Raw genomic sequence first — 55,090 nt, forward strand, 5'->3', positions numbered from 1 at the left:
AGCTTCGAGGCGCAGGAGGCGCTCGGCGGCTCGCTGTCGATCGTCGCGGTCGGCCTGGTCACCTGGATGGTCTTCTGGATGCGCCGCACCGCCCGGCACCTGAAGGCCGAACTGCACGGCAAGCTGGACGCCGCGCTGGCGATGGGCACCTTCGCCCTGGTGGTGACGGCCTTCCTCGCCGTCGGCCGGGAGGGCCTGGAGACGGCGCTGTTCATCTGGACGGCCGTCCAGGCGACCAGCGACGGCGTGCGGCCGCTGGTCGGCGCGGTCCTCGGCCTGCTCACCTCGGTGGTGCTGGGCTGGATGTTCTACCGCGGCGCGCTGAAGATCAACCTCGCCAAGTTCTTCACCTGGACGGGCGCGATGCTGGTCGTCGTCGCGGCCGGCGTGCTCGCCTACGGCGTGCACGACCTGCAGGAGGCCGGCTGGATCCCGGGCCTGACCAGCCAGGCCTTCGACATCTCCAGCACCGTTCCGAAGGACAGCTGGTACGGCACCCTGCTGAAGGGCGTGTTCAACTTCCAGCCGGACCCGACGGTGCTGCAGGTCTCGGTCTGGGCCGCCTACCTGGTGCCCACCCTCTTCCTCTTCCTCCGGAAGTCCGGCACCCCGGTCCCCAAGCCGGCCCCGGCCCCCGCGACGGCCGGGAAGCCCGCCGCCTGAGGCTCCCGGGCGCCGTGAAGGTCCCGTACCCCGTCGGGGTGCGGGACCTTCCGCGTCGTACCGGGCGGTGTCAGTGGTCGAAGAGCACCAGGGAGCGGCCGCCGCGGCCTGCCGCCATCCGTTCGAAGGCGGCCGGGATGTCCTCCAGGGAGATCCGGTCGGTGATCAGTGCGTCCAGGTCGAGCCGGCCGCTGCGCACGTGCTCGGCGAGCACCGGCACCGTCTCGTCCGGGTCGCAGTTGCCGTACACGCAGGCGGTCAGGGTGCGGGCGTAGTGGAAGAGCTCCAGGGCGGAGAACGAGACCGTGTCCTCCTTGCCGCCGATGCCGACCACGGTCGTCCGCCCGCCGCGGCGGGTCGCGGACCAGGCCGAGCGGATCGCCGTGCCACGGCCGACGCACTCGAAGGCGTGGTCGGCGCCGCGGCCGCCGGTGAGCTCCCGGACGGCCCTCGCGGTGGAGTCGCCGGCGAGCAGGAACCCGGTGGCGCCGTGCCGGCGGGCCAGTTCCTCCTTCTCCGGGGAGACGTCGACGGCGACCACCGGCGAGGCCCCGGCGAGGCGGGCAGCCTGCAGCACCGCCAGGCCGATCCCGCCCAGCCCGTACACCACCACCGACTCCCCCACCCGCACCCGGGCCGCGCTGTGCACGGCCCCGTAGCCGGTGAGGACGGCGCAGCCGAGCAGGGCGGCGGAGGCCAGCGGCACGTTGGCGGGCAGCGGCAGGACGGCGCGCCGGTCGACGACCGTCTCCTCGGCGAAGGCGCCGACGCCGAGGCCGGGGTGGAGCGGGGTGCCGTCCGGGAGGGTGGCGTAGTGGCCGGTGGACGCGGCGCCGGAGTTGTCGCACAGCCAGGGCTCGCCGATCGCGCAGGCCGGGCAGGCGCGGCAGGCGGGGGCCCAGTTGAGGACGACCGGGTCGCCGGGCGCCACCCCGGTGACCTCCTCGCCGACCGAGACGACGGTGCCCGCCCCCTCGTGGCCGAGGACCAGCGGGAGGGTGGCGCGGAGCATGCCGCGGCCGATCGACAGGTCGGAGTGGCAGACGCCGGCGGCGGCGAGGCGGACGCGGACCCGGCCCGGTCCCGGGTCCGGCAGGTCGATGTCGGTGATCTCGAGCGGGGCCCCGGCGGAGCGCAGGACGGCGGCGCGGACCATGGCGGTCACCTCGGTGGTCTTCTCGGCGTGTTCGGACGGGGACGGGTGGGCGGGCGGGGCGGGCGGCGGTCAGAACTGCAGGGACTTGGTCTGCAGGAACTCCTCCAGGCCGTGCCGGCCGAGTTCGCGGCCGACGCCGGAGTTCTTCCAGCCGCCGAAGGGGGCGAGCGGGTTGAAGCGGCCGCCGTTGATGTCGACCTGGCCGGTCTCCATGCGGCGGGCGAACGCGGCGGCGCTCTCCTCGTCGCCCGCCCACACGGCGCCGGCGAGGCCGTACTCGGTGCCGTTGGCGAGCGCGAGGGCGTGCTCCTCGTCGTCGTACGGCAGCACCACCAGCACCGGGCCGAAGATCTCCTCCTGCACCGCGCGGGCGTCCGGGGGGAGGTCGGCGAGGACGGTCGGGCGGACGTAGTAGCCGCGCTCCAGGCCCTCGGGGGCCCCGGGGCCGCCGGCGACCAGCCGGGCGCCGTCGGCGAGCGCGCCGTCGATGCACTCCCGGACGCGCTCGCGCTGCCGGGCGCTGACCAGCGGTCCGACCCGGGTGGCCGGGTCGGCCGGGTCGCCGGGCGCGTACTTCGCGGCGGAGGCGGCGGCGATCGCCAGGGCCTCCTCGTACTGGTCGCGGTGGACGAGCAGCCGCGTCCAGGCGGTGCAGGTCTGGCCGGAGTTGGCGAAGACGTTGGCCAGGTTGACGTTGACGGCGCGGGCCAGGTCCGCGCCGGGCAGGACGACGCTCGCGGACTTGCCGCCGAGTTCCAGGGAGACCTTCTTGATGCCGCGTCCGGCGCTCTCGCCGATGGCGCGGCCGACCGCGGTGGAGCCGGTGAAGGAGACGACGTCCACGCCGGGGTGGGCGGCGAGCGCGGCGCCGACCACCGGGCCGAGGCCGGTCACCAGGTTGAAGACGCCCGGCGGCAGGCCCGCGCCGTCGACGATCCGGGCGAACAGCCGGGCGATCAGCGGGGTCTCCTCGGACGGCTTGAGCACCACCGTGCAGCCCGCCGCGAGGGCCGGGACGACCTTGGCGACGATCAGGTGCAGCGGGTAGTTCCACGGCGTGATCGCGGCGACCACCCCGGCGGGCTCCGCGTACACCGTGGAGTTGCCGACCTTCTCGTGGAAGGCGTAGTCGGCGAGGACGTCGAGGTAGGCCGAGGCCACCGCGATCGGGGTGCCGGCCTGGACGGCGTCGGCGAAGCCCGCGGGGGTGCCGAGTTCGGCGGTGACGGTGGCGGCGATCTCCGCGCGGTGGGCGGCCAGGCCGTCGCGCAGCCGGGTCAGGGCGGCGAGCCGCTCCTCGCGGCTGCTCGCCGCCCAGCCGGGTGCGGCCGCGCGGGCCGCGGCCACCGCGGCGTCGACCTCGGCGGCGGTGCCGGCCGGGACGGTGGCGATGGGCTGCTCGGTCGCCGGGTTGAGCACCACGATGGTGTCCGGCCCGGCGGCGGGCCGCCAGCCGCCGCCGATGTACTGGTCCGCGTAGTGCTCCACCCGATGCTCCTCGGAGTCCGCTCCGGATTTAACTAGCAGTGGTAGTTAACTTGCGGGTAGCCCTCCGGCGCAAGAGCACGGCCCGGTACGGCACGGCGCGGCACCGCGGGTGACGCCCCCTCACGCCCGGGCACCGGGCGAACGGCCACCACCCCGTGGCGCCCCCGCACGCCTGTAGGGTTGGGCCGCATGAACGCCCGAACAGCCCCCGCCACAGCGGCCTCCCGCAGGTCCGAGGCCCGGGAGAGGCTGCTCGACACGGCCGCCGGACTGTTCTACGCGGAGGGCGTCCAGGCCGTGGGCGTCGACCGGCTGATCGCCGAGGCCGGCGTCACCAAGGCCACCTTCTACCGGCACTTCCCCGGCAAGGACGAACTCGTCCTCGCCTACCTCGGCCGACGCGACCGGGCCGTCCGGGAACGGCTCGCGGCGGCCGCGGCGGCATCGCCCGATCCGCGCGCCACCCTCGCCGTCCTGGTGGCGGCCCTCGCCGACGAGGTCTGCGGGCCCGGCTTCCGCGGCTGCCCGTTCATCAACGCCGCCGCCGAGTACCCCGATGCCGACCACCCCGTCCGGCAGCTGGTCACCGCCCATCGCCGCTGGTTCCGCGGCGCGCTCGCGGACCTGCTCGCCGCCTGCGGCCACCCCGACCCGGTCGGCGGGGCCGCGGCGCTGCTCCTCCTGCGCGACGGCGCCATGGTCGCCGGCTACCTCGACGGCACCGAGACCCGCGACCGCATCACCGCCACCGCCACCGCCCTCCTCGGCCCACTCCCCTGACCGAGCCCGACGGGCGCTCACCGGGTGCCCCGGACACCCCGGGGGCGCCGGGGGGGTGCCGCCTGCGGGTTCCCGTGGGTGCGGCCAGCGCCTAGGGTGCTCGGCACACCGTCCGTTCCCCCGCCGGAGGATGACTGCCGTGACGTCCACCCCGCCCACCCCGCCGTCCGGGCGGCTGCGGATCGCCGTGCTCGGCGCCGGCAGCATCGGCTGCCACCTGGGCGGCCTGCTCGCCGAGGTCGCCGACGTCACCCTGATCGGCCGTCCGGCCGGGATGGCGGTGGTGCGCGAGCACGGCCTCACCCTGACCGGCGGCGGCCGCCCCACCGTCCGGGTGCCCGCCGGGCACCTCCGCACGGCCACCGACCCCTCCGGCGCCGAGGGCGCCGACCTCGTGCTGGTGACGGTGAAGTCGGCCGCGACCGCGGAGGCCGCCGCCTCCGTCGCGGGGGTTCTCGCTCCGGGCGCCGCCCTGGTCAGCTTCCAGAACGGCCTGCACAATCCGGCGCTGATCAGGTCGGCCGTCGGTGCGGACCACCCGGTGGTGGCCGGCATGGTCCCGTACAACGTGCTGCAGACCGCGCCGGGCACCTTCCACCAGGGCTCGGGCGGGGCACTGATGATCGACGACCGGCCGGCCGGCGCCCCGCTCGCCGGGGCGGCCGCGGCGGCCGGTCTGACGGTGGAGCGCCGCGCCGACATGCGCGAGGTGCAGCACGGCAAGCTGCTGATGAACCTGAACAACGCCGTGAACGCCCTCGCCGGCGTGCCGCTGCGCGAGGAGCTCGGGCAGCGGGCGTTCCGCCGCTGCCTGGCGCTGTGTCAGCGGGAGGCGCTGGCGGCGATGCGGGCGGAGGGCGTGCACCCGGCCCGGCTGGGCGTCCTGCCGACCGCGCTGATGCCCCGACTGCTCGCCCTGCCCGACGGCGTGTTCCGGCGGCTGGCGGCGGCGACGCTGAAGGTGGACGCCGAGGCCCGGTCGTCCACCTGGGAGGACCTGCAGCGGGGCCGCCGGACGGAGATCGACAGCCTGCAGGGCGAGGTGGTGGCGATGGCCGGGCGGCACGGTCTGGCGGCGCCGGCCAACGCCCGGCTGATCGAGCTCGTCCGGGAGGCGGAGCAGGCCGGGCCGGGCAGGGCGCGGGTGTGGGCGGGCGTCGAGCTGCTGGCGGAGCTACAGGCCTCCCGACCTGCGGGAACGCGATAGCGGGGACCCCAAAGACGAATCCGAGATTCGCATTAGATAGTCTTCCGGATGTGAGGCTGACGAAGGGCACCGACATCGCGCTCCGCATCGCCATGCGGCTGGCCGTGCTGGACGAGGCGTCCAACCCGACCACCCGTGAGGTCGCGGCGGCGATGGAGGTTCCCTACACCCACGCGGCCAAGGTGGTGAGCAGGCTTCAGCACCTCGGCGTGGTGGAGGCGCGCCGGGGCCGCAGCGGCGGCCTGGCGCTCACCCCGGCCGGCCGCACCGGCTCGCTCGGCGCCCTGCTGCGCGAACTGGAGGGGATCGGCGACGTGGTGGGGTGCGAGGACGACCCGCCGTGTCCGCTCCGGTCGTCGTGCCGGCTCCGCGGGGTGCTCCGCCAGGCCCAGGAGGCGTTCTTCGCGGTGCTCGACCCGCTCTCGGTCGAGGACCTGGTCGCGTCCCCGACCGGCCCGGTCCTGCTGAGCCTCTCCGTCCGTCCGCCGGACTGATCCGTTCCACCGGCACGGCCCGCCCGTTCCCGTCCCGCAAAATACGAAGATCAAATACCGATTAAGGAGCCGTCCATGCTGTCCCCGCAGAACGCCCCGGTCGTCGAAGCCACCCTGCCGGTCGTCGGCGCCGCCGTCGGCGACATCACCGCACGTTTCTACGAGCGACTGTTCGAGGCCCACCCGGAGCTGCTGCGCGACCTGTTCAACCGTGGCAACCAGGCCAACGGCACCCAGCGGCAGGCGCTGGCCGGCTCGATCGCGGCGTTCGCCACCGCCCTGGTCGCCCACCCCGAGCAGCGGCCGGACGCGATGCTCGCCCGGATCGCCCACAAGCACGCCTCGCTGGGCGTCGCGCCGGAGCAGTACCCGGTCGTCCACGAGCACCTGTTCGCGGCGATCGTCGAGGTGCTCGGCGAGGCGGTGACCCCGGAGGTCGCGGCGGCCTGGGACGAGGTGTACTGGCTGATGGCCAACGCGCTGATCGCGCTGGAGAAGGGCCTGTACACCGGGGCCGGCACCGGACCGGAGGCGCTGTGGCGCCCGTACACCGTGGTCGCGCGGCTGCTGGAGACCGACGACGTGGCGACCTTCCTGGTGCGGCCCGCCGACGGCGGCCCGCTGCCGGCCACCACCCCGGGCCAGTACGTCTCGGTGCAGGTCGAACTGCCGGACGGCGCCCACCAGATCCGCCAGTACAGCCTCTCGGGACAGCCGGACGGCGCCCTGCAGTTCTCGGTCAAGCGGGTGGCGGGCACCCCGGACGGCGAGGTCTCCAACCACCTGCACGCGCACGTCGGAGCCGGCGCGACCCTGCTGCTGAGCCCGCCGTTCGGCGACGTGACGCTGGCCGAGGGCGACGGCCCGGTGCTGCTGGCCTCCGCGGGCATCGGCTGCACCCCGATGATCGGGATGCTCTCGCACCTCGCGGCCGCCGGCAGCACCCGGCGGGTGATCTCGGTGCACGGCGACCGCGACCAGCTCGCCCACGCCTTCCGCGCGGACCTGCAGCAGCTCACCGCCAAGCTCGCGGACGCCGAGGCGCACGTCTTCTACGAGCAGCCGGCCGGCGAGTGGCCCGCCGAGCGCACCGGCCTGGTGGACCTGGCCGGCGTGGAGGTCCCGGCCGGCACCACCGCCTACCTGTGCGGGCCGCTGCCCTTCCTGCGCTCCGTCCGCGGGCAGCTGATCGCGGCGGGCGTCCGCCCGGCCGACGTCCACTACGAGGTCTTCGGCCCCGACCTGTGGCTGGGCGCGGAGGCCTGACGCCCCCTCACCCCCGCAGCTCCCCACCGCCGCGGGCCGGCACCCCTCCGGCAGGGGGTGCCGGCCCGCGGCGCACCGGCCGCGCGGCCGGTCGCCCTCAGGACTGCGCGGCGGGTGCGGCGGCCCCGTCCTGCTGCGCGTCCACGGCCGGAGCGGTCGCCCCGCCCGGCACGGTCCGCCCGGGCCGGCCGGGCACGGCGAGGGTGACCAGGGCGGCGAGGACGGCGGTGCCCAGGCCGATCGCCAGGCCTGTCCGGAAGCCGTTCTCGGAGGGCAGCCGGACCGGGCCCGTCGCGACCGTCATGTGCGAGAGCACCACACCGACCACCGCGGCGGAGGTGGAGGTGCCGATCGACCGCATCAGGCTGTTCAGGCCGTTGGCCGCGGCGGTCTCCGAGGCGGGCACGGCCGACATGATCAGCGCGGGCATCGCGGCGTAGGCGAAGGCCACGCCGGCGCCGATCACGCAGGAGAAGAGCACCATGCCCCAGACGTGGTGGGTCAGCCCGAGCGAGAGCGCGTAGCCGGCCGCGATCACCAGCGCGCCGATCAGCAGCGAGACCTTGGGGCCGCGGGCCGCCGAGATCCGTGCGGAGAACGGCGAGACGGCCATCATCACCAGGCCGGACGGGGCCGTGCACAGGCCCGCGACCACCATCGAGCGGCCGAGGCCGTAGCCCGTCCCCTCGGGCAGCTGCAGCAGCTGGGGGACGATCAGCGACATCGCGTACATCGCGAAGCCGATCACCACCGAGGCGAGGTTGGTCATCAGGACCTGGCGGCGGGCGGTGGTGCGCAGGTCGACCAGCGGGCTGCCGGTGCGCAGTTCCCACACGCCCCACAGGAGCAGCACCGCGGCGGCGGTGCCGAACAGGCCGAGGGTGGTGCCGCTCGCCCAGCCCCAGTCGCCGCCCTTGGAGACGGCCAGCAGCAGGCTGAGCAGTCCGGCGGAGAGGCCGACGGCGCCGACCAGGTCGAAGCGGCCGCCGGAGCGCACCGGGGACTCCGGCACGAGGGCCACGACCAGGGCGATCACCAGCGCGCCGATCGCGGCGGAGGCCCAGAACAGCACGTGCCAGTCGGCGTGCTGGGCGACGACGGCGGCGAGCGGCAGGCCGAGTGCGCCGCCGATGCCGAGCGAGGAGCTGACCAGGGCCATCGCCGAACCCATCCGCTGCGGCGGCAGTTCGTCGCGCATGATGCTGATGCCGAGCGGGATGACGGCGGCGGCGCAGCCCTGCAGGGCGCGGCCGACGACCATGGGGACGAGGCCGCCGGCGAGCGCCGGGACGAGGGAGCCGATCACCATCAGGGCGAGGCTGGCGAGCAGGACGCGGCGTTTGCCGTACATGTCGCCGAGCCGGCCGAACACGGGGGTGGCGACGGCGCCGGCGAGCAGGGTGGCGGTGATCGCCCAGGAGGCGTTCGCGGGTGTGGTGCCCAGCAGTTCCGGCAGGTCGGGGATGAGCGGGACGACGAGCGTGTTCATCAGCGAGACGGCGATGCCGGCGCCGGCGAGGACGCCGATGATCGCGCCGCCGCCGCTGCGCGCGGTGGGGGGTGTGCTCAAGGGGGGCTCCAAGTCACGGGGGTGCGATATGCATCGTACATACGATATGCATCATGCACATAAGATTGACTGGAACCGACGATCACGGCGACGGAGCGACGAGGAGGACGTTGTGCACGAGGAGCTCGGCGACCTCGAACGCGAACTGATGCTGATCGGTCGCCACCAGGCGATGGGCTCGCTGCGCGCCGACCCCGGCGGCCGCCTGGAGCGCAGCGCGTACACCCTGCTCAGCCGGATCGAGGCCGAGGGGCCGATGACCATCGGTCAACTCGCCGAGGCCTTCGGCTTGGACACCTCCACGGTCAACCGGCAGACCGCCGCGATGCTCCGTCAGAACCTCGTCGAGCGCATCCCCGACCCGGCCGGCGGCATCGCCCGCAAACTGCGCATCACCGGGGAGGGGCTGCGCCGGCTGCACCACGACCGCGAGTGGTCGCTCAACGGCCTGGCCTCCGTCCTGGCGGACTGGCCGCAGGACGAGGTCGCCGCCCTCGCCCGGCTGCTCACCCGGCTCAACCGCAGCATCGAGGGCAAGGAGGGCCGCAGCTGGCCCCGCCCCGGCGACCGGGGAACGGCCGACCGATAGGCTCACCGGGCATGGACAACGCCACCGCCCTCTGGTCCTTCGCCCTCCTGGTCGGCCTGCTGACGCTCACCCCCGGCCTCGACACCGCCCTCATCCTGCGCACCGCCGTCCTCGGCCGCCGCCGCCGCGCCTGGGGCGTCGTCCTCGGCATCCAGACCGGCACCCTCGCCTGGGGCGTCCTCGCCTCCGCCGGCGCCACGGCGGTGCTGACCGCCTCCCACCTCGCGTACGAGCTGCTGCGCTGGGCCGGTGCGGCCTACCTGCTGTGGATGGGCGGCCGCATGATCCGCGACTCCTGGCGGCGCGAGCCCGCGGGCGACACCGCCGGCGCCGCGGACCCGGCGGACACCGGCGAGCGCGACGCCTTCGGCGCCGGCTGGCGGCGCGGGGCGCTCACCAACCTGCTGAACCCCAAGGTCGGCGTCTTCTACATGGCGCTGCTGCCGCAGTTCGTTCCGCCGGGCGCCCCGCACCTGGCCTTCGGCACGCTGCTCACCTGCGAGCACATCGTGCTCGGCACGCTCTGGTCCGCGGTGCTGGTGGGCTTCGCCCGGGTCGTCCGCCGCCGGCTCGCCGGGCCGACCGCCAAGCGCGTCCTCGACCGGATCACCGGCGGTGTGGTGGCCCTGTTCGGCCTGCGGCTCGCCCTCGGCGACTGAGGCACCCGCTTCGGTCCGCCGGCCGTCAGTGCAGCCTGCTCCGCCAGTCCGTGGGCACCTTGTCGGACGGGCCCGGCGAGGCCTGCTCCTCCGGCCGGGAGAGCGGCGGCGCCAGGTCCGGCCCGTTGTAGTACTCGCCGGTCTCGGTGTTCCAGAACCAGTCCTCACCCGGCTCGAAGCTGGTGATGAACGGGTGTCCGCTGTCCCGGGCGTGCCGGGTGGCGTGCTGGGACGGCGAGGAGTCGCAGCACCCGATGTGCCCGCACTCGGCACACCGCCGCAGGTGCAGCCACCAGCCGGCGTCCTGCCCGGCCAGGCACTCGGCGCACCCCTCGCCGCTCGGCACCGCCGACGGGTCGATCCCGGAAATCCGCTGCTCCGCCATGCCGCCGCCTCCTTCGGCTCGCCCTCCCCCGCGCCTTAGACCGTACGCCCGCGCACCGACCCCCGCAGCGGGGTGGCCGCGGGGCACGCGGGCCGTCCCGGCCTGTCAGTGGCGTCTGGTGAGATGGGTGCGGCGACGAGGAGGGTGCACGGTGGACGGGCAGGCGGGGTGGCGCTGTACGGGGCTGCACTGGCGGGACGGGCAGCCGGTGCTCGGTGCGGTGCGCGGCGGCCGGCACCACGAGCGGGTGGTCACCGCGGGCACGGCGGTGAGCTGGCGGCTGCACGGCCCGCGGTACTGCTCGGGCCCGTGGCTGGCCGGCGAGACGGAGCAGCGGCCGTGCCCGCACCGGGCCGAGATCGATCCGAACGGCGGCGCGGTGCTCTGCCCGCCGTGCCAGGCGGTCGACCGGGGGCTGGCGCTCGCGCGGGACAGGATCCTCGACGACGGCCGGACGTACCTGCTCTACCTGGCCTGGTTCGGCGGCGACCTGGCCAAGGTGGGGCTGACGGCGGAGCAGCGCGGCCGGGCCCGGTTGCAGGAGCAGGGGGCTCCGGTGTTCACCGTGGTGGCCCGCGGTCCGCTGCCGGCGGTGCGCCGGGCGGAGTTGACGGTGTCCGGGGCGGGGCTGGCGCGCGAGCGGTTCGGGGTGCGGGCGAAGGCGGAGCAGTGGTGGCACCTGCCCGGTCCTGCGGAGCGGGCGGCGCGGGTGGCCGAGCTCCGGGCGGCGGTGACCGGGTTGCTCGCCGGGCATCCGGTGGAGCTGTTCCCGGCGGGCGAGGTGGTGGACCAGGTCGGCCTGTTCGGGCTGGTGGACGGTCCGCCGCGGGTGTACCGCGAGGTGGTGGCGGTGGCGGACGGCGCCACGATCGGCGGCACGCTGCGGGCGCCGATCGGACGGCAGCTGTTCCTGGAGCAGGCCGGTGGCGATGAGCCGCTGCTGCTGCTGGACGCCCGGCGGCTGACGGGCTGGGGGCTGTCGCCGGCTCCGTCGGGGCCCTGCTCGGGGGTGGAGGTGCGCGCGCACCGGCGGCCGCCGGCCCCGGACGCCCAGTCGGCGCTGTTCTGAGGGGTCGGGCCCGGCTCCGAGGGATCGGGCACGGCGGATCCGGCGGATCCCTTGCGGGGTTTGCTACCGGTCGGTAATTCTTGCTGACATTCCGTCCCACAGAGGAGCGTCCGCATGTCCGCCGAGGTCACCTTCGCCCTGCCCTCCCCGTACGGCCCGCGCACGGCGACGGTGCGCTACCACCGGGAGGGCTCCGGCAGCCCGCTCCTGCTGCTGCACGGCATCGGCCACCACTGGCAGGCCTGGAGCCCGGTGCTGCCCGCACTCGCCGCCCGGCACGAGGTGGTCGCCGTCGACCTGCCGGGCTTCGGCACCTCGCCGGCGCTCCCGGACGGCGTCCCGTACGGCCTGGAGGCCGCCGTCCCGACCATCGGAGCGTTCTGCGCCGCGCTCGGGATCGAGCGTCCGCACGTGGCGGGGAACTCGCTCGGCGGCCTGCTCGCCCTCGGCCTCGGCCGGGCCGGACTCGCCCGCTCGGTCACCGCCCTCTCTCCCGCGGGTTTCTGGACGGAGCCGGAGCGCCGCTACGCCTTCGCCGTGCTGGCCGGGATGCGCCTCGGCGCCCGGACGCTGCCGCGGTCCGCGGTCGAACGGCTGGCGCGCTCCGCCGCGGGCCGCGCCCTGCTGGTCAGCAGCATCTACGCCCGGCCGGGCCGGCGTTCGCCCGAGGGCGCGATCGGCGAGACGAGGGCGCTGCGCGAGGCGACCGGTTTCGCGCCGACGCTGGCCGCGGGCCGCAGCGTCCGCTTCACCGGGGACGTGCCGGGCGTGCCGGTGACCATCGCCTGGGGCGCCCGGGACCGGCTGCTCGTCCGCCGCCAGGGCCTGCGGGCGCTGCACGAGATCCCCGGCGCCCGCCTGGTGCGGCTGCCGGGCTGCGGGCACGTGCCGATGAGCGACGATCCGGAGCTGGTCGGCCGGGTGATCCTGGACGGCTGCGCGGCCGCGGCCTGAGGCCCCCGGAGGCGTCCCCGACGGCCGGGTGGCACGCCCGGCCGCGGGGGGTGGCGGAGATCACGCTCTGCAACGGGCCACCTACGGTGGCGTAGGTCACTTCAGAGGGTGAACCATCGGCACCATGCCTGATCCACTGGAGACCTTTGACCCCACTTCCTACGTTGCCCTCGGCGACAGCTTCACCGAGGGCCTGAACGACCCCGGCCCCGACGGCCGTTACGCCGGCTGGGCCGACCGGCTCGCCGGGATGCTCGCCGACCGCCGGCCGGACGGCGACTTCCGGTACGCCAACCTCGCCGTCCGCGGCCGCCTGCTCGACCAGATCGCCGCCGAGCAGGTGCCCGAGGTCCGGCGGATCGCGCCGGACCTGGTGACCTTCTGCGCGGGCGGCAACGACATCCTGCGCCCGGGCAGCGACCCGGACGAGGTCGCCGAGCGGTTCGAGTCGGCCGTCCTGCAGCTCCGCGAGAGCGCCGGGACGGTGCTGGTGTGCACCGGCTTCGACACCCGCACCGTGCCGGTGCTGCGCCACCTGCGCGGCAAGATCGCCACGTACAACGGCCACATGCGGGCGATCGCCGACCGCAACGGCTGCGCGGTCGCCGACCTGTGGTCGCTGCGCTCGGTGCACGACCGCCGGGCCTGGAGCGAGGACCGGCTGCACCTCTCGCCCGAGGGCCACCAGCGGGTCGCCCTGCTGGCCGCCCGCTCGCTCGGGCTGCCGGTCGAGCAGGACCCGGAGGCGCCCTGGCCTCACCGCCCCGAGCCCACCCCGGCCGAGCAGCGCCGCGAGAACCTGGCGTGGGCCCGGACGTACCTGATCCCGTGGGTCGGCCGCCGCCTGCGCGGCGAGTCCTCGGGCGACCACGTCGAGGCCAAGCGCCCCGAGCTGCTGCCGCTCTGAGCACCCGGCGACCGGGGCCGGCCCCCGCACGGGGCCGGCCCCGGTTTCCCTCCGCGGACGTCCGGCATACCGTCGGTCGTGACGGACCGCCCGCGCACAGGAGGCACCGCCATGGCCGACAGCTTCGCCGTCGACGTGACCCGCATCAGCCGCGAGGCGCTGCGCACGATGGCCACCGAGCCCGGAACCGCGCCGCACCTGGACGAGGAGCGGGCCGTCAGCGTGCTCAACGACGTGATCGCCACCGAGGTGGTCGGCTGGCTCCGCTACACCCGGGACGCCCTGGCCGCCGCCGGCGGGGGCCCCGAGTCCGGCCGGGCGGCCGCGCTGCTGACCGCGCACGCCGAGCAGGGCATGCGGCACGCCGTCGCGGTGGCCGAGCGGATCACCGCACTGGGCGGGCGCCCCAACTTCGACCCGGACACCCTGGCGCAGCGCGCCCACACCGACTACTCGGTGCCAGCGGACGCCGCGCTGACCGCCACCCTCGACCGCAACCTGCGGGCCGAGCGGATCGTCCTCGCGACCTACCGGGAGATCGCCGACTGGTTCGGCGACCGCGACCCCGACAGCCGCGACCTGCTGCACACCCTCGCCGCGGACGTGCGGCGCAACGCCGCGGCGCTGGAGGACCTGCTCCGCACCCGCGGCGGCTGACCGGCCCGGGGCTCCGGAGCGCCCCGGGGTTCAGGACTCGTACCGCTCGACCTCCTCGATGCTGCGCACCGCGGCGAGGTCGGGGTCGTCCCCCGCGTCGGCCCGTGCCCGACGCTGCCGGAGCAGGTCCCAGCACTGGTCGAGCTCCGCCTCCAGCTCGCGCAGCCGCTGCCGCTCGCTGGCCGGGTCGATCCGTCCTTCGGCCAGCATCGTCCGCAGCTCGCGTTCGGCCGCGACCATCTCACCGATCCGGTCCAGGATCCGCCGGTCGGTGCCGCCACTCGTGTGCTCGTCCACCGGGACACCTCCTCGCCCCCAGCCTAGGAACGGCCGGTGTGCGGCGCGACCCGGCACCCGTTCGGCGCAGCGTCGGCTTGACAGGCCGTCAAGCGGTGTTCAGGATGGCGCTTGCTGGAAATGACTTTCACTTTCAGAATCTGGCGAACCACCGTCCCCGACCGACCCCGCACAGCCGAGGAGCACCCGCATGTCCCTGAACGTCCCCGCCGCCCTGCTGGAGAAGGCCGAGCACGGCGAGGTGGAGGAGGCGGAGTTCGTCGAGACCGTCCGCACCTCCCTGCCGTACGCCTACCGCACGGTCGCCGAGCTCAGCGGCGAACTGCAGGACTCCCCCGCCGAGTTCGCCGACAACACCACCGCACCGACGGACGAGGAGCGCGGGCAGCTGCTGCGCGCCATGGCCAGTGACGCCATCCGCGGCAGCCTGGAGCGGCACTTCGGCGTGCGGATCGCCTTCCAGAACTGCCACCGGGTGGCGGTCTTCCGCCCCGGCGCCGAGCGGACGGAGGCGTACGCCCGGTTCACCTCGGCGCGGGCGCAGCTGCTCAACCAGGTGCCCGGTCTGCGCAGCTGCTGACCCGCGGGCCGGCGGCGCCGGCCGCGCCCGGTCAGCCGCCCGTGTGCAGCGGGTCGGCCGGGTCGCGGCCGGCGAGGCCGAGCAGCCTCGCCTGCGTGTCGGCGTCCTCGGGCACCGGCACGGCCGGGCCGAACACCCCGGAGGAGGAGAGGTCGCCGCCGTACGCCTGGAGCTCGGCGAACGCGAACTCGGCGGCCGCCCCGTCCATGGCGAGGTCGGCGCCGACGCCGACGGCCAGATCCCAGGCGTGGATGATCGCGTCGACCGTCATCTCCCGGCAGTAGCCCTCGGCGGGGCGGTCGCCGTACGAGAGCGCGACGGTCCGCCCCAGCGCGCCGGAGGCGTCGAAGGCGGCGCGGGACGCCTCGGCGGCGGCCGTCCAGGCCGCCACCGGGTCGTCGCCGAGCACGTCGCCGTCGAAGCGGTCGCCGACCTCCGCGACCGTGCGGCCCGCCAGCAGCGGCGGCACCCACAGGTGCTCGGAGGTGAGGTGGCCGACCAGGTCGCGGACGGTCCAGTCGGTGCAGGGCGTCGGCGCCTCCCAGGCGTCGTGGGCGGCGGCCCTGCGCACGTGCCGGCCGAAGGTGTCCTGCGCGTCGGCGAACAGCTTCAGCACGGCTTCCGGTTGCTCTGCCATGCCTCCACCCTTCACCCGATCGGCCGGCCCGGCACCCCGGAGGAACCGCCCGGCCGCCCCGGACGTCGCCCGGTCCGTGGAACGCTCCCCCTCCGAGGGCCGCCGGCCCCGACGATTCCCGGTCGACGCCGACGGCGAGCGGCTCGCCGCCGTCGCCCTCGCACCCGACGCCCCGAACGGGCTCACCGCCGTCGCGCTGCACGGCGCGGGCGACAGCGACAGCGGCCCCCTGCTGCCGCTGCTCGGCGACCTCGCCGCACGGGGTTGCCGCGCCCTCGCCCTGGACTTCTCCGGGCACGGCGCGAGTTCCGGACGACTCGCGGACCTGTCGCTGGAGCGCCGGCTGCGGCAGGCCGCCGCCCTGATCGACCGGCACGCCGACGGCGAGGGGCTGGTGCTGGTCGGATTCAGCATGAGCGGGCAGACGGTGGCCGATCTGACGGCGCGGTACGGGCCGCGGGTCCGGGCCGTCGGGCTGTGCGCCCCGGCGGTGTACGCGCGGGAGGCCTGGCCGGTGCCCTTCGGCGCGGGCTTCACCGGGATCATCAGGCGGCCCGGCGGTTGGCGGGACTCGGCGGCGCTGACCGCGCTGGAGTGCTTCGGCGGGCGATCGGTGCTGGCCGTGCCCGGCCGCGACGAGGTGATCCCCGCCGAGGTGACCGCGGCGGTCGGGCGGGCACTGGCGGCGCGGTCCGACCACCGGCGGCTGGAACTGCCGGACGCCGCCCACCGGCTCGGCCGATGGTTCGGCGAACACCCGGTGCCGCGGCGGCGGTTCGTCGCCGCGCTGCTCGACGGGGCCGCCCACCCGGCATGATGGCCTCCTCACCGCCGCGCCCAGGAGGTCCCGCCGTGCCCAGCAGTCCGGTCCGCGTCACCGTGATCGGCGAGTGCGTCGCCGACGCCTTCACCGATGCGGCCCTGAGCGGGCCCGGCGAACTGGCCCTGCGGGTGCACCCGGGCGGCGGGCCGGCCAACACCGCGGTGGCACTGGCCCGGCTGGGCACCCCGGTGGCGTTCCGGGCGCGGCTGGCGGACGACGTCTTCGGGCGGCTGTTCCGGGCCCAGTTGGCCGGCTCCGGGGTCGACCTGTCGGGCTGCGTGGCGGCGGCGGAGCCGAGCACCCTGGCGGTCGCCGAGGTGGACGGCGAGGGGCGGGCCAGCTTCTCGTTCCACGCCGAGGGCACGGCGGACTGGCAGTGGACGGAGGCCGAGCTGGCGGCCGTGCCGCCGGCCGGGCCGGTCTGCGTGCACACCGGCTCGCTGGCCCTGGTGCGGGACCCGGGCGGGCCGGCGATCGAGGCGTACCTGGCCCGGGCCGCGGCGGCCGCGACGGTGTCGATCGACCCCAACGTCCGTCCGCTGCTGGTCGATCCGGCGGTCTACCGGGAGCGGCTGCCGCGCTGGTGCGCGCTGGCGGACGTCCTGCGGCTGAGCGCGGACGACGTCGGCCACCTCTTCCCGGAGAGCGGGGTGGAGGCGGTCTGCGACCGGTTCCACGAGGACGGCGTGCCGCTGGTGGTGGTGACGCTCGGCCCGCAGGGCGCGCTGGCCTCGCTGAACGGGGAGCGGATCGCCGTACCCGCCCGGCGGGTGGAGGTGGTGGACACCGTCGGCGCCGGGGACGCGTTCACGGCCGGGCTGCTGCACCGACTGGACGCGCAGGGCCTGCTCGGCGGACGGCTGGACGGGCTCACGGTGCCCGCCGTGGCCGAGGCGTGCCGCTTCGCGGCCGAGGTGGCGGCACTGACCTGCGGTGTCGCCGGGCCCAACCCGCCCTGGGCCGATCGGCTCTGACGGCCGGCCGGCCGATGCCCGGGCCCCGACGCGGGGCGGCCCGCCGGCCCGGTGCCGGCGGGCCGCCCCCGGAGTCTCCGGGCGGGGCGGGTCGTCCTACTCGACCGGCGCCTTCTCGCGCAGCACCTCGACGAAGGCGCGCATCCAGGCCGGGTGGTCGGGCCAGGCGCGGGCCGAGACCACGACGCCGTCGACCACGGCCTCGCCGTCGACGAAGTCGGCGCCGCCCGCCTCGACGTCCGGCTCCAGCGCCGGGTAGGCGGCCGTGGTGCGGCCGTTGAGGGTGCCGCCGACCAGGGTGATCAGCGGGCCGTGGCAGATCTGCGCGACCGGCTTGTCCTCCTGGAAGAAGTGCGCGGCGATGCGCTGCACGTCGGCGTTGTTGCGGAGGTACTCGGGGGCGCGGCCGCCGGGGATCACCAGGGCCACGTAGTCGGCCGGGTCGACGTCGGCGACGGCGAGGTCGGCGGGCCAGGTGTAGCCGGGCTTCTCGGTGTAGGTGTCGAAGCCGTCCACGAAGTCGTGCACCACGAACTGCAGCGTCTTCTTGGCGGGCGCGGCGATGTGCACCTCGTACCCCTCCTCGCGCAGCCGCTGGTAGGGGTAGAACACCTCCAGCGACTCCGCCGCGTCACCGGTGACGATCAGGATCTTGGCTGCCATGTCCGGCGGTACCGTCCTTCCTCCGCCCACCCTGTGTGAGCCCCGACACACACTGCCGCCTGACGGTCCGTGGGGCAATGCGGCGCGCGAGGCACGGACGGCACGCGCCCGGTACGCCGGTGTGCGCCCCCTGCGCGCCCCACCGTCGGCCGGCGTCCGCCCGGCCGGACGCGCTCCGCGAGCGACCGGTCACGGCAGGGCCTAGCGTGCAGATGAGTCGCGTCCCCTGCCGGGAGGTAGCCATGCAGTGCTCGCAGATCGTGCGCTCCAGCACCGTCGCCAACCTGCGCGACCTCGGTGGCATCGCGCTGCCCGGCGGCCGGGTCCGCCAGGGCCTGGCGTTCCGCTCCGGCGGCCTCGACCGCCTGGACCTCACCTGCGACCCGGCCTTCGCCGCCCTCGGCGTGCGGACCGTCGTGGACCTGCGCACCGAGCGGGAGCGCACCGCCCGCCCCGACCGGGTGCCCGGCGGGGCGCACCTGCTGGTCGCCGACGTGATGGCCGACCCGGCGGGCACCGGCACCGCCGCCCGGCTGGCCCTCGCCTTCGCCGACCCCGCGCTCGCCAACCGGGAGTTCCGCGGGGGCCGGGCCGCCCGGGCGCTGGCCGCGGACTACCGCTCCTTCGTGACGGCCGAGTCCGCCCGGCAGTCGTACCGCCAGCTGCTGACCGCGCTCGCGCACCGGGACGGCGGTCCGGTGCTGTTCCACTGCACCGCGGGCAAGGACCGCACCGGCTGGGGGGCGGCGCTCGTCCTGCTGCTGCTCGGCGCGGACGACCGGACGGTCACCGACGAGTACCTGTCGGTCGGTGTCGCGGTGCAGGCCGCGTTCGCACCGGTGATCGCGGAGTTCACCGCCGCGGGCGGCGACCCGGAGATCGCCGACGCGGTGTTCGGCGCGCACCCCGCGTACCTGGAGGCGGCCCGGCAGGCGGTCGAGGACGGCTGGGGCGACGTCGAGAGCTACGCCCGCGCCGGGCTCGGCATCAAGGACGAGACCCTCGGCCACCTGCGGGAGCGGCTCACCGTCTGAACGCGCGGCACAGCCGTCAGGCGGCCGTCCAGGCGAGCAGTTCCTCGGCCGGGCGGGTGTTGACGATCCGCTCCGGCTCCAGCCCCGCGTCGGCGGCGCGGGCGCAGCCGTACTGCTGCCAGTCGAGCTGGCCGGGGGCGTGCGCGTCGCTGTCGATCGCGAAGACGCAGCCGGTGTCGATCGCGAGGCGCAGCAGCCGGGTCGGCGGGTCGCGGCGGTCGGGGCGGCAGTTGATCTCGACGGCGGTGCCGGACTCGGCGCAGGCCGCGAAGACCGCCTCGGCGTCGAACTGCGACTCGGGGCGGGTGCGGCCGCCGACCAGCCGGCCGGTGCAGTGACCGAGGACGTCGACCAGCGGGTTGCGGACGGCGGCGAGCAGACGGCGGGTCATCGGGGCGCGCTCCATCCGCAGCCTGGAGTGGACGGAGGCGACGACCAGGTCGAGTTCGGCCAGCAGGTCCTCGTCCTGGTCCAGTGAGCCGTCGTCGAGGATGTCGCACTCGATGCCGGTGAGCAGCCGGAAGGGCGCGAGTTCGCGGTCGAGGGCGGCGACCACCTCCAGTTGCTCGCGCAGCCGTTCGGCGCTGAGGCCGCGGGCGACGGTCAGCCGGGGCGAGTGGTCGGTGAGGACGGCCCAGGCGTGGCCGAGGTCGCGGGCGGTGCGGGCCATCGCCTCGATCGGGCTGCCGCCGTCGGACCAGTCGGAGTGCAGGTGGCAGTCGCCCTTGAGGGCGGCCCGCAGTGCGTCGGCGCCCTCGGCGAGCGGCCCGGCGCGTTCCTCCAGTTCGGCGAGGTAGCCGGGGACGCCTCCGGCCGAGGCCTCGGCGATCACCCGGGCGGTCTTCGGGCCGACACCGGGCAGCCGGGCGGCCCGGGCGGCGTCGACCGGCCCGGCGGGCAGCGTGCGGGCGGCCTCGGCCGCGGTGCGGAAGGCCTTCACCCGGTACGGGGAGGCGTCCTCGCGCTCCAGCAGGAAGGCGATGCGTTCCAAGGCCGCGACCGGCTCCATGGGACCAGTGTCGCCAAAGCCGGGCCGACCCGCGCGCGACCCCTTGTTGACAGACCGTCTAACTGGTTCACTGCTCCCGTCGGTGCAGCCGATCCCGAACGCCCCCGACCCCACCGGAGCCGACCGATGCGCGACACCGCCCCCGCCCCGCACGCCGACCGCCGCGAACAGAACGCCGCCCGGCTGCTGCGCGCCTCCGCCCGCCACTCCTTCGACCCGCTGACCGAGATCGACTGGGACGCGCCGATCGACCCGGACCACTTCGCCCTGCCGCAGCACCGCGTCACCCTCTACGGCACCCCGCTGTGGGAGTCCCTGACGCCGCGCCAGCAGGCCCGCCTCAGCGTCCACCAGCTGGCCTCTGCGACCGCGGCCGGCATCTGGTTCGAGCTGGTGCTGATGGAGGGCCTGATCCGGCACGTCTACGAGGGCGACCTGACCACCCGGCACGCGCAGTACGCGCTGACCGAGGTCGCCGACGAGTGCCGGCACTCCACCATGTTCGCCCGGTACATCGCCGCCACCGGCTACCCGTCGGCCCGGCCCTCGGCCAAGGCGCACCGGCGCGGCAAGCTGCACTTCCTGCTGAACGACACCGCGATCACCTTCGCCGGCGCGATCTTCGTGGAGGAGTTCACCGACGCGATGCAGCGGGAGATGGTCCGCGACGAGTCGCTGCAGCCGCTGGCCCGGGCGGTGGCACGGATCCACGTCGTCGAGGAGGCCCGGCACATCGGCTACGCCAAGCCCGAGCTGGAGCGGATCTGGGCGCGGATGGGCCCGGCCCGGCGCGCGGTCTTCCGGCGCGGCCTGCTGGTGCTGGCCCGGCTCGCCGTCGCGGAGCTCGTCCACCCCCGGGTGTACGCCCTCTCCGGCCTGGACGTCCGCGCGGCGGAACGCGCCGCCGCGGCCAACGAGCACTGGCGGCTGGCCCGCGTCGACTGGGCCCGCAAGGCGCTCGCGTTCTTCACCGACCTCGGCGTGGTCGACCACCGGACGGCCCCGCACTGGCGCCGCGCCGGCCTGCTCGACTGAACCCCGCCGCCCGTCCGGGTCAGAGCACGGCGTCGCCGGCCACCGTGCCGAGCGCGTAGGTGACGGCCGAGGCGGCGGCGACGATGAGCAACTGCCGCACGGCGGTGCGCACCGCGCTGCGGCCCGAGCCGAGGCCGAGGGCGGCGCCGACCGCCAGCGAGGCCAGGGCCGTCACCGCGGCTGAGGCGGCGACCGCGGCGGTGCCCTCGGTGACGAACCACGGCACCAGCGGGACGAGCGCACCGAGCGCGAAGAGCAGCAGCGAGCTGGCCGCGGCCACCGCGGGCGAGCCGGCGTCCTCGGCGCCGACGCCGAACAGGATGCGCAGGCTGGTCTGCCGGGCCGTCCGGCCGGCCGACACGACGCCGCGGGTGGCGCGGACGGCGGTGACCGGGTCGAGGCCCCGCTCGCGCAGGCTGCGGGCCAGGTGGGCCATCACCACCGGCGGGGAGTGCCGCCACGCGTCCTGCAGCGAGGCCTCCATCCCCTGGGCGACCTCGCGCTGGCCGCGGACCGACACCCATTCGCCGGCCGCCATCGACAGCGCCCCGGCGACCAGGCTGGCGAGCCCGGACAACCGCACGGTCGCCGCGTCCACGGAGGCCCCGGCGATGCCGAGGATGAAGCAGAGGTTGGTCACCAGGCCGTCGTTCACCCCGAGGACGGCGGCCCGGATCCCGCCGCCGGCGACCCGCCCGGCGGTGCGGCCGATCGCCGCGAGCTCCGCCTCGGCGGCCTCGTCGTCCTGGCGGGTACGGGCGGCCGGGTCCCAGCCCGGCGCGATGGCGGCCCAGTCGGGGCCCGGGGCGGACATGCGCCCAGCGTAGGTGCTCACCGGGCCGCCGCCCCGGAACACCGCGGCGCACGGCCGGTCGCGGTGCGGGGCGCCGCGGGCACGGCGGGTGGCCGCCGGGCGGTGGGGGGTGCAGAAGGGGCCGGGTGCGGCGCAGGATCGAAGGATGAGCGGCGATCGGACGGCACAGGCGATCCGGATGGGCACCCCGCGGGCGCGCTGGGTGCTCCTGGCGACGGTCCTCGGCTCCGGCATGGCGATGCTGGACGGCACGGTGGTGAACGTGGCGCTGCCACGGATCGGTGAGGACCTCGACGCCTCGCTGGCCGCCCTCCAGTGGACGGTCAACGCCTACCTGCTGACCCTGGCGGCGCTGATCCTGCTCGGCGGCTCGCTGGGCGACCGGTACGGCCGGCGACGGGTCTTCCTGATCGGCGTGGCCTGGTTCGCGGCGGCCTCGGCGATCTGCGCGGCGGCACCCACCATCGAGGTGCTGATCGCGGCACGGGCGCTGCAGGGCATCGGCGGGGCACTGCTGACACCCGGTTCGCTGGCCATGCTGCAGGCCGTCTTCCACCCCGACGACCGGGGCGCGGCGGTCGGCGCCTGGTCCGGACTGGGCGGCGTGGCCGCCGCCGTCGGACCGTTCCTGGGCGGCTGGCTGGTCGACGGCCCGGGCTGGCGGTGGATCTTCCTGATCAACGTGCCGGTCGCGGTGGCGGTGATCGCGGTGGCCGGCCGCCACGTGCCGGAGACCCGCGACCCCGACCGCTCGGGACGGTTCGACGTGCCGGGCGCGGTGCTCGCCGCCCTCGCCCTCGCCGGGGTGACGTACGCGCTGACCGACACGAGCAGCCCGTTCGCACCGGTCGCCGGCCTGCTGGGGGTGCTCTTCGGGGTGGCCTTCGTCCTGGTGGAACGGCGGGCCGAGGAGCCGATGCTCCCGCTGGAGCTGTTCTCGTCCCGGCTGTTCACCTCGGTGAACCTGGTGACCCTGTGCGTGTACGGCGCCTTCAGCGGCGTCTTCCTGCTGCTGACCGTGCAGCTCCAGGTGGTGTCCGGGTTCAGCCCGCTGACGGCTGGGGTCGCGCTGGTGCCGATCACCGTGCTGATGCTGTCCTTCTCCAGCCGCGCGGGCCGCCTGGGCCGGGCCGTCGGACCCCGGCTGCCGCTGTTCCTCGGGCCGGTCATCTGCGCGGCCGGCGTCCTGCTGATGCTGCGGATCGGCCCTGACGCCTCCTACTGGGCCGACGTGCTGCCCGCGGTGACGGTGCTCGGCTGCGGGATGACCCTGCTGGTGGCGCCGCTGACGGCGACCGTGCTCGCGGCGGTGGACGTGCGGCGGGCCGGCATCGCGAGCGGCGTCAACAACGCGGCGGCCCGGGCGGCGGGCCTGCTGGCGGTCGCGGCACTGCCCGCCCTGGCAGGCCTCAGCGGCAACGCCTACCGGGTGCCGGCCGAGGTGGACGACGCCTTCGAGACGGCGATGACGATCTGCGCCGGGCTGCTCGCGGCGGGCGGGCTGCTGGCGCTGGCGACCGTGCGCAGCGACGCCCTGGAGCCGGAACGGGAGATCGCCGAGCCGAACTGCGGCTGGCGCTGCGACACCACCACCCCGCCCATCGACCCCGGCCACCCCGCCAGACGCACCGACCCCGGATGACCACGCGCAAAGGCGCTCACCCCGGGGCGCGGGGAACTGCAGCGGCTCACCCCGGGGGCGCGTGGGGGCACCTCCCGGCCGAAGGCCGGGGGAGAACTGCGCGATCCGGGTGCGGGCCGCTCCGCACGCCAGGAGCAAGCAAAAACAGGGGCGCGGGGAACTGCGCGATCCGGATGCGGCTCACCGTACGGACCGGGGCCGGGCCCGAGTCCGTCACGATGCCCGATCCCGGACTGCGCGGTTCCCCGCGCCCCTGGAGCGCGTGCTCTGGCGCGGATCCCTACAGGATGTCGCCCGGGGCGTACTTCGCGGCCTCCGGGTAGGCGTCCGCGACGGCCTCGATCCGGCGGACCACCTCGGCGACCTGGGCGCCGGCCGCGCCGGTGAAGGAGAGCCGGTCGGCGAGCAGCGCGTCCAGGGCGGCCCGGTCGAGCGGGATGCGCTCGTCCTCGGCGAGCCGGCCGAGCAGCGCGTTCTCGCGAGCGCCCTCGCGCATGGCGAGCGCGGAGGCGACGGCGTGCTCCTTGATGACCTCGTGCGCGGTCTCCCGGCCGACGCCGGCCCGCACCGCGCCCATCAGCACCTTGGTGGTGGCGAGGAACGGCAGGTAGCGGTCGAGCTCGGCCTCGATGACGGCGGGGAAGGCGCCGAACTCGTCGAGGACGGTCAGGAAGGTCTCCAGCAGGCCGTCGAAGGCGAAGAAGGCGTCCGGCAGGGCGACCCGGCGGACGACGGAGCAGGAGACGTCGCCCTCGTTCCACTGGTCGCCGCCGAGCTCGGCGGTCATGGAGGCGTACCCGCGCAGGATGACGGCGAGGCCGTTGACGCGCTCGCAGGAGCGGGTGTTCATCTTGTGCGGCATCGCCGAGGAGCCGACCTGGCCGGCCTTGAAGCCCTCGGTGACCAGCTCGTGGCCGGCCATCAGGCGGATGGTCTTGGCGAGGCTGGAGGGGGCGGCGGCGAGCTGGACGAGGGCGGAGACGACCTCGAAGTCCAGCGAGCGCGGGTAGACCTGGCCGACGCTGGTGAGCACGTGGTCGAAGCCGAGGTGGCCGGCGACCCGGCGCTCCAGCTCGGCGAGCTTGTCAGTGCCCTGGCTGCCCCCTCCCAGCAGGTCGAGCATGTCCTGGGCGGTGCCGACCGGGCCCTTGATGCCGCGCAGCGGGTAGCGGGCGACGAGCTCCTCGAGGCGGCGGAAGGCGACGAGCAGCTCGTCGGCGACGGTCGCGAAGCGCTTGCCGAGGGTGGTCGCCTGGGCGGCGACGTTGTGCGAACGGCCGGCCATGACGAGCTCGCCGTACTGGGCGGAGAGCCGGCCGAGGCGGACGAGGACGGCGACGGTGCGGTCCCGGACGTGCTCCAGGGACTGGCGGATCTGCAGCTGCTCGACGTTCTCGGTGAGATCGCGCGAGGTCATGCCCTTGTGGATCTGCTCGTGCCCGGCGAGGTCGCTGAACTCCTCGATGCGGGCCTTGACGTCGTGCCGGGTGATCCGCTCGCGGGCGGCGATCGACTCGAGGTCGACCTGGTCGATCACGCGCTCGTAGTCGGCGACGGCGCCGGCCGGGACCTCGATGCCGAGGTCCTGCTGGGCCTTGAGGACGGCGAGCCACAGGTGGCGCTCGAGGACCACCTTGTGCTCGGGGGACCAGAGCTGGGCCAGGGTCGCCGAGGCGTACCGGTTGGCCAGGACATTGGGGATCTGGGGCTTCGCGCTCACGCTGGGCAAGCCTAACAGCCGAGGTCCGCGCGGCCCGCGCCGCCCGCGCGTACGGCTCAGCGCTCGGCGAGCAGCGGCAGCACCTGGCGGCACAGCTCCTGGAGGGCGGTGCGCTGCTCGGCGTCCAGGCTGGCGAAGGCCTCGTGGGTGCGGACCATGTCGGCGCGGATCAGGTCGAGGACCTCGCGGCCCTGACCGGTGATGCCGACGATCTTGACCCGGCGGTCGCCGGCCGCGGCCTCGCGGTGGGCGAGGCCGAGCGCCTCCAGCCGGTCGACGATGCCGGTGACGTTGGAGGCGTCGCAGCCGAGCCGGCCGGCCAGCGCGCGCATCGGCACCGGCTCCTGGACGGCCTTGAGCGCCTTGGCCTGCGAGGAGCTGAGCCCGTGCCGGGCGGCCGCGGCGGCGAAGTCCTGGAAGTAGGCGGCACCGACGGCCGCCATCGACTCCATCAGGTCGGCGGTGGACGGTGCGGTGGTGGACGCTGTCGTGGCCATGCGGTCAGCGTACGCCGGTATTCTTCAGCGGCTCAAGATTCGAGCACGGCAACCACTGCGTGGCGCGCGGCACACCGGCCGCGCGTCCGCACGGCCCGTCAGAGCACCAACTGCTCGAAGAGGTGCCGCAGCTCGGCCTCCGGGTCGCCGGTCAGCCCGGTGTGCACCGGACCGGGCTGCAGGACGGCGCTGCGCGGCGCGGTCAGCCAGCGGAACCGCTGTCCGGGGCTGTCGCCGGCGGCGGGCCCGGCGGCCCCGCCGCCCGCGCAGACGGCCTCCACGCCGTGCAGGGCGCGGCGCAGCGCGTGAACGTCCGCGACCGGGTCGAGCGAGAGCAGCCGGCCCTGGTCGAGGTGGGTCCGGGCGCCCAGGTAGCCGGACTGCCGGCAGTAGAGGAGTACCCCGACGTTGATGAACTCGCCGCGCTCCACCCGGGGCACGGCGCGGATCACCGCGTACTCGTAGTCGTCGCGCGTCGGCTCGGCCATCAGACGGCCACCTCCGGAAGCCAGTCGCGGCGGCCCGCCAGCCGGGCCGTCAGCAGGTCGCGGTACGCGGCGCGGACCGCGTCGGGCGTGTCGAAGCCGGGTTCGTCGGCCAGCCACACCTCGGGGACGGCGGCGACCGCGGTCTCCAGGGCCGCCGGGACGAGCGGGGCGAGTTCGGCGTCGGCGGCCTTGAGGTCCGGGGCCGCGGGCAGCAGGGCGTGGTCGGCCGCGTCGTAGCGGCGGTCCGCCCAGGCGGCGGATCCGGCCCAGTGGTGATGGAAGATCAGGGTGGCGCCGTGGTCGATCAGCCGCAGCCCGCCGGCGGCCATCAGCATGTTGGGGTTGCGCCAGGACCGGTCGACGTTGCCGACGAAGGCGTCGAACCAGAGCACCCGCCCGGCGAGCGCGGGGTCGACGTCGAAGCAGAGCGGGTCGAAGTTGAGGGCGCCGCTGACGAAGGCCATGCCGAGGTTCGCGCCGCCGCTGGCCCGCATCTGGTCCTGGATCTGGTGCTCGGGCTCGCTGCGGGCGAGCACCGGGTCGAGGTCGAGCAGCACCAGCTCCGGCACGGGCAGTCCGAGGCCCCGGGCGAGTTCGCCGGCCAGCACCTCGGCGATCAGCGCCTTGCGGCCCTGCGCGGCGCCGCACCACTTCAGCACGTACAGCCGCCGGTCGTCGGCCTCGACCAGGCCGGGCATCGAGCCGCCTTCTCGCAGTGGCGTCACGTACCGGACCGCCGTCACCTCGGGGAGCATCCGGCCAGCCTATCGGCGCCCGGCTACTCCCCGTGCCGTGCTGCGGTGGCAGGCCCCGTTCGTCCGTGCGAGTTTGGGGGAAAACGATGTCCCGGCACGGCACGGACGAGCACGTAAGGGATGGACGATGGAGCGACCAAGGATCGTCATCGTGGGCGGCGGCTTCGCCGGCCTGGAGTGTGCACGCCGCCTGGAGCGCAAGCTGGCGCCGGCGGAGGCCGAGATCTCCCTGGTCACCCCGTTCAGCTACCAGCTCTACCTGCCGCTGCTGCCGCACGTCGCGGCGGGGGTGCTCACCCCGCAGTCGGTGGCGGTCTCGCTGCGCCGGACGCTGCGGCGCACCCACATCGTGCCGGGCGGCGCGATCGGGGTGGACCCGCGGTCCAAGGTGATCGTGGTCCGCAAGATCACCGACGAGGTGGTGGCCGAGCGCTACGACCACCTGGTGCTCGCCCCCGGCAGCGTGACCCGCACCTTCGACATCCCCGGGCTGCGGGACTACGCGCGCGGCATGAAGACGCTGGCCGAGGCCGCGTACGTGCGCGACCACGTGATCGCGCAGCTGGACCTCGCCTCGACCACGCTGGACCAGCGCGAGCGGGAGTCCCGGCTGCAGTTCGTGGTGGTCGGCGGCGGCTACGCGGGCACCGAGACGGCGGCCTGCCTGCAGCGGCTGACCACGGCGGCGATCCGCCGCTACCCGCGGCTGGACCCGCGGCTGATCAAGTGGCACCTGATCGACATCGCTCCGAAGCTGATGCCCGAGCTCGGCGACAAGCTCGGCACCACGGCACTGGAGATCCTGCGCGGACGCGGGATCGAGGTCTCGCTCGGGGTGTCGGTGGCCGAGGTCGGCGCCGAGAACGTCAAGTTCACCGACGGCCGGCTGCTGCCCTGCCGAACCTTGATCTGGACGGCCGGCGTGGTCGCCAGCCCGCTGATCGGCACGCTGGACGCGGAGACCGTGCGGGGCCGGATCGCGGTGACCGCGGAGATGCGGGTCCCGCAGTTCGACGGGGTGTTCGCCCTCGGCGACGCCGCCGCGGTGCCGGACCTCGCCAAGGGCGACGGCGCGGTCTGCCCGCCCACCGCCCAGCACGCGGCCCGTCAGGGCAAGGCGGTCGCCGACAACGTCGTCGCCGCGATGCACAACCAGCCGCTGGAGCCCTACTACCACAAGGACCTCGGCCTGGTCGTCGACCTCGGCGGCAAGGACGCCGTCTCCAAGCCGGTGGGCGTCGAACTGCACGGCGTGCCGGCCCAGTTGGTCGCCCGCGGGTACCACCTGATGGCGATGCGGACCAACTCCGGCAAGTTCCGCGTCGGCGCCAACTGGCTGCTGAACGCCACCGCGGGCGACGACTTCGTCCGCACCGGGTTCCTCGCCCGACAGCCCGCCCGGCTGCAGGACTTCGAGTACACCGACGCCTACCTGACGAAGGACCAGGTCCGTGAGCACGCGCAGACGCTGCTCGCGAAGGGATCCGCCACCTGACGGAGGGTCAGCACACCTGTCGGGTGAATCCGGCAGCCGAACCGGAGCCGGCGCTACCGCCCTGACCTGGGCGGTAGCGCCGACACGCGTCCTATGGTGATTGTCGGACCACGGAGGGTCCGCATGACTACCGTCCGGCAGCATGCGATCACTCTCCCTGCCCCGCCGCCGTACCGTGCTCTCCGCCGCCGCCGTGGCCACCGCCGGGGCCGCGCTCGCCCGACCCGCCGCCGCCGCGACCGCACTCGCCGCCCCCGCCGCCGGGATGCCGGACGACGCGGTGGCCGCGCGGGAGGTCCGCGACGAGTTCGTGCACAGCTGGGAGGGGTACAAGCAGGCGGCCTGGGGCTACGACGAGGTCCGGCCGGTCTCCGGCGGGCGCAACGACTTCTTCGCCGACGGGCGCACCTTCGGCCTGTCCATCGTCGAGGCGCTGGACACCCTGTGGCTCATGGAGCTCGACGACGAGGTCGCGCTCGCCGCCGACTGGATCGAGCGCGAGCTCGACCCGGCCCAGGACGCCGACGTCCAGGTCTTCGAGACGATCATCCGGCTGGTCGGCGGCCTGGTCGCCGGCTACCTCTGCACCGGTCGGCAGCCGCTGCTGGACCGCTGCCGCGAACTCGCGGACCGGCTGCTGCCCGCCTTCACCCGCTCCCCCACCGGCATGCCCTACCGGTACGTCAACCTGCGCACCGGGGCGGTCTCCGGCACCACCAGCCCGCTCGCCGAGATCGGCTCCAACATCCTCGAGTTCGGCATGCTCTCGCAGCTGACGGGCCAGCAGAAGTACTGGGACGCGGCGAAGCGCGCCATGCGGGCGGTCTTCGACCGGCGTTCGGCCCTCGGCCTGCTCGGCACCTCGCTGAACATCGAGACCGGCCGCTGGACGGACACCACCTCCTGCGCCCCCAACCCGCCGGTCGACTCCTACTACGAGTACCTGTGGGCCGGCGCCGAGCTCTTCGGCGACGGCGAACTCGGCGACTGGTACCGGCTGCTGACCGGCTCGGTGCTCCGCTACCAGCTGGAGCACCGGGGCGGCTACGCCTGGTACAAGCAGGTAGACCACGCGACCGGCCGGACCACCGGCCGCGGCGCCTCCGAGCTCGGCTCCTTCTACCCGGGCCTGCTCGGCAAGGGCGGGGACATGGACGCGGCGGTGGACTACTACAACACCTGGACGATGGTCCTGGACAACAACCCGGTGGTGCCGGAGGCCATCGACTACGGCGACGCCACCGTCCGCTCGGCCCGCAACGACCTTCGGCCCGAGTACGTCAACTCCTCCTTCGACCTGTGGATGCTCACCGGCGACCGGCGGTACAAGGAGACCGCCTACGGCTACTTCGCCGGGCTGCGGGAGCACCTGCGGGTGCCGGGCGGCTACACCGTGGCGGAGGACGTCACCGCCGCCCCGCTGCGGCGCGGCGACCTGACGCCGGGCTACTGGTTCGCGGAGAACCCCAAGTACCTGTACCTGATGTTCGCGGCGGCGCCGCGCTTCGACTACCGCTCCGGGCTGCTGTCCACGGAGGGCAAGCTGATGCGCGGCGCCGTGCGCTGAGCCCCGCTAGCGGGCCGTCAGGTACGTCCCGGCGGCGTCCCGCCCGGGCGTGTTGCGGCAGGACCAGTTGCCGGTCGGCTGCGCGTTCAGCAGGGTCAGGCAGCGGCCGAGGGCCAGCTGCGCGTAGTGGTTCGGGTGGAAGGACTCCTGCAGGGTGCCCTGGGTGGTGGTGCCCATGTCGAGGAAGCGGGCCCACTCGCTGGTGGTCGCCGACGGCGGGGTGCCGGGAGTCGCCAGCCGGGTCGCGGTCGAGCAGACCTCGCGGCCCTGCAGGAGGTCCCGCAGGTCGAGGAACTGCACGCCCTTGGCGGCGGCGACGGCGGCCAGCCGGTCGGAGATCTGCGGGACGAGCGAGTCCCGGGCCCAGTCGGCGTCGAGGTTCCAGAACGGGCAGCCGCCGGTGTTGGTGCGGCTCCAGCCGCTCTCCGGGTAGCGGTTCTCGCTGCTGCGCGGGATCGGCGACGGGTAGGACTGCAGCACCAGCCGGTACGAGGAGGACGTGTAGCCGGCGGCGGACATCACCGCGCGGACCTCGTCCACGGCCTTGCCGACCCCGGCCATCGCGGCGTCCATCTTCGCGTCCACGGCGGCCTGCTGGTCGTCGTGGCAGTAGGACCACCAGATCTCGTAGTCCTGGACGCAGGTGGAGATCACGTCGCCGAAGCCCAGGTCGTTGCCGCCGACGGAGAGGGTGATCAGCTTGACGGTGTTCTGCGCGGCGACGGCGGCCAGCTGGTCGGCCTGCGGGGCCTCGCCCTTGAAGGACTGCCCGCCGTTCGCGGCACGGAACACGTTGGCGGAGGTGGCGCCGGAGCAGGCGAGGTTGATCTGGGTCTGGGCGACGCCGGAGGTGGAACGGACCTCGGCGGAGTCGGAGCGGTCGCAGCCGGAGGTGTAGGTGCTGCCGTACACCCGGGCCGGGTCGTAGCCGCTGCCCGTCCAGGCGCGGTCGGTGCCGTCGCGGCCGCCGCTCGCGGTGTCGCTGTTGCCGTCCCAGCGCCCGGCCTCGCCGGAGACGTAGCTGTCGCCCATCGAGACGACGGCGGTGGGACCGGCGGCGGCGGCCGGGGCGGCGGCGGTGACCAGCATCGGCAGGGCGAGGGCCGCCGCCCCGCACAGGGCGGCGAACCGGCGGGCGCCGGGGACTCTTCGGGTGGTGCTTCTTCTTCGGGCAGGGCGGATCTCGGGCACGGCGAAACTCCTGCGGACGGCCCCGCGCTGTGGGTGCGCGGGGCTGGTGAGGGTGGACCGCCGGCCGGTGGCGCGATGAAGATGGCATGGACGCGGTTATTACCGCCAGGTATCTGCATGCCACAATTCGGACAGTGACCGGGTTTCTCCCTGCGTCACCGGCCCCTCACCATCGCCGCGCCGGCCCCGCGCCGTCCGTCCGCCCCCGCCGCGGCGGGACCGCCCCAGCTCAGACCCCCCGCGCGCCGCCGCGGCCCGCCGCCAGCACCTCCGCCACGTCCGCCGCCAGCACCTCCGCCTCACCGGGCTCCAAGGTCGCCACGCAGAGCCGGATCGCCGGCTCCGAGTGCAGCCGGAACCGCGCGCCGGGCGCCGCCACCCAGCCGCGCTGCACCAGCCCCGCCACCGCCGCCGTCTCGTCCCGCACCGGGATCCACACGTTCAGCCCGCTGCGTCCGTGCGCGGCGACCCCGCGGGCGGCCAGCGCCCGCAGCAGCGCGTCCCGGCGCTCGCCGTAGGCCGCCGCGACCCGGGCGACCGGCGCGGCGTCGCTGCGCCACAGCTCCACGACGGCCCGCTGCAGCAGGTGGCTGACCCAGCCCGCGCCGAGGCGCTGCCGCCCCAGGACGCGCCCGACCGTGTCCTCGTCGCCGATCGCGACGGAGAGGCGCAAGTCCGGCCCGTAGGACTTCGCCGCCGACCGCACCAGCAGCCGGTGCTCGGTGATCGGGACGCCGTCCGACCCCGCAGCCAGCGACTGGAACGGCAGGTCGACCATGCCGTGCCCGTGGTCGTCCTCGATCAGCAGGATGCCCGGACGGCCGGCGATCACCTCGCGCAGGGCCGCGGCGCGGGCCGGGCTCAGCGCGGCGCCCGTCGGGTTCTGCGCCCGGCTGGTGACGATCAGGCAGCGGGCGCCCAGCGCCAGCGCATTGGCCACCTCGACGGGCAGCGGCCCCTCGTCGTCGGTGCGGACCGGCACCGGTTTGAGGCCGAGCGCGGGCACCAGGTCGAGCAGGCTGCCCCAGCCCGGGTCCTCCACCGCGACGAGGTCGCCCGGGCGCAGCCGGGCCAGCAGGGCCCGTTCGATGGTGTCGAGCGAGCCGGAGCAGACCGCGATCGCGCCGGCCGGGGCGCCGTCCGCGGCGAAGGAGGCCCGGGCCAGCTCGACCAGCCCGGGATCGGCGGGCGGGTGCCCGTACAGCACGGGCGGACCGGCCGCCGCCGCGGCGAGGGCCGGGCCGAGCGCGGGCAGCAGCGCCGGATCCGGGTTGCCCGCGGAGAGGTCGCGGGCCCCGGGCGGGACGGCGATGCCGACCTCGTCGCGCGGGGTGGTGACCGGGCGCGGGCGGACCCGACTGCCCTTGCGGCCGGCCGTCTCGATCACACCGCGGTCGCGCAGCAGCCGGTAGGCGGCGGCCACGGTGTTCGGATTGACGCCCAGCTCGACGGCGAGTTCGCGCAGCGGCGGCAGCGCGGCGCCGGGCGCCAGCCGCCCCTCGGCGACGGCCCCTTCGACGTCGGCGGCAATCTCGCTGGCCCGCCGACCCTTGATCGGATAGTCTCCTAGCACAAAGAAGATTATGCACTAGTGCAGTGAGGTTGTCATGTCGGACACGGCCTACGCCCGGACTCCCCGCACCGTCCCCACCCGATCGCGCGACCGCGCCAGCTGGGACAGGGCGGCCGTGCACGCCGTCCTCGACAGCGCCTGGGTGTGCCACCTCGGCTTCGTCGCCGACGGCGCACCCGTCGTCCTGCCGACCGTCTACGCCCGGGTCGGCGACGCGCTGTACCTGCACGGCTCGACGGGCAGCCGGCCGCTGCGCGGCGCCGGGGCCGACGAGGGCCTGCCGGTGTGCGTGACGGTCACCCTGGTCGACGGCATCGTGCTGGCCAAGTCGGCGTTCAACCACTCCGTCAACTACCGCTCGGTGGTCGCCCACGGCACGGCCTTCCAGGTCACCGACCTGGACGAGCTGGCGACGGCGCTGGACGCGCTGGTCGACCAGGCGGTGCCCGGCCGCTCGGCCGACGCCCGGCCGGCGAACGCCAAGGAGCTGGCGGCGACGGCCGTCGTCCGGCTCGACCTGGACGAGGTGTCCCTCAAGTCCCGCACCGGGGGCGTGAAGGACGACGAGGACGACCTCCCGCTGCCGCACTGGTCGGGCGTGGTGCCGGTGCGCACGGTCTACGCCGCCCCCGAGCCGCACGCGAGCACCACCGGCCCCGTCCCGGGCTACCTCGCGGACTTCGTCGCCGGGGAGCAGCCGTGCTGATCCGGTCCTGGGACGCCGGCACGGACGCCGAGTGGCGCGCCTGGCTCGCCGAGGGCCGGGACTTCGGGGTGCTCGCCGCGAACGGCCCCGAGGGACGGGGCCCGGTGCTCGTCCCGACGCACTTCCTGCTGGACGCGGACGCCGGCGAGATCCTGCTCCACCTCGCGGCGCCCAATCCGGTCTGGGCCGCGCTGCGCGCCGACCCGCACGTCACCCTGGCGGTGACGGACGACTACGCCTACGCGCCCGGCCACTGGCGCGGCGAGCCGGGCACCCCGACGAGCCTGTACGCCTCGGTGCACTTCCACTGCACCGCCGCGGTCGTCGAGGACGCGGCGGGCAAGGCCGAGATCCTCCGCCGCCAGACGGCGCACTTCCAGCCGGAGGCACCGCTCGACGTCACCCCCGGCGAGGCGCCGTTCGGGCCGCTGCTGAGCGGCCTGCGCGGGCTGCGGCTGACGGTCCGCGAGGTCCGGGCCAAGTTCAAGTACGACGACAAGAAGCCGGTGGCCGAGCAGGCCGCGCTGGCCGGCCGGCTCGCCGAGCGCGGCACCGGGCCGGACGCCGGCGCCCGGGCGCAGCTGCTGCGGCGCAACGCCCTGCGGGCGGCCGCGGCCGGCGGCCCGCGCCCCGGCCGGGCCGCTCGACCGTAGGACGTGTCTGCACAGGGCGCACGGACACCGCACAGGGACGCGTGGGGGCACCTCCCGGCCGAAGGCCCCCACGTGCCCCTGAGTCGCCCGCGCGAGCGTCCTTCGAAGAAGGTTCCCGGTCGGGCCTGCGTGTCCGGGCATCCGGGTGACGGCGTCCGGGTGACCTCCGTCGCCCGGCCGGCCCGGCCCGGCGGGCGGTGGAGGTGCGGAACTGATGGACTGCGGGACGTGCCCTGTCCATCCGGCCGAGCAGGAGGGCCGCCGACCGCCGAGGAGCCGCTCGCGTGTCCATCTCCCCGCCGGACGCCGAGGACCACCTCGGCCACGTCGTCTTCATCTCGGCCGCGGCCGCGATGGGCGGCTTCCTCTTCGGCTACGACAGCGCCGTCATCAACGGTGCGGTGACGGGCATTCAGCAGCACTTCGAGGTGGGCAACGGCACGACGGCGTTCGTCGTCGCGATCGCGCTGCTCGGCTCGGCGTTCGGCGCGGTGATCGCCGGCCGGCTCGCCGACCACCTCGGCCGGGTCCGGACGATGCTGCTGGCCGCGGTGCTGTTCGCGATCAGCGGCGTCGGCTCGATGTTCCCGCCGAGCATCGGCCTGCTCGGCTTCTGGCGGGTCGTCGGCGGCATCGCGATCGGCATCGCCTCGGTGATCGCCCCCACCTACATCGCCGAGGTGGCACCGACCGCGTACCGGGGCCGGCTGGCCTCCTTCCAGCAGTTGGCGATCGTGCTCGGCATCACCGTCTCGCAGCTGGCCAACTACGCGCTCAACCAGGCGGCCGGCGGCGAGTCCACCAACCACCTCGGCGGCATCCAGGCCTGGCAGTGGATGCTCGGCGTGGAGGCGATCCCCGCGCTGGTGTACGGGCTGATGGCGCTGGCGATCCCGGAGTCGCCGCGCTACCTGATCGCCGACCGGCGCGAGGAGCAGGCCCGCGAGGTGCTCGCCGAGGTGGAGGGCCCGGACGTGGACCTGGACGCGCGGATCGCCGAGATCCGGGCGGTGCTGGAGTCCGCGCACAAGCCGCGGGCGAAGGACCTGCTGGGCGGGCGGTTCGGGCTGCTGCCGATCGTCTGGGTCGGCATCGGCGCCTCGGTCTTCCAGCAGTTCGTCGGCATCAACGTGATCTTCTACTACTCGTCCTTCCTCTGGCAGTCGGTCGGCATCAACGAGTCGAACTCCCTGTTGATCAGCCTCTCCACCTCGATCGTCAACGTGATCGGCACGGTGCTGGCGATGTCCCTGGTCGACCGGATCGGCCGCAAGCCGCTGGCCCTGGCGGGCTCGGCCGGCATGGCCCTCTCGCTGGGCACCGCCGCCTGGGCGTTCTCGTTCCGGCAGGGCACCGGTGACAGCGCGACGCTCGACCAGACCTACGCCACGGTCGCCCTGGTCGCCGCGCACGTCTTCGTGTTCTGCTTCGCCTTCTCCTGGGGCGTGGTGGTCTGGGTGCTGCTCGGCGAGATGTTCCCCAACCGGATCCGGGCGCTGGCGCTGTCGGTGGCGGCCTCCGCGCAGTGGATCGCCAACTGGGCGATCACCGTCTCCTTCCCGGACCTCGCCGACTGGAACCTGTCGGCGACCTACGCCGTCTACGCGGGGTTCGCGCTGCTCTCCATCCCGTTCGTGGTCTTCTGCATCCGGGAGACCAAAGGGCGGGCCCTGGAGGAGATGGGCTGACGGCCGGGGCCGCTCACCCGATCGGCGCGGTGCGCGTCCCCCGTGCCGCGCCGCCGCCGCGCATAGCATCGTCCCCGCACCCGCCGCCCCGCCGCGTTCACGCGGCCCACCCCACGGAGAGGCCATGGGCAGTTCCCCGCAGAACGTCACCTTCCCCAGCAACGGGGGCACGGCACACGGCTACCTGGCGGTGCCGCCGCAGGGCACCGGTCCGGCGCTGGTGGTCGTCCAGGAGTGGTGGGGCCTGACCTCGCACATGGTGTCGATGGTGGACCGGTTCGCCGCCGAGGGCTTCGTCACCCTCGCGCCGGACCTGTTCGGCGGCGCCACCACGCACGACCGCGAGGAGGCCGCCCGGATGCTGCGCGAGCTGCCGACCGACCGCGCCGCCCGCGACCTGCGCGGTGCGGTCGACCTCCTGCTCGGGCTGCCGCACGTGGTCGGCGACGCGGTCGGCGTCGTCGGGTTCTGCATGGGCGGCGGGTTCGCCCTGGTGCTGGCCGCGCAGGAGGGCGACCGGGTCGCCGCGGTGGTCCCCTTCTACGGCCTGCCGAGGATCCCGGACTACGACTACCGCGGCCTGACCGCCCACGTGCTCGGCCACTACGGCGAGGAGGACCGCTCGATCCCCCAGGAGGCGGTGGACGAGGCCGCGATGCTGATCGGCGAGGCCACCGACCGGAGGCCGGAGATCCACTTCTACCCGGCCGGCCACGCCTTCATGAACGACGAGAACCTGGCCGGCACCTACGATCCGCTGCAGGCCGACATCGCCTGGCAGCGCACGCTCAGCTTCCTCTGGGGCCACCTCGGCTGAGCCGCCCGACCGGGTGCGCGCCCGGGCCGCCCCCACCGGACGGCGGGCACCGGAAACCGGATGGACATCGCACGGCGGAACGCCGATAGTCTCCGGGTGACCTCCCCCGCCGCCCCCGCCGACGCGCCCACCGGCCCCTCCGCGCCCCGCCCGTTCGCCTGGGCCGGACGGAACTTCCGCATCCAGACGGCCGCCACCGTGGTCAGCGGTCTCGGCAACGCCGCCGCGCCGATCGCCACCGCGTTCGCCGTGCTGGAGGCGGGCGGCTCCACCACCGAGGTGGGCTGGGTGACGGCGGCGCGGCTCGTCCCGCTGGTGCTCTTCCTGCTGGTGTGCGGCGCGCTCGCGGACCGGCTGCCGCGGCACCACGTGATGGTCGCCGCCAACCTCTTCAACGCGCTCTCCCAGGCGGTGCTGGCGGTCCTGGTGCTGTCCGGCGCGCCGCCGGTCTGGGCGCTGGTGCTGCTCTCCGCCGCCGGCGGCGCCGGCCAGGCGTTCTACGCGCCCGCCTCCGAGGGCATGATCATGGAGAGCGTGGCCGCCGAGCACGCCGGCAAGGCGTTCTCGGTCTACCGGATGGCGATGAACGGCGCGCAGATCGGCGGTGCGGCGCTCGGCGGCGCGCTGACCGCCGCGGTCGGGCCCGGCTGGGTGCTGGTGCTGGACGCGGTCGGCTTCGCCGTCGCGGGCGGCCTGCGGGTCTTCCTGAAGGTCTCCCCGGCCCCCCGCGACGCCGCCCACGAGAGCGGTCTCGTTCACGAACTCCGGCTCGGCTGGCGCGAGTTCGCCTCCCGGCGGTGGCTCTGGGCGGTGGTGCTGCAGTTCTCCGTGGTGGTCGCCTGCGTCGGCGCGGTGGAGACGGTGTACGGGCCGGTCGTCGCCGACCTCCGCTTCGGCGGCGCCCGCGCCTGGGGCGTCGCGATGGCCGCCTTCGGCATCGGCATGGTCGCGGCCGGCGTCCTGATGACCCGCTGGCAGCCGCGCCGCATCCTGCTCACCGGCAACGGGGGCGTCTTCCTCTTCGCGCTGCCCGGCCTGGCCCTCGCGGCCCGCGCCGAGCTGCCCGTGCTGGTCGCGGCGATGTTCGTCTCCGGCGCCGGCGTCACCGTCTTCGGCGTCAACTGGATGGTCGCGCTGCAGCAGGAGATCCCGTCCGAGATGTTCTCCCGGGTCAGCGCGTACGACCACCTCGGCTCGATCGCGCTCACCCCGCTCGGCACCGCGATGGCCGGGCCCGCCGCCGACGCGCTCGGCCTGGACGGCGCGCTGTGGACGTGCGCGCTCGTCACGCTCGCCCTGGCCGCCGCCGTCCTCGTCGTCCCCGAGGTCCGCCGGCTCGGCCGTCCGCTGCCCGGGCCCGCCCCGGCCGGCACCCGCGAACCGGCCGGCACCACCGAGCCCGCCGACGCCACCGAACCGGTCGGCGTCTGAGCAACCGGGCGGCCCCGCGGCGCGTCCGTCACCGGTACAGGCCGAGGGGGAGAAGGCATGCCGGACGCACCACTGCTGTACATCGACGTCGACGGGGTGCTCAACCCCGCCGACCCGTACCCGGCGGACGGCTTCCGGCGCCACGAACTGCTCGGGTACGAGGTGCTGCTCTCCCCCGTCCACGGCGAGTGGCTGCGGGAGCTCTCCGGCGCCTACCGGCTGTGCTGGGCCACCACCTGGCAGGAGTCCGCCAACGAGCACCTCGCACCGCTGCTCGGCCTGCCGGAGCTGCCGGTGGTGGGGGTCAACCGGTACGTCCGGCAGCCCGGCGATCCGCGGACGAGGCTCGCCGAGCTGTTCTCCGGCTTCAAGTGGGCCCCGATCCTCCGGCACGCGGCGGGCCGTCCGTTCGCCTGGATCGACGACGTCATCCCGCCCCGGCTCGTCCGGAACTCAACCCTGCGCCCGGACCGCCTGCTGATCCCGGTCGACCCCCACCAGGGGCTCGAACGCCACCACGTCGACCGCCTGCTCCGGCGCCCGCCCCGCACCTTCCGGCGCCCGCGTCACTGATCCACCCCGGGCGGGACGCGGGTGGCCTGGTGGTAGTACATCCGCCAGCCGCCGTCCCGGCCCCTGCGCCAGATCGAGCTGTGCCGGCTGCGGCGCCCGCCCAGCACCGCCTCGAACGTCAGGTGCACCAGCCCCGGCGCGAGCCGCACGCCCGAGATCTCCGAGGGCTCGTACTGCGGCCCGTCCTCCGAACCACCCGGGTGGCCCGCCAGCTCCGCGAGCATCGTCGCGTACGTCCACCGCCGCCCCGACCCGCCGACCTCCACGAACCCGGGGTCGAGGAGCCGGCCGGCGAGCTCCGGCGAGGAGCGCACCCGCGGATCCATGAGCTGCAGCTCCCCCGCGATCGCCTGTTCCACCTCGTCCGCTGCACTGTCCATGGACACATCCTTCCCCCGCCCACCGCCCCCACCGCAACCGCATTCGGGAACGGCGGGGGCGGCCGCCGGTGCCCGGGAGCCGCCGTCAGGGCGTGGGCAGCCAGCCGACGTGCCCGGCGAGGAGGGCGTAGCCGACGAAGGCGACGGTGTCGATCAGGGCGTGGGCGACGACCAGCGGCATCACCCGGCCCCAGCGGCGGTACAGCAGGCAGAAGACCACGCCCATGACCATGTTGCCGACGAGCCCGCCGACGCCCTGGTACAGGTGGTACGACCCGCGCAGCACCGCGCTGGTGACCACGATCGCCGGCCAGGACCAGCCCAGCTGGCCGAGCCGCCGCAGCAGGTAACCGACCACGACGACCTCTTCGAGGATCGCGTTCTGCCAGGCCGAGCCGATCAGGACGGGGATGCGCCACCAGACGTCCGGCAGGCCGGAGGGGGCGACGGTGAGGTTGAAGCCGGCGGCCTGGGCGGCGAGGTAGAGGCCGAGTCCGGTGCCGCCGATCGCGGCGGCGACCAGTGCGCCGCGCCCGAGGTCCCGCGCCTTGTCCCGGAGGTCGAAGCCGAGCACCCGCAGCGAGGTGCCCTCCCGCACCAGCAGGTAGCCGACCAGCACGACGGGCATGAGTCCGCGGGCGATGTAGTAGAGCTGCCAGGCGAGGTCGATCCAGGGCCGGCCCGGCGCGCGGGATCCGTTGAGGGTGGCGACCTGCTGGCCGAGCGCGATCGGCTGGGTCAGCGAGTCGGCGAAGCTGATCAGGGCCGCGATGCCGCTGGCCCCGAGGGAGAGGCCGAGCACGATGAGCAGCTCGACGCCGAGCAGGCGGCGGGCCGGGGTGCCGGTCTCCGGCTCGGTCGTAACGCTGGTCACCTGGTCTCCCGCGCGGCGGCTCGCTCCCCGCGGCCGGCCGGCGCGCGGGCCCGTCGGCGCGGACGGCCTCCGGGCCGATCATCCTCGCACACGCGGATGGGGGCGCCCCGCCGCGAGCGGCCGGTGGCGGGCACCGGTCGCGGGCGGCGGGGCGCGGCCGGTCAGCCGACCGGCCAGGTGTGCACCGGTTCGCCGGTGCGCATGTACTCCACGTACCTGCGGGTCATCGCGGCGATGGCGGCGGTGCGGTCCATGCCGAAGTGCTCGCGCAGCCGGTGCACGGTGGCGGCCTGCCAGGAGGCGCCGTTGGTGCGGCGCAGGCAGCGCTGTTCGATGACGCCGAGGTAGCGGTCGCGGTCGGCGGGTTCGATGCCCCATTCGTCGAGGCCCTGGTGGGCGAGCGGGAGCAGCTCGTTCAGCACGAGCTCGGTGACGGGGGTCGGGGCGGTGCCGCCGCGGCCGGCCCGGCCGTGCCGGGGCCAGTGCAGGACGGCGTCGATGCCGTGCCGGGCCGCGGTGTGGAAGTTCTCGTCGGCGCGTTCGAAGGGCAGCCTCGTCCAGACCGGCCGGGACTGTTCGGCGAGGACGCGGACCAACCCGTAGTAGAAGGCGGCGTTGGCGAGGACGTCGGTGACGGTGGGCCCGGCCGGCAGGCAGCGGTTCTCCACCCGGAGGTGGGCGATGCCGTCGGCGACGTCGTAGACGGGGCGGTTCCAGCGGTAGATGGTGCCGTTGTGGAGCCGCATCTCGGCGAGTTTGGGGACGCCGCCGGAGGCGAGCACCTTGACCGGGTCCTCGTCGTCGCAGATCGGCAGCAGGGCCGGGAAGTAGCGGAGGTTCTCGGCGAAGAGGTCCAGCGCGGAGTCCACCCAGCGCTCCCCGAACCAGGTGATGGGGCGCACGCCCTGCGCCTTGAGCTCCGCCGAACGGGTGTCGCAGGCCTGTTGGAAGAGCACCGGGCGGGTCTCGCGCCACAGTTCGCGGCCGAACAGGAACGGCGAGTTGGCGCCGAGTGCGACCTGGCAGGCGGAGACCGCCTGGGCCGCGTTCCACACGGGTGCGAACTTCTCCGGCGTGACCTGCAGGTGGAGTTGGAGCGAGGTGGCCGCGGCCTCCGCGACCATCGAGACCGACTCGACCGCGAGGTGCTCGACGCCCTCGATGTCCAGCGCGATGTCCTCGCCGCGGGCGGCCAGGATCTGGTCGCTGAGCAGGCTGTAGCGGTTGTTGTGCGACATGGCGTCCAGGCCGGTGTGGTCCAGGTCGAGGGTCGGCAGGATGCCGACCATGACGATCCGGGCGCCGGCGTCGGCCGCCTGCCGGTCCGCGTAGCGCAGGCAGGTGTCGACCTCCTCGCGGAGCTCCTCCAGGACGTGCCCGCCGAGCCGCCGCGGGGCGACGTTGACCTCGATGTTGAAACGGCCCAGTTCGGTCTGGAAGTCGGCCGAGGCGATGGACTCCAGCACCTGCGCGTTCCGCATGACCGGCATGCCCTGCTCGTCGGCCAGGTTGAGCTCGATCTCCAGGCCCATCATCGCTCTGGGGCGGTCGAAACGTCCCTCGCGCAGCATCCGCTCGAACACGTCCAGACAGGACTGGAGCTTGCGCCGGTACAGCTGCCGGTCGGACAGTTCAGCGCGAGTGGCCGCGACCTTCTCGCCCATGAGCGTCCTCCTCCCCTAGGTCGACCGTGCATGCATCATGCCCATCCGGAAGATCGATAGCCCGGGGTCTCGAACGCGGTGGCGAGGGCAAGAACTGACGGGCCGTCAGCCTCGATCGGACTTGCCGCCCCACACCGAACGTGATAAGAAGGTCACCCTGCGCACCTGTTCGAGTAGAATTCGCACTGCGCTTCCGGCCGGTTTCCCGCCGCACGACAACCTCGTGCTCGCGTGGTTCCGTGCCCGCACCGCGATCATGCCCAACCGGACACGGCCAGGTCCCGCCACGCCGGTATGCCGCACTCGCACGCCGATCTCGCACAGAGAGGCGACCCGCCATGACTCTGCAGACCCCCCAGCCACCGCCGAGCGCCCTGCGCGCCGTTCTGGCCGCCCTCGACGACGAGGGTGCGCTGAGCAAGCCCGCGGCCGCCGCGCTGCGCCATACCGCCGGCCCGCTGCTCCCCGCGCATCCGCTGGCCGTGTACGTGCTGGAGGGGTCCGCGCTGGGCACCGCGCGGCGCACCGGCTGGCGGTTCCTCATCAAGCAGGGCAGCGGCGGCGTCGTCGCGGCGGCGGAGGTGACGGAGACGGTGGCCGGGCACACCTTCTCGCACTTCGCGGCCGGCCCCTACCTCGACTCCACCGTCCGGGCGCTGCGGCAGGCCTGGCAGCTGGCCCAGGGTTCGCGGACGATCCGGCTGCCCCGGCTGCTGACGATGCCGGGGCACTACGCCACGGCGCTGTGGCTGAACGGTTCGGCGCCGGACGGCGGGGACGACCTGCTGATCCCGCTCTCCCCCGCGCCGCTCGGGGTGACGGCCCACCGGATCTACCGGGCGGGCGAGTTGCTGGCGGCGCTGGAGCGCCCGCCGCTCGGCGGCGCCGCGATGCTGCTCAGCCAGAGCTGAACCGCCGCACACCGGCCGGAGCGCGACCGCCGGACCGGCACCTCCGCATCACCCGGACGGGCCATCGGTTCTGACCTACCAGGGTCAGTAACCCGGTGGCCCGTCCGGCCGTTCCGGAACAGGCCGGCCGCCTGAACGGGTGATCTCCCGCGACGGGTTGTGGCTCATGTCACAAAAAGGCTGCGGGAAGGACCCGGGATGCCGACACTGGGAACCAGCGGATGTGGGGGCTTGTCCTACCCACCGGAGCGCCGGTTCACACCTGGGCCGGCGAGGATGATCCGCCGGCAGGGCGGCGCGCCACGGGGGTGCCGTGCGGCGGGGCAGGATCCGAGCGAAGCGAGGGTACGAGCTATGTGCCAGCACCGTACTGAGTGTCCTTCGGCCGAGTCGGCCGACCGCGAGGCGGCCGTACCGGTGGCCCGCCACCCCGAGCAGGGCTGGAGCCTGCTCTGCAACGGCGTCCTGCTCTTCGAGGACACCGGTGAACTGCTGCCCGACGGCCGGGTGATCGCGCCGCGGCGCCCGCTCGCCGTGGCGGCCTGACCGACCCGGCAGCACCACAGCACCACGGCATCCCGGCACCACCGGCCGGGAACGCCGCGAGGGCCCCGGAGGAACCGTCCTCCGGGGCCCTCGCCTCGTGCGCTACCGGCTCAGTTGCCGTACTCGTCCAGCGGCGGGCAGGAGCAGACCAGGTTGCGGTCGCCGTAGGCGCCGTCGATCCGGCTCACCGGCGGCCAGTACTTGTCCGCGGGGTTCACGCCGGCCGGGAAGACGGCCTCCTCGCGGGTGTACGGGTGCTGCCAGTCGCCGGCCAGCTCGGCGGCGGTGTGCGGGGCGTTGCGCAGCGGGTTGTCCTCGGCGGCCCACTCGCCGGAGCCGACCTTCTCGATCTCCGCGCGGATCTGGATCATCGCCTCGCAGAAGCGGTCGATCTCGTGCAGGTCCTCGGACTCGGTGGGCTCGATCATCAGCGTGCCGGCCACCGGGAACGACATGGTCGGGGCGTGGAAGCCGTAGTCGATCAGGCGCTTGGCCACGTCGTCGACCGTCACGCCGGTCTCCTTGGTGAGCGGGCGCAGGTCGATGATGCACTCGTGCGCGACGAGGCCGCCGGGGCCGGTGTAGAGCACCGGGAAGTGCGGGGCGAGCCGCTTGGCGATGTAGTTGGCGTTCAGCACGGCCACCTGGGTGGCGCGCTTGAGGCCCTCGCCGCCCATCAGGCGGACGTACGACCAGGAGATCGGCAGGATCGCCGCCGAGCCCCAGGGGGCGGCCGAGATCGGGCCCACGCCGGTGGCCGGGCCGGCCTCCGCCTGCAGCGGGTGGTTCGGCAGGTACGGCGCGAGGTGCGCGCGGACCGCGACCGGGCCGACGCCCGGGCCGCCGCCGCCGTGCGGGATGCAGAAGGTCTTGTGCAGGTTCAGGTGCGACACGTCGGCGCCGAACTTGCCCGGCTTGGCGAGGCCGACCAGCGCGTTGAGGTTGGCGCCGTCGACGTACACCTGGCCGCCGGCCTCGTGCACCATGGCGCAGATCTCGGTGATCTCGGTCTCGTACACGCCGTGGGTGGACGGGTAGGTGACCATCAGCACCGAGAGCTGGTCGCGGTGCTGCTCGATCTTGGCCTTGAGGTCCTCGACGTCGACGTCGCCGTCGACCAGGGTCTTGACCACGACGACGCGCATGCCGGCCATCACCGCGGAGGCGGCGTTGGTGCCGTGCGCGGAGGACGGGATGAGGCAGACGTCGCGCTGGGTGTCGCCGTTGGCCAGGTGGTAGGCGCGGACGGCCAGCAGGCCGGCCAGCTCGCCCTGGGAACCGGCGTTCGGCTGGATGGAGACGGCGTCGTAGCCGGTGACCTCGACGAGCTGCTGCTCCAGGCCGTGGATCAGGCTGAGGAAGCCCTGCACCTGGTCGGCCGGGGCGAACGGGTGCAGCTGGCCGAACTCGGGCCAGGTGACCGGCTCCATCTCGGTGGTGGCGTTGAGCTTCATGGTGCACGAGCCCAGCGGGATCATGCCGCGGTCCAGCGCGTAGTCGCGGTCCGACAGACGGCGCAGGTAGCGCAGCATGGCGGTCTCGGAGCGGTGGCTGTGGAAGACCGGGTGGGTGAGGTACTCGTCGTCGCGCAGCAGGGCGGCCGGCAGCGCGTCGGCGGTCTCGTCGAGCTCGCCGCCGGCGATGCCGAACGCGGCCCACAGCGCGGTGACGTGCTCGCGGGTGGTGGTCTCGTCGCAGGAGATCGAGACGGTGTCGGCGTCCACCTTGTGGATGTTGATGTTCGCCTCGAGGGCGGCGGCGACGACCTCGTCGGCGCGCTGCGGGACGCGGGCGGTGACGGTGTCGAAGAAGGCGCCGTGCACCAGCTCGACGCCGCCGGCGCGCAGGCCCGCGGCGAGTGCGGCGGCGTAGCGGTGGGTGCGGCGGGCGATGTCCGCGAGGCCGTCGGGGCCGTGGTACACGGCGTACATCGAGGCCATCACGGCGAGCAGCACCTGGGCGGTGCAGATGTTGCTGGTGGCCTTCTCGCGGCGGATGTGCTGCTCGCGGGTCTGCAGGGCCAGGCGGTAGGCGCGGTTGCCGTCGGAGTCGACGGAGACGCCGACCAGGCGGCCGGGCAGATTGCGGGCGAACTCGGCGCGGACGGCGAGGTAGCCGGCGTGCGGGCCGCCGAAGCCCATCGGCACGCCGAAGCGCTGCGAGGTGCCGCAGGCGATGTCGGCGCCCATCGAGCCCGGGGACTTGAGCAGGGTGAGGGCGAGCAGGTCGGCGGCGACGGCGACGACCGCGCCGAGGCCGTGGGCCTGCTCGATGACCGGGGTGAGGTCGCGTACGGCGCCGGCGGCACCCGGGTACTGGAGCAGCACGCCGAAGACGCCGCGCTCGGCGATCTCGGCCGGGATGCCCTCGGACAGGTCGGCGACGACCACCTCGACGCCGGTCGGCTCGGCGCGGGTCTCGATGACGGCGACGGTCTGCGGCAGGGTGTCGGCGTCGATCAGGAAGACGCCGCCCTTGACCTTGGTGACGCGGCGGGCCAGCGCCATCGCCTCGGCGGCGGCGGTGCCCTCGTCGAGCAGCGAGGAGCCGGAGGTGGCGAGGCCGGTGAGGTCGGAGACCAGGGTCTGGAAGTTCAGCAGCGCCTCGAGGCGGCCCTGCGAGATCTCCGGCTGGTACGGGGTGTAGGCGGTGTACCAGGCCGGGTTCTCGAGCACGTTGCGCAGGATCACCGGCGGGGTGAAGGTGCCGTAGTAGCCGAGGCCGATCATGGAGGTGGCGACCCGGTTGCGGTCGGCCAGCTCGCGAAGCTCGGCGAGGACCTGGGCCTCGCTGCGGCCGGCGGGCAGGTCCAGCGCGGTCAGGCTGCGGATGGCCTCGGGAACGGCCGCGTCGGCCAGCTCGTCCAGCGACGCGAAGCCCACCTGGGCGAGCATCTTCTCCTGGGCGGCGGCGTCGGGGCCGATGTGGCGGGTCTCGAAGGGGCTGGCCTGCTCGAGCTCGGTGAGGTTCGGCTGGGCGTTCATGGGGGTCGAGGCCTCCTGGTCACGGACCGGCGGGGGTACGCACGCCGGTCGGCCGCCGTGGGGAGCCGGAGACGTACGAACCCGTCAGGCCTCCCCCTCTGTCATCGGTACCTGAGAGCTTCGCCGTTTCGACGCCCGAGGGCATCTCGTCGGCTTGCACCGTCGGTGAGGGTGGTGCCGACGGCTCCTGTGCCGGCGGTCCTGCCCTGCTTTCCAGAGTGACCTGGCCCATGCGGTACGGGTGCCTGAGAGATTCCGGGGAGGAGTTGCTCCTTCGGCGCCCCTTCCCCAGCTCAGCGGGGTCGGGGACTCTCCCGCGCGGGCTCGGCGGTCGCCGCCCAGGGTACCAGCGGGACCACCGGGAATGGCGGGTGCTGTGACCGGCGTCCCACCGCCGGTGGCCGGTCCGCCGGCCCCGCCTGCGGGCCCGCGGGCCGTGCCCGTCCCCCGGACGGCCGATCACCGGCCCGGACGGCCGCTCCCGGCTCGCCGGTGACCGGTCCATGGCGTTCTGTGTAGATGGCGTCTGGCCAGCTCCTCCAGCCGTCCCGACGTCCGCGGAGACACAGGAGCAGTAGGCACTGGAGGACAGCGTGCAGACCGATATCGATCCGCGAGACCTGATCGGGCACAAGGCGGTCGACCGGAACGGTGAGAAGATCGGCACGGTCGACGAGGTGTATCTCGACGACGCGACCGGTGAGCCCGAGTGGGCCGCCGTCCGCACCGGGATCTTCGGCCGGGACGCCTTCGTCCCGCTGACCACCAGCGAGTTCTCGGGCGAGGAGCTCAAGGTCCCGTACGACAAGTCGCTGGTGAAGGACTCCCCGGACTTCGGTGTGGGCCAGCACCTGTCACCCGCCCAGGAGTTGCAGCTCTACCGCTACTACGGGCTGGACACCTCCAACGGTCGGCCGGGCCCGGAGGCGGGTCCGGCGCCCGCCGAGCGCCCCGGTGACACCGAGTTCGGCGCGGTCGCGCACGCGGCACCCGAGCAGTCCGCGGCGAACGGCCGCCCGGCGGCGAACGGCCACGGCCGGACGGACCACGCCGACGGGCAGCACGGCGGCACGCGCCACGACGGGCCCCGGCAGGAGGAGACCCGGCCGGACGGCTCCGGACCGGCCGGCTCCCGGCAGGACAGCTCGGAGAACACCATGCAGCTCCCGGTGGTGCCGGCCGGCGGCACCGTCCGCCCAGCGGCCGCGCCGACCGCCGCGCACCGGCCGGAGCGGCCGGAGCGGCAGCAGGGCGGCGAGGCCTCGGCGCACGGGCCGGTCGAGATCGTCTGCCGCGAGGAGCGGCTGGACATCAGCACCGAGTGGCACGTGCTGGGCACCGTCCGGCTGCGCAAGTACGTCACCTCGGAGGCCGTGGAGCGCCGGGTACCGGTGGTGCGGGAGCGGGTGCGGGTGGAGCGGGTGCCGGTGAGCGACGCCGAGCGGGCCGCGCTGAGCGACCAGGAGATCGCCGAGGCGGTCGAGGAGGTGACCCTGCGCGAGGAGCAGCCGGTGGTGCGCAAGTACCTGGCCCCGGTCGAGCGGGTGCGCCTGGTGGTGGAGCGCTACACCGAGGAGGAGCTCGTCCGCGAGGAGCTGCGGCGCGAGCAGGTCGAGGTGCACGACGGGACGGCGCGCCAGCCGTACGGCCCCCGGCCGGCCGACCGCGCGGCGGCCACGACCGCCTCCACCGCGGCGACCGCCGCGGCTGCCGCGGCCGGGCCCGCTCCGGCCGGTGGGCAGCCGGCGCCGGCGCCGGCACCCGCCGCGTCGGGCCAGGCGCCCGTCCAGGTCGCGGCGCGGACGGCCGCGGCGCAGCCGACCCGGCCGGAGCCGCTACGCCCCGTCTGATCCTCCGACGGCAGGACGTCCCCCGGGGTCCCGGTCCGCTGCGGCGGGCCGGGACCTGCGCTTTGCCAAAGCTTCACCGATCGATATTTGACAGACTGAAGTATCGGCCTGCATCGTTACTTCAGTTCATTCACTATCGCTCGCCTGAAGCAGTGACCGGCTTCCGGCGACCCAACGGGAGGAAACCCACCGTGAGTGAGGCCCCACAGCCCGCCGCCACGGACGAGAAGCCGAGCAGTGCGCGGGTGCTCCCCGCGCTCGTGCTGGCCATGCTGGCGTTCAGCGTGGTGCAGACCGCGGTCGTGCCGATCCTGCCGTCGCTCGCCAAGGAGCTCGACGTCTCCGGCTCCAGCATCACCTGGCTGATGACCGCCAACCTGCTCTCCGCGGCCGTGCTCACGCCGCTGCTCGGCCGGTTCGGCGACCTCCGCGGCCGCAAGCCGATGCTGCTGGTCTCGCTCGCCGGCCTGGTCGCGGGCTCCGCCCTCGCGGTCGGCACCCACTCCTTCACCTGGCTGGTCGTCGCCCGCGTGCTCCAGGGCGCCGGCGGTGGCGTGCTCCCGCTCGCCATCAGCATCGTCCGCGACGAGCTGCCCAAGGCCAAGGTCACCGGCGGCGTCGCCGCCATCAGCGCCTCCATGGGCGTCGGCAGCGGCCTCGGCCTGGTCGCCACCGGCCTGCTGCTGGAGCACTGGAGCTACAAGTCGATCTTCTGGATGGGCCTGGCCTTCGGCATCATCGCCGTCGCGCTGGTCGCGATCCGCGTCCCCAAGGATCCGGTCGTCGACAAGGAGGGCGGCGCCGACCCGCTCGGCGCGCTCACCCTGGCCGGCTGGCTCTCCGCCCTGCTGATCGCCGTCAGCCAGGGCAACCACTGGGGCTGGACCTCCAACCGCACCCTCGGCCTGTTCGCCGTCGCCGCCGTGGTCGCCCTCGTCTGGATCCTCATCGAGGTCAAGGTCAGCCACCCGCTGGTCGACATGAAGATGATGTCCCGCCCGGCCGTCGCCTTCACCAACATCTCCGGCCTGCTCATGGGCTTCGGGATGTACGGCTCCTTCATGGTCATCAGCAACTTCGCGCAGACCCCGGAGAAGCTCGCCCACTACGGCTTCACCGCCACCGTGCTGCACGCCGGCATCATGCTGCTGCCGTCCGCGCTCGGCTCGATGGTCGCCGCCCCGCTCGGCGCCCTGATGATCGCCCGCCGCGGCCCCCGCCTGCCGCTCGTCGCCGGCGGCCTGCTCGGCGCCGTCGCGATGGCCTACCTCGCCGTCCGGCACAGCCACGAGATCGACATCTACCTCGCCTCCGCCGTCTTCGGCCTCGGCGTCGGCCTCGCCTACGCCGCCATGCCCGCCTACATCAACGGCGCCGTGCCCGCCGAGCAGAGCGGCATCGCCAACGGCATGAACGCGGTGCTGCGCACCGTCGGCGGCGCCGTCGGCACCGCCGTCATGGCGGCCATCCTCACCGGCGACACCATGAAGCTGCCGATCCCGATCGCCCTGCCGACCCTGACCGCCTACGAGCACGCCTACTGGACGGCCGCCGTGATGTGCGTGGTCGCCGGGCTGGTGCCGTTCGCCATCCGCCGGATCAAGGCCGCCGACCTCCCGGCCGCCACCCCGGCCGAGGCCGCCCCCTCCAGCCCCGAGCTGGCCAAGACCGACGCCTGACGAGGCGTCTCCCTCGCGCCAGGGGACGAGGCGCGAGGGGGGCCGGGCCCCGTGGACGGTTGTGGGCATGCGACCGCGGACACGGCCCGGCCCCGCCGAGCGGCCCCGCACTGGGACGGTGCGGGGCCGCTCGCCGTTTCCACCGGCGTCCCGGGCGGCTTGAGAGCCGGGAGCTCAGGCCCGGCGCAGCGGCAGCGGGTCGGAGGGCTCCAGGTCCGGATCGTCGACGGCGAAGGTCCGCACCCGGCCCGGCGGGTCGTACGGCGTCTCGAAGCGCACGGTGACCCGGCCGACACCACTGCCCTGCACCCAGCCGGGACCGTGCTCGGCGTGGTGGACGTCCTGCCCGGGCAGCCAGCGGCGCAGCGCCGGCGGCACGGCCGGAGCCGTGTCGGCGGCGTCCGCTCCCCCGGCCTCCGCCGACGCCACCCCTGCTTCTGCCCCTGCCGCCGCTGCTGCCTCCACCTCCACCTCCGCGGCGTGCGCGGCCTGGGCGAAGAGGTCCTCCTGCGTGTAGTCGGCGAGCTGGGAGACGCCCACGCCGAGCAGCCGCACCCCGCCGGTGGTGTCGACCTGCAGGGCCAGCCGTCGGGCCGTCTCCGCGATCACGCCCTCGTCGTCGGTGGGGGCGCGGAGCGTCTCGGAACGGGTCAGGGTGGAGAAGTCGAAGCGGCGCACCTTCAGCACCACCGTGCGGCCGGAGCGGCCCGCCGCCCGCAGCCGCTTGACGCAGCGGGCGGTGAGCTGGTCGATCTCGTACAGGATGCGGTCACGGTCGGCGAGGTCGACCTCGAAGGTGTCCTCGACCGACACCGATTTGGCGTCGCGGTCGGGCACCACGGCCCGCTCGTCGTGGCCGACGGCCATCAGGTGGATACCGGTGCCGTGCGCCCGCCCGAGCAGGTGGACGAGCTCGGCCTCACCGGCGTCCGCGAGGTCGGCCACGGTGGTCAGGCCCGCGCGGCGCAGCGTCTGCTCGGTGGCCGGGCCGATCCCGGGCAGCGCCCGGACGGGCATCGGGCTGAGCACGGCCCGCTCCGAACCGATCTCCACCAGCACCAGGCCGTCCGGTTTGGCCCGCTCGGAGGCGATCTTCGCCATCAGCTTGGAGCCGGCGGCGCCGACGGAGGCGGTGAGGCCGGTTCGTTCGAGGATGTCGGCGCGCAGGTCCTCGGCGACCGCGAGCACCAGCTGCGCGCCGGTCTCCGGGTCGGCCTCGGCGAGGGCGGGGCCGTACGGGCCGGCCTCCAGGTCGACGAAGGCCTCGTCGAGGCTCAGCGGCTCGACCAGCGGGGAGCGTTCGCGCAGCAGGGCCATGACGATGTCGCTGTTCTGGCGGTAGGCGGCGAAGCGGCCGGACAGGAAGGCGGCGTTCGGGCAGAGCCGGCGCGCCTGGGCCATCGGCATGGCCGAGTGGACGCCGAACCTGCGGGCCTCGTAGGAGGCGGTGGCGACGACGCCGCGGCCGCCGAGGCCGCCGACCACCACGGGTTTGCCGCGCAGGCTCGGCTTGGCCGCCTGCTCCACCGCGGCGAAGAAGGCGTCCATGTCGAGGTGGATGATGCTCGGCACAGTCCGCACACCGCGATCATCGCGCACGGCTGTGACAAACCGGTTCGAGGCGGGCCGCCCCCGGTCCGCCGGGCCCCGCGCCACGCCTCGGCGGGGTCCGCGCCCCGCGGGTCGATACGGCTACGGCTTGGCGGCGTCCGCGAGCGCGCGGGTGACCCCGGACTCGGTCGCGCCCAGGAACTGCGGGTCGGGCCGCAGCCAGGCGTCCAGCGCCGCCTTGCCGGCCCCCGGGATCTCCCGCAGTCCGCCGTAGTACCAGGTGGTGTCGTGCGGCTCGTCCACGGCGACGGCGTACGTGTCGATGCCGGCCGCCTCGCACAGCGCCAGGGCCCGCCGCACGTGGAAGCCCTGACTGACCAGCAGGGCGTGGTCGACGCCGAACACGCGGCGGGCCCGGCTGCAGGAGTCCCAGGTGTCGAAGCCGGCGTAGTCGCCGACCACCCGGACGTCGGGCACCCCGCGGTCCGTCAGGTACCGGCGCATGGCGTCGGTCTCGTCGTAGTCGGTGGTGCTGTTGTCCCCGGTGACCAGGATGGCCCGCACCTTGTGCTGCTGATAGAGGTTCAGCGCCGCGTCGAGCCGGTGCGCCAGGTACGGGGAGGGCTCGCCGCCGAAGAGCCCGGCGCCGAAGACCACGGCCACGGGCGCGGCCGGGGCGTCGGCCACCGTGGTGACCCGCCCGCCCTCGCCCGTCCACAGCCAGGTGCTGGGTGCGAGCCCGAGGGCGCTGACGAGGACGGCGGCCTGGAACCAGCGGCGCCGACCGGTGCGGTCGTCGAGCCCGGGGATCCGCCGCAGCCGCGCCACGGCCTTGCGCAGCACCTTCACATCCTTGATCGACACATCTGGCGGGACGCCGACCGGGGCCGGTGCGGTTCCACCCGGGCGGGGCCGTCGCCTCGTCAGGCCGCGATCGCCGTGTCAGACCGCGCGGTTGCGCCGCTGGGCGAGCTCGTCGGCCGGGTTGTGGCCGACCAGGGTCTCACCGGTGTCGGTGCGCTCGGCGTGCAGCCGGCCGAGGGCGGTCTCCAGCTCCTGCCAGACCGCGCCGACGGCGATGCCGAACATGCCCTGTCCACCGCCGATCAGGTCGACGACCTGCTGCGGGCTGGTGCACTCGTAGACGGTGGCGCCGTCGCACATCAGGGTCAGGTCGGTGAGGTCGGCGGGCTCGGCCGCCTGGAGGTGGGCGACGGCGACGCGGATGTTCTGCAGCGAGACGCCGGCGTCCAGCAGCCGCTTGACGATCTTCAGCAGGAGGATGTCGCGGAAGCTGTAGAGCCGCTGCGCTCCGGCCGGGTAGGCGGTGCGGACGCTGGGCTCCAGCAGCCCGGTGCGGGCCCAGTAGTCGAGCTGACGGTACGTGATGCCGGCGGCCGCGCAGGCGGTCGGCCCGCGGTACCCCACCAGGGCGGAGGTCGGCGGGATGCGCTCGATCGCGGGCTGCCCGGCCTGGACGGCGGGGAAGCGGCCCACCCGGGGCAGTTCGGGCTCGTCCGGCTCGGCCAGCGCCTCCCGACCCCGCACAACCGGTCCTCGGGCGGCGCGCGGCAGGTGCACGGCGCACAGGCCCCCGGCGGTGGCGTCGTCGCCGTTACCGCTCATGCCTGCCTCCGTCCACTCGGTCCTGCGGCTCTTCCGGCGCCGGACGGCGCAGGCCGACCGGAACCTCCCTTGACGGTAGGCAGTCACCACAGGCCCGTCAACGATCGCCACGCCGGGGCTCCGGTCGGATGTCACTCCGAAGAGTGGTTTTTCGTGCCCTTAGTGTGGGTAGGAGGGGCCGCTTTTGCAAAGCGCGGTTGCAGCGCCCCGGAGCGCGCAGTACGCGCGCCGGCCGCGGGCGGCGCCGCCTCGGGCGCCGCTACTGCCGACCCGCCGCAACAGGCCGCCGCAACAGGCCGCCGCAACAGGCCGCCGCAACAGGCCGTGCTACTGCTGGCCGCCGCCGAAGTCCTCCGGCGAGACCTGGTCGAGGAACTCGCGGAACTTCTCGACCTCGTCCTCCTGCTCGTCCGGGATCGCGATGCCCGCCTCGGCGAGCACGTTCTCGCTGCCGTAGATCGGCGTCCCGGTCCGCAGCGCCAGCGCTATGGCGTCCGAGGGACGCGCACTCACCTCGACACCGCCGGAGAAGACGAGCTCGGCGTAGAAGACGCCCTCCCGCAGGTCGCTGATCCGGACCTCGGTGAGCTGCTGGCCCAGCGCGTCGAGCACGTCCTTGAAGAGGTCGTGCGTCAGCGGCCGCACCGGGGTCATGCCCTGCTGCGCGAAAGCGATCGCGGTCGCCTCGCCGGGGCCGATCCAGATCGGCAGGTACCGATCGCCCCCGACCTCCCGCAGCAGCACGATCGGCTGGTTGGAAGGCATCTCCACCCGGACACCCACGACGTCGAGCTCATTCACACTGGCAACCCTATGGCGCGCGCCGCCGATAGGAAAGCGCAGTCCTTCCGGCCCTGGTCAGCAACGCGGCCCCGGGGTGTCGTCGGCACCGGCGCTCAGTTCGGCCGGGCCCGCAGGCCCGCCTGCACCATGGCCGCGTGCAGCCGGACGGAGAGCGTGGCCAGCTCCCGGGCGGTGGTCTCGGCGTGCGCCCGGGTCTGCGGGTTGCGGTGCCGGCGCAGCGGCGCCACCACCTGGTCGACCAGGGCCACCTCGCGCTCCGCGGCGGCCTTCATGGCCCGCAGGTGGCGCGGCTCCAGGCCGTACCGGCCGAGCTCGGCGACCAGCCGGGCGATCTGCAGCGCCTCCCCGTCGTAGCCGCCGTCCGGCCCGGCCGTGACCAGGCCGTAGGACTCCCACTCGAGGAGCTCGCCCTCCTCCGCCTCGGCCGCGGCGAGCAGCTCCGCCCGCCCGAGCCGCACCCCGGCGACCGCGCCGGACGCGGCGCCGAGCTCCCGGTCGGCCTCCTCCAGCGGGCCGGGCCGGGCCTCCGGCGCGGGCAGCGCCGGCGGCGCCTCGCCGCGCTCGATGGCGTCCAGGTGCTCGCGGATCACCCGCAGCGGCAGGTAGTGGTCGCGCTGCATGCGCAGCACGTACGCCAGCCGTTCGACGTCCCCGGCGCTGAACTTGCGGTAGCCGGACGGGGTGCGCTGCGGGTCGACCAGCCCCTCCGCCTCCAGGAAGCGGATCTTGGAGATGGTGACTTCGGGGAAGTCGTCCCGGAGGAACGCCAGGACGGCGCCGATCGAGAGCAGCTCGTCGCCGCCCCTCCCCCGTGCCTCGGCCGCACGGCGTGTGGCGGGCACGGGGGTGGCCCCGAGGGTGGTGGGAGGGTTCGCGGTCACTCGGGCTCCTGCCGACGTCGGATTCAGTACCCCCGGACGTGGCCGGCGAAGAACACCAGCCGGTACTTGCCGATCTGGACCTCGTCGCCGTTGCTAAGCGTGACCTCGTCGATCCGCTCCCGGTTGACGTACGTGCCGTTCAGGCTGCCGACGTCCGCGACCGAGAAGCCGCCGCCGGGCAGCCGCCTGAACTCCACGTGGCGGCGCGAGACCGTCACGTCGTCCAGGAAGATGTCGCCCTGCGGGTGGCGGCCCGCGGTGGTCACGTCCGAGTCGAGCAGGAACCGGCTGCCGGAGTTCGGGCCGCGCTGCACGATCAGCAGGGCGGAGCCCGGCGGCAGGGCGTCGATCGCGGCCAGCACCTCGGGCGACAGCGCCGGGGTGGCACCGGTCGAGGTGGCACCGGGCTCGTACGACTCGAGCCCGGAGATCGAGATGGTCGACGTGGTCTCGGCGGCCCTCTCCGGCACCGGCGCGCTGCGCAGCGCCGTCCCGCAGTTGGAGCAGAACCGGGCCGTGACCGGGTTCTGGTTGCCGCACCGCGGACACGGGGAGGTGCCAGCCATCGTCACAGCCTCCTGGCTCGGCACACCCTGCTGGACGTGCCCGGCGTAGGGGTCCGGGGTAAACCCTCCACCGGAGGTTGAGGGTGCTGCCGGGAAACCTATGCGCGGCGCGCCACCCGATTCAACCGACGCGCCGTAGCCCCGGGCATTCCCCTCGTACGGAGCCGCGCCGTGGCCGTCGCGGAACAGCGGGCGCTCGGCGTACTGGTCCGCCTCGGGCGCGGGCCGCATGCCGGGGACGGCGGCCTCCTCCCCCGGGTGGCGGTGG

At 74.6% G+C, this 55,090-nt stretch carries 54 protein-coding genes and 1 riboswitch (1 of these 55 cut by a window edge); of the genes, 29 read left to right on the plus strand and 25 right to left on the minus strand.

Going from position 1 to position 55,090, the window contains the following annotated elements:
* The coding region (gene efeU / locus AB0O09_RS29980; protein WP_363546874.1) for an iron uptake transporter permease EfeU at positions 1 to 663 on the plus strand (663 nt) is incomplete at its 5' end.
* A gap of 70 nt (positions 664 to 733) precedes the next feature.
* Here efeU and AB0O09_RS29985 read toward each other — a convergent pair.
* Both AB0O09_RS29985 and AB0O09_RS29990 read right to left on the minus strand, forming a co-directional pair.
* Positions 734 to 1,819: a Zn-dependent alcohol dehydrogenase gene (locus AB0O09_RS29985; RefSeq protein WP_363547011.1), complete on the minus strand. Its 1,086-nt coding sequence runs from the start codon at positions 1,817 to 1,819 to the stop codon at positions 734 to 736.
* A gap of 69 nt (positions 1,820 to 1,888) precedes the next feature.
* Positions 1,889 to 3,307, minus strand: a complete 1,419-nt coding sequence (locus AB0O09_RS29990) for an aldehyde dehydrogenase family protein (RefSeq protein WP_363546877.1) — start codon at positions 3,305 to 3,307, stop codon at positions 1,889 to 1,891.
* A gap of 189 nt (positions 3,308 to 3,496) precedes the next feature.
* Here AB0O09_RS29990 and AB0O09_RS29995 point away from each other — a divergent pair, with 189 nt between their 5' ends.
* The 4 genes from AB0O09_RS29995 (at position 3,497) to AB0O09_RS30010 (ending at position 7,054) form a co-directional block, all read left to right on the plus strand.
* A complete protein-coding gene (locus AB0O09_RS29995) occupies positions 3,497 to 4,087 on the plus strand; it encodes a TetR/AcrR family transcriptional regulator (protein ID WP_363546880.1) in 591 nt (196 codons plus the stop codon).
* Positions 4,088 to 4,226: 139 nt separating this feature from the next.
* Positions 4,227 to 5,294 carry a 2-dehydropantoate 2-reductase gene (locus AB0O09_RS30000; protein ID WP_363546882.1) on the plus strand — a complete coding sequence of 356 codons (1,068 nt, stop codon included), beginning with the start codon at positions 4,227 to 4,229 and terminating at the stop codon, positions 5,292 to 5,294.
* A 50-nt stretch (positions 5,295 to 5,344) separates the two neighbouring features.
* Positions 5,345 to 5,788, plus strand: a complete 444-nt coding sequence (locus AB0O09_RS30005; protein ID WP_344624280.1) for an Rrf2 family transcriptional regulator — start codon at positions 5,345 to 5,347, stop codon at positions 5,786 to 5,788.
* 75 nt (positions 5,789 to 5,863) lie between these two features.
* On the plus strand, positions 5,864 to 7,054 hold the full coding sequence (locus AB0O09_RS30010; RefSeq protein WP_363546885.1) for a globin domain-containing protein: 1,191 nt from the start codon (positions 5,864 to 5,866) through the stop codon (positions 7,052 to 7,054).
* A gap of 97 nt (positions 7,055 to 7,151) precedes the next feature.
* Here AB0O09_RS30010 and AB0O09_RS30015 read toward each other — a convergent pair whose 3' ends face one another.
* A complete protein-coding gene (locus tag AB0O09_RS30015) occupies positions 7,152 to 8,624 on the minus strand; it encodes an MFS transporter (RefSeq protein ID WP_363546888.1) in 1,473 nt (490 codons plus the stop codon).
* Positions 8,625 to 8,772: 148 nt separating this feature from the next.
* Here AB0O09_RS30015 and AB0O09_RS30020 point away from each other — a divergent pair, with 148 nt between their 5' ends.
* Both AB0O09_RS30020 and AB0O09_RS30025 read left to right on the plus strand, forming a co-directional pair.
* Positions 8,773 to 9,213 carry a MarR family winged helix-turn-helix transcriptional regulator gene (locus AB0O09_RS30020; RefSeq protein ID WP_363547013.1) on the plus strand — a complete coding sequence of 147 codons (441 nt, stop codon included), beginning with the start codon at positions 8,773 to 8,775 and terminating at the stop codon, positions 9,211 to 9,213.
* An 11-nt stretch (positions 9,214 to 9,224) separates the two neighbouring features.
* Positions 9,225 to 9,872, plus strand: coding sequence for a LysE family translocator (locus tag AB0O09_RS30025; RefSeq protein ID WP_363546891.1), 648 nt, complete (start codon positions 9,225 to 9,227; stop codon positions 9,870 to 9,872).
* 25 nt (positions 9,873 to 9,897) lie between these two features.
* Here the strand turns inward: AB0O09_RS30025 and AB0O09_RS30030 are convergent, their stop codons facing one another.
* Positions 9,898 to 10,257 (minus strand): UBP-type zinc finger domain-containing protein, encoded by a 360-nt coding sequence (locus tag AB0O09_RS30030; protein WP_363546893.1) that lies wholly within the window; start codon positions 10,255 to 10,257, stop codon positions 9,898 to 9,900.
* Between the two features lie 151 nt (positions 10,258 to 10,408).
* Here AB0O09_RS30030 and AB0O09_RS30035 point away from each other — a divergent pair, with 151 nt between their 5' ends.
* The 4 genes from AB0O09_RS30035 to AB0O09_RS30050 all read left to right on the plus strand — a co-directional run bounded on the left by AB0O09_RS30035 (position 10,409) and on the right by AB0O09_RS30050 (position 13,844).
* A complete protein-coding gene (locus AB0O09_RS30035; protein ID WP_363546896.1) occupies positions 10,409 to 11,326 on the plus strand; it encodes a DUF2797 domain-containing protein in 918 nt (305 codons plus the stop codon).
* Between the two features lie 114 nt (positions 11,327 to 11,440).
* The gene (locus AB0O09_RS30040; RefSeq protein ID WP_363546899.1) at positions 11,441 to 12,280 is read left to right on the plus strand and encodes an alpha/beta fold hydrolase; all 840 of its coding nucleotides are present in this window, start codon (positions 11,441 to 11,443) and stop codon (positions 12,278 to 12,280) included.
* 124 nt (positions 12,281 to 12,404) lie between these two features.
* Positions 12,405 to 13,187 carry an SGNH/GDSL hydrolase family protein gene (locus AB0O09_RS30045; RefSeq protein WP_363546902.1) on the plus strand — a complete coding sequence of 261 codons (783 nt, stop codon included), beginning with the start codon at positions 12,405 to 12,407 and terminating at the stop codon, positions 13,185 to 13,187.
* A 111-nt stretch (positions 13,188 to 13,298) separates the two neighbouring features.
* Entirely contained in the window at positions 13,299 to 13,844 is a 546-nt protein-coding gene (locus AB0O09_RS30050) for a ferritin-like domain-containing protein (RefSeq protein ID WP_344624288.1), read from the plus strand.
* Between the two features lie 30 nt (positions 13,845 to 13,874).
* Here the strand turns inward: AB0O09_RS30050 and AB0O09_RS30055 are convergent, their stop codons facing one another.
* Entirely contained in the window at positions 13,875 to 14,141 is a 267-nt protein-coding gene (locus tag AB0O09_RS30055; protein ID WP_363546906.1) for a DUF2630 family protein, read from the minus strand.
* Positions 14,142 to 14,331: 190 nt separating this feature from the next.
* On the opposite strand from AB0O09_RS30055, the gene AB0O09_RS30060 reads away from it, so the two are divergent.
* Positions 14,332 to 14,721, plus strand: coding sequence for an SCO5389 family protein (locus AB0O09_RS30060; RefSeq protein WP_344624290.1), 390 nt, complete (start codon positions 14,332 to 14,334; stop codon positions 14,719 to 14,721).
* Between the two features lie 31 nt (positions 14,722 to 14,752).
* On the opposite strand, the gene AB0O09_RS30065 is transcribed toward AB0O09_RS30060, so the two are convergent.
* On the minus strand, positions 14,753 to 15,358 hold the full coding sequence (locus AB0O09_RS30065; protein ID WP_363546909.1) for a TIGR03086 family metal-binding protein: 606 nt from the start codon (positions 15,356 to 15,358) through the stop codon (positions 14,753 to 14,755).
* Between the two features lie 76 nt (positions 15,359 to 15,434).
* Between AB0O09_RS30065 and AB0O09_RS30070 the strand changes: the two genes are divergently transcribed.
* Both AB0O09_RS30070 and AB0O09_RS30075 read left to right on the plus strand, forming a co-directional pair.
* The gene (locus AB0O09_RS30070) at positions 15,435 to 16,175 is read left to right on the plus strand and encodes an alpha/beta fold hydrolase (protein ID WP_363546912.1); all 741 of its coding nucleotides are present in this window, start codon (positions 15,435 to 15,437) and stop codon (positions 16,173 to 16,175) included.
* A 35-nt stretch (positions 16,176 to 16,210) separates the two neighbouring features.
* Positions 16,211 to 17,155, plus strand: coding sequence for a carbohydrate kinase (locus AB0O09_RS30075; RefSeq protein ID WP_363546914.1), 945 nt, complete (start codon positions 16,211 to 16,213; stop codon positions 17,153 to 17,155).
* 96 nt (positions 17,156 to 17,251) lie between these two features.
* Here the strand turns inward: AB0O09_RS30075 and AB0O09_RS30080 are convergent, their stop codons facing one another.
* Positions 17,252 to 17,818 carry a DJ-1/PfpI family protein gene (locus AB0O09_RS30080; RefSeq protein ID WP_363546917.1) on the minus strand — a complete coding sequence of 189 codons (567 nt, stop codon included), beginning with the start codon at positions 17,816 to 17,818 and terminating at the stop codon, positions 17,252 to 17,254.
* 242 nt (positions 17,819 to 18,060) lie between these two features.
* Between AB0O09_RS30080 and AB0O09_RS30085 the strand changes: the two genes are divergently transcribed.
* Positions 18,061 to 18,852: a tyrosine-protein phosphatase gene (locus AB0O09_RS30085; RefSeq protein ID WP_363546920.1), complete on the plus strand. Its 792-nt coding sequence runs from the start codon at positions 18,061 to 18,063 to the stop codon at positions 18,850 to 18,852.
* A gap of 16 nt (positions 18,853 to 18,868) precedes the next feature.
* Here the strand turns inward: AB0O09_RS30085 and AB0O09_RS30090 are convergent, their stop codons facing one another.
* Complete coding sequence (locus AB0O09_RS30090) at positions 18,869 to 19,861, minus strand: PHP domain-containing protein (protein WP_363546923.1); 993 nt, start codon at positions 19,859 to 19,861, stop codon at positions 18,869 to 18,871.
* Between the two features lie 126 nt (positions 19,862 to 19,987).
* On the opposite strand from AB0O09_RS30090, the gene AB0O09_RS30095 reads away from it, so the two are divergent.
* Complete coding sequence (locus AB0O09_RS30095; protein ID WP_363546926.1) at positions 19,988 to 20,896, plus strand: diiron oxygenase; 909 nt, start codon at positions 19,988 to 19,990, stop codon at positions 20,894 to 20,896.
* A gap of 19 nt (positions 20,897 to 20,915) precedes the next feature.
* Here the strand turns inward: AB0O09_RS30095 and AB0O09_RS30100 are convergent, their stop codons facing one another.
* A complete protein-coding gene (locus AB0O09_RS30100; RefSeq protein ID WP_363546929.1) occupies positions 20,916 to 21,710 on the minus strand; it encodes a VIT1/CCC1 transporter family protein in 795 nt (264 codons plus the stop codon).
* 145 nt (positions 21,711 to 21,855) lie between these two features.
* Between AB0O09_RS30100 and AB0O09_RS30105 the strand changes: the two genes are divergently transcribed.
* Positions 21,856 to 23,352, plus strand: a complete 1,497-nt coding sequence (locus AB0O09_RS30105; protein WP_363546932.1) for an MFS transporter — start codon at positions 21,856 to 21,858, stop codon at positions 23,350 to 23,352.
* A 280-nt stretch (positions 23,353 to 23,632) separates the two neighbouring features.
* Here the strand turns inward: AB0O09_RS30105 and purB are convergent, their stop codons facing one another.
* From purB to AB0O09_RS30125, 4 genes are all read right to left on the minus strand, one after another.
* Positions 23,633 to 25,072 (minus strand): adenylosuccinate lyase, encoded by a 1,440-nt coding sequence (gene purB / locus AB0O09_RS30110; RefSeq protein ID WP_363546935.1) that lies wholly within the window; start codon positions 25,070 to 25,072, stop codon positions 23,633 to 23,635.
* A 56-nt stretch (positions 25,073 to 25,128) separates the two neighbouring features.
* Positions 25,129 to 25,569 carry a MarR family transcriptional regulator gene (locus AB0O09_RS30115; RefSeq protein ID WP_344624300.1) on the minus strand — a complete coding sequence of 147 codons (441 nt, stop codon included), beginning with the start codon at positions 25,567 to 25,569 and terminating at the stop codon, positions 25,129 to 25,131.
* Positions 25,570 to 25,667: 98 nt separating this feature from the next.
* Positions 25,668 to 26,057, minus strand: coding sequence for a DUF3037 domain-containing protein (locus AB0O09_RS30120; RefSeq protein WP_363546938.1), 390 nt, complete (start codon positions 26,055 to 26,057; stop codon positions 25,668 to 25,670).
* Positions 26,057 to 26,812 (minus strand): HipA family kinase, encoded by a 756-nt coding sequence (locus AB0O09_RS30125; RefSeq protein ID WP_363546941.1) that lies wholly within the window; start codon positions 26,810 to 26,812, stop codon positions 26,057 to 26,059. Before AB0O09_RS30125 ends, AB0O09_RS30120 begins: the two co-directional genes overlap by 1 nt.
* Positions 26,813 to 26,939: 127 nt before the next feature.
* On the opposite strand from AB0O09_RS30125, the gene AB0O09_RS30130 reads away from it, so the two are divergent.
* Both AB0O09_RS30130 and AB0O09_RS30135 read left to right on the plus strand, forming a co-directional pair.
* On the plus strand, positions 26,940 to 28,307 hold the full coding sequence (locus AB0O09_RS30130) for an NAD(P)/FAD-dependent oxidoreductase (RefSeq protein WP_363546944.1): 1,368 nt from the start codon (positions 26,940 to 26,942) through the stop codon (positions 28,305 to 28,307).
* A gap of 142 nt (positions 28,308 to 28,449) precedes the next feature.
* Entirely contained in the window at positions 28,450 to 29,874 is a 1,425-nt protein-coding gene (locus tag AB0O09_RS30135; protein WP_363546947.1) for a glycoside hydrolase family 47 protein, read from the plus strand.
* A 6-nt stretch (positions 29,875 to 29,880) separates the two neighbouring features.
* On the opposite strand, the gene AB0O09_RS30140 is transcribed toward AB0O09_RS30135, so the two are convergent.
* Positions 29,881 to 31,065, minus strand: a complete 1,185-nt coding sequence (locus tag AB0O09_RS30140; protein ID WP_363546950.1) for a GDSL-type esterase/lipase family protein — start codon at positions 31,063 to 31,065, stop codon at positions 29,881 to 29,883.
* A gap of 229 nt (positions 31,066 to 31,294) precedes the next feature.
* A complete protein-coding gene (locus AB0O09_RS30145; RefSeq protein ID WP_363546953.1) occupies positions 31,295 to 32,638 on the minus strand; it encodes an aminotransferase class I/II-fold pyridoxal phosphate-dependent enzyme in 1,344 nt (447 codons plus the stop codon).
* A 34-nt stretch (positions 32,639 to 32,672) separates the two neighbouring features.
* Here AB0O09_RS30145 and AB0O09_RS30150 point away from each other — a divergent pair, with 34 nt between their 5' ends.
* The 6 genes from AB0O09_RS30150 (at position 32,673) to AB0O09_RS30175 (ending at position 38,506) form a co-directional block, all read left to right on the plus strand.
* Positions 32,673 to 33,344: a pyridoxamine 5'-phosphate oxidase family protein gene (locus tag AB0O09_RS30150; RefSeq protein ID WP_363546956.1), complete on the plus strand. Its 672-nt coding sequence runs from the start codon at positions 32,673 to 32,675 to the stop codon at positions 33,342 to 33,344.
* Positions 33,338 to 33,997, plus strand: a complete 660-nt coding sequence (locus tag AB0O09_RS30155) for an FMN-binding negative transcriptional regulator (RefSeq protein WP_363546959.1) — start codon at positions 33,338 to 33,340, stop codon at positions 33,995 to 33,997. The genes AB0O09_RS30150 and AB0O09_RS30155 overlap by 7 nt, the downstream gene beginning before the upstream one ends.
* Before the next feature lie 284 nt (positions 33,998 to 34,281).
* Positions 34,282 to 35,685: a sugar porter family MFS transporter gene (locus tag AB0O09_RS30160; protein WP_363546962.1), complete on the plus strand. Its 1,404-nt coding sequence runs from the start codon at positions 34,282 to 34,284 to the stop codon at positions 35,683 to 35,685.
* A gap of 124 nt (positions 35,686 to 35,809) precedes the next feature.
* Positions 35,810 to 36,502, plus strand: a complete 693-nt coding sequence (locus AB0O09_RS30165) for an alpha/beta fold hydrolase (RefSeq protein ID WP_359982354.1) — start codon at positions 35,810 to 35,812, stop codon at positions 36,500 to 36,502.
* A 96-nt stretch (positions 36,503 to 36,598) separates the two neighbouring features.
* A complete protein-coding gene (locus tag AB0O09_RS30170) occupies positions 36,599 to 37,933 on the plus strand; it encodes an MFS transporter (RefSeq protein ID WP_363546966.1) in 1,335 nt (444 codons plus the stop codon).
* 57 nt (positions 37,934 to 37,990) lie between these two features.
* Complete coding sequence (locus tag AB0O09_RS30175) at positions 37,991 to 38,506, plus strand: HAD domain-containing protein (protein ID WP_363546969.1); 516 nt, start codon at positions 37,991 to 37,993, stop codon at positions 38,504 to 38,506.
* On the opposite strand, the gene AB0O09_RS30180 is transcribed toward AB0O09_RS30175, so the two are convergent.
* The 3 genes from AB0O09_RS30180 to AB0O09_RS30190 all read right to left on the minus strand — a co-directional run bounded on the left by AB0O09_RS30180 (position 38,500) and on the right by AB0O09_RS30190 (position 41,424).
* Positions 38,500 to 38,886 (minus strand): nuclear transport factor 2 family protein, encoded by a 387-nt coding sequence (locus AB0O09_RS30180; protein ID WP_363546972.1) that lies wholly within the window; start codon positions 38,884 to 38,886, stop codon positions 38,500 to 38,502. The genes AB0O09_RS30175 and AB0O09_RS30180 overlap by 7 nt on opposite strands.
* Positions 38,887 to 38,971: 85 nt before the next feature.
* A complete protein-coding gene (locus AB0O09_RS30185) occupies positions 38,972 to 39,760 on the minus strand; it encodes a CPBP family intramembrane glutamic endopeptidase (RefSeq protein WP_363546975.1) in 789 nt (262 codons plus the stop codon).
* 161 nt (positions 39,761 to 39,921) lie between these two features.
* Positions 39,922 to 41,424 carry a glutamate-cysteine ligase family protein gene (locus AB0O09_RS30190; RefSeq protein ID WP_344624314.1) on the minus strand — a complete coding sequence of 501 codons (1,503 nt, stop codon included), beginning with the start codon at positions 41,422 to 41,424 and terminating at the stop codon, positions 39,922 to 39,924.
* A gap of 338 nt (positions 41,425 to 41,762) precedes the next feature.
* On the opposite strand from AB0O09_RS30190, the gene AB0O09_RS30195 reads away from it, so the two are divergent.
* Entirely contained in the window at positions 41,763 to 42,335 is a 573-nt protein-coding gene (locus tag AB0O09_RS30195; protein WP_363546978.1) for a hypothetical protein, read from the plus strand.
* Between the two features lie 354 nt (positions 42,336 to 42,689).
* Entirely contained in the window at positions 42,690 to 42,881 is a 192-nt protein-coding gene (locus tag AB0O09_RS30200; RefSeq protein WP_344624316.1) for a DUF5999 family protein, read from the plus strand.
* 110 nt (positions 42,882 to 42,991) lie between these two features.
* Here AB0O09_RS30200 and gcvP read toward each other — a convergent pair whose 3' ends face one another.
* Positions 42,992 to 45,865, minus strand: a complete 2,874-nt coding sequence (gene gcvP / locus AB0O09_RS30205) for an aminomethyl-transferring glycine dehydrogenase (RefSeq protein WP_363546981.1) — start codon at positions 45,863 to 45,865, stop codon at positions 42,992 to 42,994.
* 223 nt (positions 45,866 to 46,088) lie between these two features.
* Positions 46,089 to 46,192: riboswitch (glycine riboswitch) on the minus strand.
* A gap of 266 nt (positions 46,193 to 46,458) precedes the next feature.
* Here gcvP and AB0O09_RS30210 point away from each other — a divergent pair.
* Entirely contained in the window at positions 46,459 to 47,715 is a 1,257-nt protein-coding gene (locus AB0O09_RS30210; RefSeq protein ID WP_363546984.1) for a DUF2382 domain-containing protein, read from the plus strand.
* A 191-nt stretch (positions 47,716 to 47,906) separates the two neighbouring features.
* Complete coding sequence (locus tag AB0O09_RS30215) at positions 47,907 to 49,394, plus strand: MFS transporter (protein ID WP_363546987.1); 1,488 nt, start codon at positions 47,907 to 47,909, stop codon at positions 49,392 to 49,394.
* A 174-nt stretch (positions 49,395 to 49,568) separates the two neighbouring features.
* Here AB0O09_RS30215 and AB0O09_RS30220 read toward each other — a convergent pair whose 3' ends face one another.
* The 6 genes from AB0O09_RS30220 to AB0O09_RS30245 all read right to left on the minus strand — a co-directional run.
* Positions 49,569 to 50,975, minus strand: a complete 1,407-nt coding sequence (locus AB0O09_RS30220) for a DNA polymerase IV (RefSeq protein WP_363546990.1) — start codon at positions 50,973 to 50,975, stop codon at positions 49,569 to 49,571.
* Between the two features lie 111 nt (positions 50,976 to 51,086).
* On the minus strand, positions 51,087 to 51,788 hold the full coding sequence (locus tag AB0O09_RS30225; RefSeq protein WP_363546992.1) for an ElyC/SanA/YdcF family protein: 702 nt from the start codon (positions 51,786 to 51,788) through the stop codon (positions 51,087 to 51,089).
* Positions 51,789 to 51,887: 99 nt separating this feature from the next.
* A complete protein-coding gene (locus AB0O09_RS30230) occupies positions 51,888 to 52,571 on the minus strand; it encodes a MerR family transcriptional regulator (RefSeq protein ID WP_363546995.1) in 684 nt (227 codons plus the stop codon).
* A 327-nt stretch (positions 52,572 to 52,898) separates the two neighbouring features.
* Positions 52,899 to 53,372, minus strand: coding sequence for a bifunctional nuclease family protein (locus AB0O09_RS30235; RefSeq protein WP_263106328.1), 474 nt, complete (start codon positions 53,370 to 53,372; stop codon positions 52,899 to 52,901).
* 95 nt (positions 53,373 to 53,467) lie between these two features.
* Positions 53,468 to 54,217 carry a MerR family transcriptional regulator gene (locus tag AB0O09_RS30240; RefSeq protein ID WP_344624334.1) on the minus strand — a complete coding sequence of 250 codons (750 nt, stop codon included), beginning with the start codon at positions 54,215 to 54,217 and terminating at the stop codon, positions 53,468 to 53,470.
* A 62-nt stretch (positions 54,218 to 54,279) separates the two neighbouring features.
* A protein-coding gene (locus AB0O09_RS30245; protein WP_363546998.1) for an FHA domain-containing protein crosses the window boundary here: on the minus strand, positions 54,280 to 55,090 show its 3' portion. The gene runs 68 nt beyond the window's last position; the window shows 811 of its 879 coding nt (coding positions 69-879); its start codon lies off the right edge, out of view — the gene reads right to left on this strand; the stop codon is at positions 54,280 to 54,282.

This window comes from Kitasatospora sp. NPDC093679 (assembly GCF_040683455.1).
Classification (GTDB): Bacteria; Actinomycetota; Actinomycetes; order Streptomycetales; family Streptomycetaceae; genus Kitasatospora; species Kitasatospora arboriphila.

What these genes read in the sequence shown, in the direction of transcription:
- AB0O09_RS30010 (WP_363546885.1), top strand. Translation starts at nt 5,864, where the DNA reads ATGCTGTCCCCGCAGAACGCCCCGGTCGTCGAAGCCACCCTGCCGGTC.
- AB0O09_RS30085 (WP_363546920.1), top strand. Translation starts at nt 18,061, where the DNA reads ATGCAGTGCTCGCAGATCGTGCGCTCCAGCACCGTCGCCAACCTGCGC.
- AB0O09_RS30020 (WP_363547013.1), top strand. Translation starts at nt 8,773, where the DNA reads ATGCTGATCGGTCGCCACCAGGCGATGGGCTCGCTGCGCGCCGACCCC.
- AB0O09_RS30115 (WP_344624300.1), bottom strand. Translation starts at nt 25,569, where the DNA reads ATGGCCACGACAGCGTCCACCACCGCACCGTCCACCGCCGACCTGATG.
- AB0O09_RS30080 (WP_363546917.1), bottom strand. Translation starts at nt 17,818, where the DNA reads ATGGCAGCCAAGATCCTGATCGTCACCGGTGACGCGGCGGAGTCGCTG.
- AB0O09_RS30195 (WP_363546978.1), top strand. Translation starts at nt 41,763, where the DNA reads ATGACTCTGCAGACCCCCCAGCCACCGCCGAGCGCCCTGCGCGCCGTT.
- AB0O09_RS30060 (WP_344624290.1), top strand. Translation starts at nt 14,332, where the DNA reads ATGTCCCTGAACGTCCCCGCCGCCCTGCTGGAGAAGGCCGAGCACGGC.
- AB0O09_RS30130 (WP_363546944.1), top strand. Translation starts at nt 26,940, where the DNA reads ATGGAGCGACCAAGGATCGTCATCGTGGGCGGCGGCTTCGCCGGCCTG.
- AB0O09_RS30165 (WP_359982354.1), top strand. Translation starts at nt 35,810, where the DNA reads ATGGGCAGTTCCCCGCAGAACGTCACCTTCCCCAGCAACGGGGGCACG.
- AB0O09_RS30025 (WP_363546891.1), top strand. Translation starts at nt 9,225, where the DNA reads ATGGACAACGCCACCGCCCTCTGGTCCTTCGCCCTCCTGGTCGGCCTG.
- AB0O09_RS30180 (WP_363546972.1), bottom strand. Translation starts at nt 38,886, where the DNA reads ATGGACAGTGCAGCGGACGAGGTGGAACAGGCGATCGCGGGGGAGCTG.
- AB0O09_RS30095 (WP_363546926.1), top strand. Translation starts at nt 19,988, where the DNA reads ATGCGCGACACCGCCCCCGCCCCGCACGCCGACCGCCGCGAACAGAAC.
- gcvP (WP_363546981.1), bottom strand. Translation starts at nt 45,865, where the DNA reads ATGAACGCCCAGCCGAACCTCACCGAGCTCGAGCAGGCCAGCCCCTTC.
- AB0O09_RS30050 (WP_344624288.1), top strand. Translation starts at nt 13,299, where the DNA reads ATGGCCGACAGCTTCGCCGTCGACGTGACCCGCATCAGCCGCGAGGCG.
- AB0O09_RS30230 (WP_363546995.1), bottom strand. Translation starts at nt 52,571, where the DNA reads ATGAGCGGTAACGGCGACGACGCCACCGCCGGGGGCCTGTGCGCCGTG.
- AB0O09_RS30150 (WP_363546956.1), top strand. Translation starts at nt 32,673, where the DNA reads ATGTCGGACACGGCCTACGCCCGGACTCCCCGCACCGTCCCCACCCGA.
- AB0O09_RS30040 (WP_363546899.1), top strand. Translation starts at nt 11,441, where the DNA reads ATGTCCGCCGAGGTCACCTTCGCCCTGCCCTCCCCGTACGGCCCGCGC.
- AB0O09_RS30175 (WP_363546969.1), top strand. Translation starts at nt 37,991, where the DNA reads ATGCCGGACGCACCACTGCTGTACATCGACGTCGACGGGGTGCTCAAC.
- AB0O09_RS30200 (WP_344624316.1), top strand. Translation starts at nt 42,690, where the DNA reads ATGTGCCAGCACCGTACTGAGTGTCCTTCGGCCGAGTCGGCCGACCGC.
- AB0O09_RS30090 (WP_363546923.1), bottom strand. Translation starts at nt 19,861, where the DNA reads ATGGAGCCGGTCGCGGCCTTGGAACGCATCGCCTTCCTGCTGGAGCGC.
- AB0O09_RS29995 (WP_363546880.1), top strand. Translation starts at nt 3,497, where the DNA reads ATGAACGCCCGAACAGCCCCCGCCACAGCGGCCTCCCGCAGGTCCGAG.
- AB0O09_RS30105 (WP_363546932.1), top strand. Translation starts at nt 21,856, where the DNA reads ATGAGCGGCGATCGGACGGCACAGGCGATCCGGATGGGCACCCCGCGG.
- AB0O09_RS29985 (WP_363547011.1), bottom strand. Translation starts at nt 1,819, where the DNA reads ATGGTCCGCGCCGCCGTCCTGCGCTCCGCCGGGGCCCCGCTCGAGATC.
- AB0O09_RS30135 (WP_363546947.1), top strand. Translation starts at nt 28,450, where the DNA reads ATGCGATCACTCTCCCTGCCCCGCCGCCGTACCGTGCTCTCCGCCGCC.
- AB0O09_RS30190 (WP_344624314.1), bottom strand. Translation starts at nt 41,424, where the DNA reads ATGGGCGAGAAGGTCGCGGCCACTCGCGCTGAACTGTCCGACCGGCAG.
- AB0O09_RS30120 (WP_363546938.1), bottom strand. Translation starts at nt 26,057, where the DNA reads ATGGCCGAGCCGACGCGCGACGACTACGAGTACGCGGTGATCCGCGCC.
- AB0O09_RS30100 (WP_363546929.1), bottom strand. Translation starts at nt 21,710, where the DNA reads ATGTCCGCCCCGGGCCCCGACTGGGCCGCCATCGCGCCGGGCTGGGAC.
- AB0O09_RS30030 (WP_363546893.1), bottom strand. Translation starts at nt 10,257, where the DNA reads ATGGCGGAGCAGCGGATTTCCGGGATCGACCCGTCGGCGGTGCCGAGC.
- AB0O09_RS30125 (WP_363546941.1), bottom strand. Translation starts at nt 26,812, where the DNA reads ATGCTCCCCGAGGTGACGGCGGTCCGGTACGTGACGCCACTGCGAGAA.
- AB0O09_RS30045 (WP_363546902.1), top strand. Translation starts at nt 12,405, where the DNA reads ATGCCTGATCCACTGGAGACCTTTGACCCCACTTCCTACGTTGCCCTC.
- AB0O09_RS30065 (WP_363546909.1), bottom strand. Translation starts at nt 15,358, where the DNA reads ATGGCAGAGCAACCGGAAGCCGTGCTGAAGCTGTTCGCCGACGCGCAG.